Genomic DNA, 56,909 nt, shown 5'->3' with positions numbered 1-56,909 from the left:
AACGATGTGGCCGAGCCGCTGTACAACCGCCTGGTTGAGTTTGAAAAGGGAGCGACCAACGTCGTACCTGGACTGGCGACCAAGTGGGACATTTCCGAAGACGGCCTGACCTACACCTTTCACCTGCGTGAAGGCGTGAAGTTCCACAGCAACAAGGAATTCAAGCCGACGCGGGATTTCAACGCCGACGACGTGCTGTTCACCTTCAACCGCATGCTTGACCCCGACCACCCGTTTCGCAAGGCCTACCCCACCGAGTTTCCGTACTTCAACGGGATGAGCCTGAACAAGAACATCGCCAAGGTCGAGAAAACCGACCCGCATACCGTGGTGATGACGCTGAACTCGGTCGACGCTGCGTTCGTGCAGAACATCGCCATGAGCTTTGCCGCCATCCTGTCGGCCGAATACGCCGAGCAGTTGCTCAAGGAAGGCAAGCCCAGCGACATCAACCAGAAGCCGATCGGCACTGGCCCCTTTGTCTTCCAGCGCTATCAGAAAGACTCGCAGATCCGTTATGTGGGCAACAAACAGTACTGGGACCCGAGCAAGGTCAAGCTGGACCAGCTGATTTTTGCCATCAACACCGACGCCTCGGTGCGCGTGCAAAAACTCAAGGCCGGCGAATGCCAGGTCACCCTGCACCCGCGCCCGGCCGACGTCGACGCGCTCAAGGCCGACCCGAACCTGCAACTGCTGACCAAGCCGGGCTTCAACTTGGGCTACATCGCCTACAACGTGCGCCACAAGCCGTTCGACCAGCTCGAAGTGCGCCAGGCGCTGGACATGGCGGTGAACAAGCAGAGCATCCTCAACGCCGTATACCAGGGCGCGGGGCAGTTGGCAGTCAATGCCATGCCGCCGACCCAATGGTCCTACGACGAAAGCATCAAGGACGCCGCCTACAACCCGGAAAAAGCCAAGGAACTGCTCAAGGCCGCCGGCGTGAAGGAAGGTACCGAGATCACCCTGTGGGCGATGCCGGTGCAACGGCCGTACAACCCCAACGCCAAGCTGATGGCCGAGATGCTGCAAAGCGACTGGGCCAGGATCGGACTGAAGGTCAAGATCGTCAGCTACGAGTGGGGCGAATACATCAAGCGCACCAAGAATGGTGAGCACGATGTCAGCCTGATCGGCTGGACCGGCGACAACGGTGATCCGGACAACTGGCTGGGCACCCTCTACAGCTGCGACGCCATCGGCGGGAACAACTACTCCATGTGGTGTGACCCGGCGTACGACAAGCTGATCAAGCAAGCCAAGGTCGTGACCGACCGCGAACAAAGGACTGTTCTGTACAAACAGGCGCAACAACTGCTCAAGCAGCAGGTGCCGATCACACCCGTCGCCCACTCGACGGTCAACCAGCCGTTAAGCGCCAAAGTCGAAGGCTTCAAAGTAAGTCCCTTCGGCCGCAACGTGTTCTCGGGCGTCAGCATTAACCCATAAGAAAATAACCGGATTGCAGGGAGCGAAGTTGGCTCTCCCGCAAACGTGCAGCCTTTTATTGGGAAATTTCCTACGGCAAACGTTTGCAACAGCTTGATCGAGTTACACACCCAATAGCCGGATCACCAAAAAAGACCGGCATTAAAAAGAGAACCAAAGGAGCTTCAACCCATGAAACTGAGCAGCAAAGCGCTTCTGGCCTTGGCCATCAGCAGCATCACGGCCACCGCCTATGCTGAACCCGCCAGCCAGGACTTCGTCCCGACCACATTGGCCGGCGCCAGCGCCCAAAGCGAGGCCAAAGGCTTTATTGACGGTCAAAGCCTGGGCGGTACAACCCGTAACTGGTACTCCAGCGAGAAGAAATTCCGTGGCCAGCGTTTCTCCTATGAGAAACACAATCAGACGCGCACCGACGCAAACCGCACAAACTGGGTACAAGGCACCATCCTCAATTACTCCTCGGGCTTCACCCAAGGCACCGTGGGGGTGGCGACCGAAGTCGCGGCTTACAACGCCGTGGTCCTGGACCGCAGCAAGCGTGATATCAAGGGCGGTTCCAACCGTACCCTGGCTGACTCCGACGGCGATGCAGTAGGCCAGTGGAGCAAACTGGGCCTGGCGAACGTCAAGTTCCGCGTGTCCAACACCACCTTGACCGCCGGTCGCCAGAACTTCAGCAGCGGAATCGTCGATACCATCGGCAACCGTGCCCTGCCTTCGAGCTTCGAGGGTGTGAGCTTCAACAGCGAAGAGTTCAGCAACTTGTCGTTCCAGGGCGGCATCTTTGATCGCGTTTCGCCGCGTACCGAACAAAGCCTGTCGAAATTCCGTTCCGAGTACGGCAATGGCCAGGAAACCGACAAGGTCAAGACCCTGGGCTTCAACTACCAGCCGTTCAAGAGCCTGAAAACCAGCGTGTTCGCCGCTAACGTCGAAGACTTCTGGAACCAGTACTACTTCGGTGCCACCCACGAATTGGGTGATGCACAGACCCTGGCACTGACCACCGGCCTGAACTACTACAAAACCACCGACACCGGCAGCAAGAAGATGGGCAACATCGACAACGACACTTACTCGTTGTCCCTGGGGCTGACCCACCAGGCCCACAGCCTGACCTTCTCGTACCAGGAAGTTAACGGTGACGAGTACTTCGACTACCTGCACGAAACCAACGGCATCTACCTGGCCAACTCCCTGACCTCCGACTTCAACAGCCCGAACGAGAAGTCCTTCCAGATCGCCTACGGCATCAACATGGCCGAATACGGCGTGCCGGGCCTGAAGTTCAACGTCTACTCGGCGCGCGGCTGGGGCATCGACGGTACTCACTACAACGGTACCGCCTACGGTGAAGCCGGCGCTTCGCGTAGCGACCTGCGCTTGATGGACGGCGAGAAACACCAGGAATACGGGGTTGGCACGTCCTACGCGATTCAGAGCGGCCCACTCAAGGCCACCACCATCCGTGGCACCTACGTGACTCACCGCGCCAGCGCACAACAGGCTGACGGCAACATCAAAGAGTTCCGCCTGGTCACCACCATCCCGTTCAACATTCTTTAACTAGCACCAGGTAGACGGCAGGCTCAGGACGAGCCTGCCGTCTACGCTTGTCTGGTCCCATCGATTGCAGAGGGCTCTGAATGAAAATGCTCCCGCTACAAGCTGCCGTTGCCGCTGCGCTGTTAAGCGTGGCTATCGGCGTATCGGCCAAACCCCTGGTGGTCTGCACCGAAGCCAGCCCGGAGGGTTTTGACCCGGTCCTGTACACCACGGCCGTCACCGCCGATGCCGCCGCCGAAACCATGTTCAACCGCCTGGTGGACTTCAAGCCCGGCACCACCGAGATCGTGCCAGCGCTGGCCACTTCCTGGGAAATCAGTGACGACGGCCTGACCTATACCTTTCATCTGCGCGACGACGTCAAGTTCCACACCACCGACTACTTCAAACCCACGCGCAACATGAATGCCGACGACGTGCTCTGGAGCTTCCAGCGTCAACTGGACCCGAAACACCCGTGGCACAACAAATCCAGCGTGGGCTACCCGTACTTTGAAAGCATGGGCTTCAAGGAACTGCTCAAGAGCGTGGAGAAGACCGATGACCATACCGTCGTCTTCACCCTGACCCGCCCTGAGGCACCGTTCCTGGCCGATGTCGCGATGCCGTTCACCGCCATCCACTCCGCCGAGTACGCCGACAAGCTACTTGCCGCCGGCAAGACCGAAGAGCTCAACAGCAAGCCGATCGGCACCGGCCCGTTCATTTTCACACGCTACCAGAAGGACGCTCAGGTGCGCTTCAAGGCCAACCCGGAGTACTTCCGTGGCAAGCCTCCGGCCGATCCGTTGATCCTGGCCATTGCGGTCGACAACAACGTGCGCCTGCAGAAGCTCAAGGCCAACGAATGCCAGATCGCGCTGTATCCCAAGCCTGACGACCTTCCCAGCATCAAGAAAGACCCGAACCTGAAGGTCGCCGAACTGGCGGCGATGACCACCGCATACACCGCCCTGAACACCACCCACAAGTACATGAGCGACGCGCGGGTGCGTCACGCGATCAACATCGCGTTCGACAAGAAAGGCTACAACGAATCCCTGTATGGCAAAGGCAACGCCGTGGATGCCACCGGCCCGTATCCGCCGACCCTGCTGGGCTTCAACGACAAGCTGAAAAACCCTGAACGCGACCTGGACAAGGCCCGTGCCCTGCTCAAGGAAGCCGGTGTGCCGGAAGGCACCGAGTTCACCCTGTTCACCCGTAACGGCGGCGGCCCGACCAACCCGAACCCGATGCTGGGCGCCCAGCGCATGCAGGCAGATCTGGCGCAGATCGGCCTGAAGGTCAATATCAAGGTCATGGAATGGGGCGAAATGCTCAAGCGCGCCAAAGCCGGCGAGCACGACATGGTTTCCGCCGGCTGGGCCGGTGACAACGGCGATCCGGATAACTTCCTTACGCCGAACCTGAGTTGCGATGCAGCGAAAAACGGCGAAAACTACGCCCGCTGGTGTAACAAAGAGTTTCAGGACTTGATCGATAAGGCCCGCGCCGACGCTGAACCCCAGCAGCGGGCCGCACTCTATCAACAAGCCCTGGAGGTTTTCGACAAGGACCAACCGTGGATTCCCATGGCGTACCCGAAAATGTTCACCGCCATGCGTAAAAACGTCGAGGGTTATACCCAAAGCCCTCTGACGAACAATAACTTCGCCACCACCCAGGTGAAGTAAATAAGAGAAACGCTCGGCGCCGCCCACCAGGACGGTGCCGAACCTGCCTAACCGGCTGATTGAGGTACACCACAAGATGTTTAGTTTTATTGCCCGCCGACTGGGGTTATTGATCCCCACGTTTTTCGGCATCACGTTGCTCACGTTTGCGTTGATACGCATGATCCCTGGCGACCCTGTCGAAGTCATGATGGGCGAGCGGCGCGTCGACCCCGAGATGCACGCACAGGCAATGGAACGCCTCGGCCTTAACAAGCCGCTGTACGCGCAATACCTGGACTACGTCGGCAAGCTCGCCCACGGCGACCTTGGCGAATCCCTGCGTACCCGCACCAGCGTGTGGACCGAGTTCACCGCCCTCTTCCCGGCGACCCTGGAACTGTCCATGGCCGCCCTGTTGTTCGCCGGCATCCTGGGCCTGTTGGCCGGGGTGATCGCGGCACTCAAGCGAGGATCCCTGTTCGACCACGGGGTGATGGGCATCTCCCTGGCGGGCTATTCGATGCCGATCTTCTGGTGGGGCCTGATCCTGATCATGTTCTTCTCCGTGAGCCTGGGCTGGACCCCGGTGTCCGGACGTATCGACCTGCTCTACGACATCGAGCCGCGCACCGGCTTCATGCTGATCGACACCCTGCTGGCTGACGAGCCGGACGCATTCTGGGATGCGCTGCACCACCTGATCCTGCCGGCCATCGTGCTCGGCACCATTCCGTTGGCAGTGATCGCGCGGATGACCCGTTCATCCATGCTCGAAGTGCTGCGTGAAGACTACATCCGCACCGCCAAGGCCAAGGGCCTGTCGCCGGCGCGCGTGGTGTTCGTGCACGGCCTGCGTAACGCACTGATCCCGGTACTCACCGTGGTCGGCCTGCAAGTCGGCACCCTGCTGGCCGGTGCGGTGCTGACCGAAACCATCTTCTCGTGGCCCGGCATCGGCAAATGGCTGATCGAAGCCATTGGCGCACGGGACTACCCGGTGGTGCAAAACGGCATCCTGCTGATCGCCTGTCTGGTGATCCTGGTGAACTTCGTGGTGGACATCCTCTACGGCTTCGCCAACCCACGCATCCGTCACCAGCGCTGAGATCATGACCATGACCACACCTACTCAAGTGTCAGCAGTCGATCAAAGCCTGCTGTACCCGTCGCCGTACAAAGAATTCTGGCAAGCCTTCTCCAAGAACAAGGGCGCGGTTGCCGGCCTGCTGTTCATGTTGCTGATCGTGTTCTGCGCGATCTTCGCCCCCTGGGTAGCGCCGCATAACCCCAGCGAGCAATACCGCGATTTCCTGCTCACCCCACCGTCGTGGCTGGAAGGCGGGCAGATCCAGTTCCTGCTCGGCACCGACGAACTGGGCCGCGACCTGCTCTCGCGCCTGATCCAGGGCTCGCGCCTCTCGTTGCTGATCGGCTTGTCGTCGGTAGTGATGTCGCTGATCCCGGGCATCCTGCTGGGTCTGTTCGCCGGTTTCTTCCCGCGCCTGCTCGGCCCGACCATCATGCGCCTGATGGACATCATGCTGGCCCTGCCCTCGCTGCTGCTGGCGGTTGCCATTGTCGCGATCCTCGGCCCTGGCCTGATCAACACCGTGATCGCCATCGCCATCGTGTCGCTGCCGTCCTACGTACGTCTGACCCGCGCTGCGGTGATGGGCGAGCTGAACCGTGACTACGTGACTGCCGCCCGCCTCGCCGGCGCCGGCCTGCCCCGCCTGATGTTCATCACCGTGCTGCCTAACTGCATGGCACCGCTGATCGTGCAGGCGACCCTGAGTTTCTCTTCGGCGATCCTCGATGCCGCGGCCCTGGGCTTCCTTGGCCTTGGCGTACAACCGCCAACCCCGGAGTGGGGCACCATGCTGGCTTCGGCCCGTGACTACATCGAACGCGCCTGGTGGGTGGTGAGCCTGCCTGGCCTGACCATTTTGCTCAGCGTGCTGGCAATCAACTTGATGGGTGACGGCCTGCGCGATGCGCTGGACCCGAAACTCAAGAACGCCGCCTGAGGAGATTCCCATGTCACTGTTAGAAATCAAGAATCTCAATGTGCGCTTCGGCGACAAGACCGCCGTGCCGGTGGTCGATGGCCTCGACATTGCCGTCGACAAGGGCGAAGTCCTGGCCATTGTTGGCGAGTCGGGCTCGGGTAAATCCGTGACCATGATGGCGCTGATGGGGCTGATCGAGCACCCTGGCATCGTCACCGCCGACGCCCTGAACTTCGACGGCAAGGACATGCTCAAGCTGAGCAACCGCCAGCGCCGCCAGATCGTCGGCAAAGACCTGGCGATGGTGTTCCAGGACCCGATGACCGCGCTGAACCCCAGCTACACCGTGGGTTTCCAGATCGAAGAAGTGCTGCGCCTGCACCTGAAAATGTCCGGCAAGCAAGCCCGCAAGCGCGCCATCGAGTTGTTGGAAAAAGTCGAGATCCCGGGCGCCGCCAGCCGTATGGACGCCTACCCGCACCAGTTGTCCGGCGGTATGAGCCAGCGTGTGGCCATCGCCATGGCGATTGCCGGCGAGCCGAAACTGCTGATCGCGGATGAGCCGACCACCGCGTTGGACGTGACCATCCAGGCGCAGATCATGGAACTGCTGCTGGCCCTGCAGAAAGAGCAGAACATGGGCCTGGTACTGATCACCCATGACCTCGCGGTCGTGGCAGAAACCGCCCAGCGCGTGTGCGTGATGTACGCCGGCCAAGCCGTGGAAGTCGGCCAGGTGCCGCAGTTGTTCGATATCCCGGCGCACCCGTACAGCGAAGCGCTGCTCAAGGCGATCCCCGAGCACAGCCTCGGCGCCACGCGCCTGGCCACGCTGCCGGGTATCGTGCCCGGCCGCTATGACCGCCCGCAGGGTTGCCTGCTGTCGCCACGCTGCCCGTATGTGCAGGAAAGCTGCCGTGCCCAGCGGCCCGGCCTTGATCCGAAAAGCAACAGCCTTGCGCGCTGCTTCTACCCCTTGAACCAGGAGGTGGCGTAATGGCCGTCGTTCTTACCGCCCGCGACCTGACCCGTCATTACGAAGTGTCCCGTGGTCTGTTCAAGGGCCATGCGCTGGTACGCGCGCTTAATGGTGTGTCGTTTGAACTGGAAGCCGGCAAGACCCTCGCGGTTGTAGGCGAGTCGGGTTGCGGCAAATCCACCCTGGCCCGTGCGCTGACGCTGATTGAAGAGCCATCCTCGGGCTCGTTGAAAATCGCCGGCCAGGAAGTCGCCGGTGCCGACAAGGCCCAGCGCAAGCAATTGCGCAAAGACGTGCAGATGGTGTTCCAGAGCCCGTATGCCTCATTGAACCCACGCCAGAAGGTCGGTGATCAGCTGGGCGAGCCGCTGCTGATCAACACCAACCTGTCCGCCGCCGAACGCCGCGAGAAAGTGCAGGCGATGATGAAGCAAGTGGGCCTGCGCCCTGAGCATTACCAGCGCTACCCGCACATGTTCTCCGGTGGCCAGCGCCAACGCATCGCCCTGGCCCGCGCGATGATGCTGCAACCGAAAGTGCTGGTGGCGGATGAACCGACCTCGGCGCTGGACGTGTCGATCCAGGCCCAGGTGCTCAACCTGTTCATGGACCTGCAGCAGGAATTCAACACGGCCTACGTGTTCATCTCCCACAACCTGGCGGTGGTGCAGCACGTTGCCGACGATGTGATGGTGATGTACCTCGGTCGCCCGGTGGAGGTGGGCCCCAAGGAAGACATCTACGCGCGCCCCCTGCATCCGTACACCCAGGCGCTCCTCTCGGCCACCCCGACCATTCATCCGGATCCGAACAAACCGAAGATCAAAATCGTTGGCGAGTTGCCCAACCCACTGAACCCGCCGCCGGGCTGCGCGTTCCACAAGCGCTGCCCGTATGCGACGGCACGTTGCAGCAGCGAGGAGCCGCAACTGCGCGCCTTGGATAACCGCCAGGTGGCTTGCCACTACGCGGAGCAGTTCGTTGCCTGAGTAAAACAGCTGCTACGGAACATCAGATTAAAAATGTGTAAGCAGTGATACAGCGTTCTACAGCCCTTCCCGTCAGGTTGCGCATCAGCCTGGTGGGAGGGGCTTTCTTTTGGATGCAATTAACTGTCGCCGTCATCGTAGGTTTCGCTGTCTTCCCCTTCGTTGTAGGGGTTTTCTGCGTCCTCTTTTGGCGCAGGCTGGGCCTGGGGTTGCCAACTGCCGGAGTTGACCTCGTTCTGCTTTTTCTTGGTGACCGGCCCCGTGTCTTTCCACTGCGGCGCTCCTGCGCCCGCCAGTGCCGGAAGGGGCGCCAGCCCCAGGACGGCCAGCAACACCAGAGGGATGGCGCGTTGAGCATTTCGCACGGTGATCTCCTTTGCAGTCGGTGGTTAAACGCTAGACCCGATGCCGGATTCTCGCCAATCCCATGCCTGGAGGAGAAAAAAATGTGGGAGGGGGCTTGCCCCCTCCCACATTTTGTTTTGCGGCGCTCAGACCTTAGTGGTGCTCGCGGGTCGCGCGGAATTTCACATCCGGCCAGCGCTCTTCCATCAGCGCCAGGTTGACCCGGGTCGGGGCCAGGTAGGTCAGGTGACCACCGCCGTCGAGCGCGAGGTTTTCCACGGCCTTGTTGGAGAACTCTTCCAGCTTCTTCTTATCGGCGCATTCGATCCAGCGCGCGGAGTACACGGTGATCGGCTCGTAGGAGCATTCAACCTTGTATTCCTCTTTCAAGCGGCTGGCGACCACATCGAACTGCAGCACACCCACGGCGCCGAGGATGATGTCGTTGCTGCGCTCGGGGAAGAACACCTGGGTAGCGCCCTCTTCCGCCAGTTGCTGCAGGCCTTGGCGCAGTTGCTTGGATTTCAGCGGATCGCGCAGGCGCACGCGACGGAACAGTTCCGGGGCGAAGTGCGGGATACCGGTGAAGCCCAGCGTTTCGCCTTCGGTGAAGGTGTCGCCGATCTGGATGGTGCCGTGGTTGTGCAGGCCGATGATGTCGCCGGCGTAGGCCTCTTCGAGCTGTTCACGCTCGGAGGAGAAGAACGTCAGGGCGTCGCCGATGCGCACGTCCTTGCCGGTGCGCACATGGCGCATCTTCATGCCTTTTTCGTACTTGCCCGAGCAGATGCGCATGAAGGCAATACGGTCGCGGTGCTTGGGGTCCATGTTCGCCTGGATCTTGAACACGAAGCCGGTGAATTTCTCTTCCACCGGTTCCACGGTGCGCTCGTTGGCGACACGGGCCAGCGGCTTCGGTGCCCAGTTCACGACAGCGTCGAGCACGTGGTCGACGCCGAAGTTGCCCAGGGCGGTCCCGAAGAACACCGGGGTCAGCTGGCCGTCGAGGAATTCCTGCTGGTTGAACTCGTGGCAGGCGCCCTGAACCAGTTCCAACTGATCGACAAAGCGGTCGTACTCGTCACCCAGGTGGGCGCGGGCTTCGTCGGAGTCGAGCTTTTCGATGATTTTCACATCGGTGCGCTCGTGGCCATGGCCGGCGGTGTAGACAATGATGTAGTCGTCGGCCAGGTGGTACACGCCCTTGAAGTCGCGGTAGCAACCGATCGGCCAGGTGATCGGCGCAGCCTTGATCTTCAGGACGGCTTCGATTTCATCCAGCAATTCGATCGGGTCGCGGATATCACGGTCGAGTTTGTTGATGAAGCTGACAATCGGCGTATCACGCAGCCGGCATACGTCCATCAGCGCGATGGTACGTGGCTCGACGCCCTTACCGCCGTCGAGGACCATCAGCGCCGAGTCCACCGCGGTCAGGGTGCGGTAGGTGTCTTCGGAGAAGTCTTCGTGGCCCGGGGTGTCGAGCAGGTTGACCATGTGGTCGCGATACGGGAACTGCATGACCGACGTGGTAATGGAAATACCCCGTTGTTTTTCCATTTCCATCCAGTCGGAGGTGGCATGGCGGTCGGATTTGCGCGATTTCACCGTGCCGGCCACTGCGATCGCCTTGCCCATCAGCAGGAGCTTCTCGGTGATGGTGGTTTTACCGGCATCGGGGTGGGAAATAATGGCGAAAGTGCGGCGTTTCGCGACTTCGGCGGCCTGGTGGGTCATGGGAAATCGCCTGGCAGGTGAGTCAAAAAAGGGCGGCGAGTATAGCGCAAACCGCAGGTGCCGGACCACCGTTCACCCCATTGGGGGTGGCTAAATGCTGCCAAGTATGGAACCTTTTAAAAGGTAGAGACGTCCACTCCCCTGCTACCGCACTCGTAACAGGGGCTGAAAAATCAGCAAGTTAGCCTGACGAGGCTGCGCTCATGGCTCGATTTGATACCGCGTTGCCGGTATTGGCGAGCTGCTTTTCGCGACCCTATTCGCCGACAGCCAGGAATGGCATTGCCGCTCGGAAATGTGGTCGCCGACAAAAGAAAAAAGGAGTCCGCCTGTGGCTATTCGCTATGGCAAAGGGCTGATAGGAGGAGTGGTTGTCGTCGCTCTCCTGGCCCTGCTGGTCCACTGGATCGGCATCAACACGATCGAACTGTACCGCGACGATTTGTTGTTTTACCTGCAAGCTCATTTGATCCTGGTTCTAGTCTCCATGCTGGCCGCCCTCGTTGTGGGCATCCCCGCCGGTATCCTGCTCAGCCGACCGAACATGGTCGGGCGCGCAGAACGCTTCATGCAGATCTTCAACATCGGCAACACCGTCCCCCCCCTGGCCGTACTGGCCATCGCCCTCGGCGTCCTCGGCATCGGCAGCGGCCCGGCCATCTTCGCGCTGTTCCTCGCCTCCTTGTTGCCCATCGTGCGCAACACCTACGAAGGCCTCAAAAACGTTCAAGGCTCGCTGAAAGAAGCCGCCACCGGCATCGGCATGACCCCGCGCCAGGTGCTGTTTCGCGTCGAATTGCCGAACGCCGTGCCGATCATCATCGGCGGTGTGCGCGTGGCCCTGGCGATCAACGTCGGTACCGCGCCGCTGGCGTTCCTGATCGGTGCCAATAGCCTGGGCAGCCTGATTTTCCCCGGCATCGCCCTGAACAACCAGCCGCAACTGCTGCTCGGCGCCGCGTGCACCGCGTTGCTGGCGTTGCTGCTCGACGGCCTGGTAACCATGGCCAGCCGCCTCTGGCTGGAACGCGGGTTGCGTCCGTCTTAAGGCTTGGCAAAGGAATACACATGAAAAAAATCACCTTGATACTGAGCTGCGTCCTGCTGTTTGCAGGTCTTGCGCAAGCTGCCGAAAAACCCGTGATCCGCATTGGCGCGCGGGTGTTCACCGAACAGACCCTGCTGGCCGAAATCACCTCCCAGTACCTGCGCACCAAGGGCTATGACGCCCGCGTGACCGGCGGCCTGGGCAGCAACCTGGCGCGCAGTGCCCAGGAAAGCGGGCAACTGGACCTGATCTGGGAATACACCGGCGTGTCGCTCGTGGCCTATAACCATGTGGACGAGAAGCTCGACAGCGAACAGTCCTACGCCCGAGTGAAAGAGCTCGACGCGAAAAAAGGCCTGGTCTGGCTGTCGCCGTCGCGCTTCAGCAACACCTACGCCCTGGCACTGCCCGAGAAAGTGGCCGAGGAGCATCCAGAGATCAACAGCATCAGCGACCTCACCAACGCCATGGCAGGAGACACCAAGGAACACCGCCTGGTGGCCCTGGACACCGAGTTCGCCAACCGCTCCGACGGCCTCGCCGGCATGGTCAAGCTGTATGACATGAACCTGACGCGCAAAAACACCCGGCAGATGGACGCGGGCCTGGTCTACACCGCCCTGCGTAACGGCCAGGTGTTTGCCGGCCTGGTCTACACCACCGACGGTCGCCTCAACGCGTTCAAATTGAAGCTGCTGGCCGACGACAAGCACTATTTCCCGGACTACACCGCCGCCCCCGTGGTGCGCCAGGTTTACCTGGACGCGCACCCGCAGCTGGCCGCAGACCTTGCGCCACTGGCCGCGCTGTTCGACGACAAGACCATGCGCGAGTTGAACGCGCGGGTCGACGTCGACCATGAAAGCCCATCCGCTGTTGCCGCCGATTTCCTGCGCCAACATCCGATCAACTAAGAAGGAGAAGACATGGAATTCCTGAACGCCTTTTCCCATCTTGATTGGGCCCAGGTCCTGCACCTGACCTGGCAGCACATCACCCTGGTCGGTATCGCGGTGATCCTGGCGATTGTCGTCGGCGTGCCCCTCGGCGTGCTGATGACCCGCTTCCCGACCCTCGCCGGCCCGTTGCAAGCCAGCGCCACGGTGCTGCTGACCGTGCCGTCCATCGCCCTGTTCGGCCTGCTGCTGCCGTTCTACTCCAAATTCGGCCAGGGCCTGGGGCCGATGCCGGCGATCACCGCCGTGTTCCTCTACTCCCTGCTGCCGATCATGCGTAACACTTACCTGGCCCTCACCGGCGTCGAACCGGGCATCCGCGAAGCCGCCAAAGGCATCGGCATGACCTTCGGCCAGCGCCTGCGCATGGTCGAACTGCCCATCGCCGTGCCGGTGATCCTCGCCGGCGTGCGTACCGCCGTGGTGATGAACATTGGCGTCATGACCATCGCCGCCACCATCGGCGCCGGTGGCCTGGGTGTACTTATTCTGGCTTCCATCAGCCGCAGCGACATGTCGATGCTGATCGTCGGCGCCGTGCTGGTCAGTCTCCTGGCCATCTTCGCCGACCTGCTTCTGCAATGGCTGCAACGCTCGCTGACTCCAAAAGGACTGCTCAAATGATCGAACTTCAAAACCTGACCAAGACTTTTCAAAGCAACGGCAAAACTGTTTCGGCCGTGAACGACGTAAGCCTGACCGTCAACGAAGGCGAGATTTGCGTGTTCCTCGGCCCTTCGGGCTGCGGCAAGAGCACCACGCTGAAAATGATCAACCGCCTGATCAAGCCGACCTCGGGCAAGATCCTGATCAACGGCGAAGACACCACCGACCTCGATGAAGTGACCCTGCGTCGCAACATCGGCTACGTGATCCAGCAGATCGGCCTGTTCCCGAACATGACCATCGAGGAAAACATCGTGGTCGTGCCCAAGCTGCTGGGCTGGGACAAGCAGAAATGCCACGACCGCGCCCGCGAGTTGATGAGCATGATCAAGCTGGAACCCAAGCAGTACCTGCATCGCTACCCGCGTGAACTGTCGGGCGGCCAGCAACAGCGTATCGGCGTGATTCGTGCACTGGCGGCGGACGCGCCGCTGCTGCTGATGGATGAGCCGTTCGGCGCGGTCGACCCGATCAACCGCGAGATGATCCAGAACGAGTTCTTCGAGATGCAACGGGCGCTGAACAAGACCGTGATCATGGTCAGCCACGACATCGACGAAGCCATCAAGCTGGGTGACAAGATCGCCATCTTCCGCGCCGGCAAGCTGCTGCAGATCGATCATCCGGACACCCTGCTGGCCCATCCGGCCGACGAGTTCGTCAGCAACTTCGTGGGCCAGGACAGCACCCTCAAGCGCCTGTTGCTGGTGAAGGCTGAAGATGCGGCGGACAACGCCCCATCGGTGAGCCCGGAAACCCCGGTGGCCGATGCCCTGGAGCTGATGGACGAAACTGACCGCCGCTATGTGGTAGTCACGTGCGCCGAGAACAAGGCGCTCGGCTATGTACGCCGTCGCGACCTGCACCGTCAGACCGGTACCTGCGGCCAGTACCTGCGCGAGTTCAACGCCACGGCGGCGTATGACGAGCATTTGCGCATCCTGTTGTCGCGCATGTACGAGTTCAACCGCTCGTGGTTGCCGGTGATGGATGCGGAGCGGGTGTTCCTGGGTGAAGTGACCCAGGAGTCGATTGCCGAGTACCTGAGTTCCGGTAAGTCCCGTGGGGGCAAGACCAGCATTGTCTCCCCCGCCGAGACCGCCCTGGCCTGATCTTATGTGGGAGGGGGCTTGCTCCCTCCCACATTTGGTCCCGCGATCTGTCAGGGAAACACCTTCAATTATCCCCATCCGGGGAACATCATTCCGTCACACGTGTCGGTTACATAAGTAGCTGCGCGCGGTCCCGCGACGAACGCGTGCAAAAACGCGACATTTTTAGTTGATCTATGGCCCCTCACGTCCTAAAGTTCGCGCCGAACGTCCATGCTGGAAACGATCCATCCGGCTCAAGTACTGACGACGAGACAGCAAGGCCAAGGGAAGCGACTATTCCCATGGCCTTTTTGCTTTCGGCGACATGCCTTGGGAAGTAGGCGAACCAAAGTGGGGATACGGAGGACGTTCATTTGCACCCATTGATCAATTTAGTTTGCCCTTAGGAGTTCCCAGCATGTCGATCAACGTCGAAGATTATTTCGCGCGCGCCACTTTTGACAAAATGAAGGCGTTCGCCGACAAACAGGAAACCCCGTTCGTGGTGATCGACACCGCGATGATCAGCCAGGCCTACGATGACCTGCGCGCCGGTTTCGAATTCGCCAAGGTGTATTACGCGGTCAAGGCCAACCCGGCCGTGGAGATCATCGACCTGCTGAAAGACAAGGGCTCGAGCTTCGACATCGCCTCGATCTACGAGCTGGACAAGGTCATGGACCGCGGCGTCAGCGCCGACCGTATCAGCTACGGCAACACCATCAAGAAATCCAAGGACATCCGCTACTTCTACGAGAAGGGCGTGCGCCTGTTCTCCACCGACTCCGAAGCCGACCTGCGCAACATCGCCAAGGCCGCGCCGGGTTCGAAAGTGTATGTACGTATCCTCACCGAAGGCTCGACCACGGCTGACTGGCCTCTGTCGCGCAAATTCGGCTGCCAGACCGACATGGCCATGGACCTGCTGATCCTCGCTCGTGACCTGGGCCTGGTGCCCTACGGCATTTCGTTCCACGTTGGCTCGCAGCAACGCGACATCAGCGTGTGGGACGCGGCAATCGCCAAGGTCAAGGTGATCTTCGAACGCCTGAAGGAAGAAGACGGCATCCACCTCAAGCTGATCAACATGGGCGGCGGCTTCCCGGCCAACTACATCACCCGCACCAACAGCCTGGAAACCTACGCCGAAGAAATCATCCGCTTCCTCAAGGAAGACTTCGGCGATGACCTGCCGGAAATCATCCTCGAACCAGGCCGTTCGCTGATCGCCAACGCCGGCATCCTGGTCAGTGAAGTGGTATTGGTTGCCCGTAAATCCCGTACCGCCGTCGAGCGCTGGGTGTACACGGATGTGGGCAAGTTCTCCGGCCTGATCGAAACCATGGACGAAGCTATCAAGTTCCCGATCTGGACCGAGAAGAAAGGCGAGATGGAAGAAGTGGTCATCGCCGGCCCGACCTGCGACAGCGCCGACATCATGTACGAAAACTACAAGTACGGCCTGCCGCTGAACCTGGCGATCGGTGATCGCTTGTACTGGCTGTCGACCGGTGCCTACACCACCAGCTACAGCGCGGTTGAGTTCAATGGCTTTCCGCCGTTGAAGTCGTTCTACGTGTAAGACGCCCGCACACAAGAAACCCATGACATGTCATGGGTTTTTTTATGCCTCAGGCAAGGCTCACGGCCCGTTGGCGGAAGGCCTCGGCCAGCGCTCGAACCCGCGGATCACTCGCCGCCGCCAAGGCCGTGTGGGCTGTTCGCAGGAACTTCAGATTTCCGCCCGCCAGCGCCTTGCGCAACCACTCCAGCGCCGCCTCGACCTGGCCCCTGTCGGCCAACACCGCCGCGTAACTGAACTGCCCGCGAAAATCCCCGGCCTCGGCTGAGCGTCGATACCACTCCACAGCCGCCTCCAGGTCCCTCGGGCAAACCTGAGCGTCTTCCAGGTAGCGCCCCAGCAGGTTCATCGACTTGGCATGCCCCTGTTCTGCGGCTTGCCGATACAGGGCCAGCGCGTGCTGCGGGTTCTCGGCAACACCCCGGCCCGTCGCCAGCAGATTGGCATAGTTGTACTGGCCCCAATCCAATCCCGCGTCTGCCGCCAAACGGTATTCCCGCGCAGCCGCCGCTTCGTCGATGGCACACCCCCAGCCATGCTCCAGGCAACGCCCGGCCATATTGCGCGCCATTAAATGCCCGCCCTGCGCCGCAATCTGGAACCACCGCAGCGCCAGCGCTTCGTCGCGCGCAATACCGCGGCCTTCCAGCAGGATTTGCCCGAGCAAGGCCTGGGCATCCACCACGCCCTCCTTGGCCGCGATCAGAATCGCCTGGGCCGCGCGCACCGGCGAGTCGTCGAGCATGCCCTGCAATTGCTCAACGTTGAGCACTTCTTCGCGGCGCAATAAAAAGCCCATGTCAGACCTCGACCCAGCGACGCAACAGGTTGTGATAGGTGCCGGTGAGCTGGATCAACCCAGGGTGGTCGGGTACATCACGGCTCAATTGCTGGATGGCGCCGTCCATCTCGAACAGCAGGGTGCGCTGGCTGTCTTCGCGCACCAGGCTTTGGGTCCAGAAAAACGCGGCATACCGCGCACCTCGGGACACGGCGTTGACTTTGTGCAGGCTGGAGCCTGGGTACAGCACCATATCGCCGGCCGGCAACTTCACGCGCTGCAGGCCGAAAGTGTCCTGGATCTCCAGTTCGCCGCCGTCATAGTCATCCGGATCGCTGAAGAACAGCGTAGACGACAGGTCCGTGCGCACCCGTTCATGGCTGCCCCTGGCCTGGCGCACGGCATTGTCGATATGGAAGTCGAAGCTGCCACCGGCCGTGTAGCAATTGAGCAGCGGCGGGAAGACCTTGTGCGGTAACGCCGCTGACATAAACAGAGGATTTTTCCACAACCGTTCGAGCATTGCCGCGCCGATCTCCTTGGCCAGCGGGTGGCCTTCGGGCAATTGCAGGTTGTGCTTGGCTTTGGCGGACTGGTGCCCGGCGGTGATTTTGCCATCGGCCCAATCGGCGGTTTCCAGGGCGTGGCGGATGCGCTGCACTTCCTCGCGAGAGAACAGGCCGGGAATGTGCAGCAGCATGGGGCAATACCTGTAGGCAAAGAGGCGCCAATGGTATTGATTCTTATCCGCCCTGTAAAACGCCGGAGACGAACGAGAGCGTAAAAACCGTAAGGCAAAAGTGTAAAGAATGTAAATTCAGCGCGAATAGTAATGTATCGCAATTGATAGAAAGTCTTGTTCACCCTATATTCCGCGGCCTCACCTCCTTGCGGAAAGGACACGTCATGTCGCGCACCACCACAAAAACACCTGTTGGCTCACCCCGCATGCTGGCTTCGGCCATCGGCGTTGCGCTCAGCGCCAGCTCTGTCGCCCATCTGGCGCAGGCGGCCGAAGACACTGAACAAAAAGGCCAGCGCAACAGCATCGCCCTCGGCGCCACCAGCATCACCGGCGAAGAACAGGACAACACCGCGTACCAGGTCGAAAAAGCCTCTTCGCAAAAATACACCGCGCCGCTGGTGGACACGCCGCGCTCGGTGACCGTGGTGCCACAACAAGTCCTCAAGGACACCGCCGCCACCTCGTTGCAGGATGCCCTGCGCACCGTACCGGGGATTACCTTCGGCGCCGGCGAGGGCGGCAACCCCCAGGGCGACCGTCCATTCATCCGTGGTTTCGACGCCCAGGGCGACACCTACCTGGACGGCGTGCGCGACACCGGCGGCCAGAGCCGTGAAATTTTCGATATCGAGTCCATCGAAGTCAGCAAAGGCCCGAACTCCTCCTTCGGCGGTCGTGGCTCGGCCGGTGGCAGCCTCAACCTGGTGAGCAAGACTCCGCAAGCCCGGGACTTCACCAACGGCGGCTTCACTTACGGTTCCGACCAGACCCGCCGCTATGTACTCGATGTGAACCGTCAGTTCCTCGACGACAGCGCCGCGTTCCGCCTGAACCTGATGAGCCACGAACAGAACGTGGCCGGCCGTGACGCGGTCAATTACGACCGCTGGGGCGTGGCCCCATCGCTGACCTTCGGCCTGGGCACGCCGACCCGCGTCAACCTCAGCTACTACCATATGGAAAGCAATGACCTGCCGGATTCGGGCATTCCGTATGGCTACAGCTCTTCGACCGCCACCACTCATACGCACGACAAACCCACCGACGGCGGCGACAGCAATAACTTCTACGGTCTCAAGGACCGTGACTTCCGCAAGACCCGCGCGGACATCAGCACGTTCTCCATCGAGCACGACCTGAACGACGACATGACGCTGAAAAACACCCTGCGCCATGGCAGCACCGGTCAGGACTACGTGCTCACGCAGCCGGACGATAGCCAACGCAACGTCAACCGTTTCGGCACGGTGTGGCGTCGCGCGAACACTCGCGTCTCCACCACCACGACCACCACCAACCAGACAGATCTGTTCGGCAATTTCCAGGCGCTTGGCTTCAAGCACAGCTACTCCACCGGCCTGGAATTCACCGGCGAAGAAACCCGCGTCAGCGGTTACACCGTCACACCGAACAGCAACCCGACGTGCACCGTGGCCGGCGGCGGCCGGGGTGGACAGTGCACCTCGCTGAGCAACCCGAATCCGGACGACGCCTGGACCGGCAGCATCGCGCGCAATTACAACGGCACCAACACCAAGGCCACCAGCCGTGCCGCCTATGTGTTCGACACCATCGAACTCGATCCGAAATGGCTGCTGAACGTCGGCCTGCGCTACGACACCTTCGACACCGAAGCCAACACCAACGCCGTACCGACCTCGACGGTCAGGGCGCGCAGCAAGGTCAAGGACGACAGCCAGTTCTTCAACTGGCAGGCCGGCCTGGTCTGGAAGCCTTTGGAGAACGGCAGCATCTACACCTCCTACGCGACCTCGGCCTCACCGGCAGGTGGACTGGTGGGCGAAGGGGTCGACAGCAATGCGATTCCTACCGGCATCAACACCAGCGACCTCAAGCCCGAAGAAACCGTCAACTACGAACTGGGCACCAAGTGGGACCTGTTCCACAACCGCCTGTCCCTGTCTGCCGCAGTGTTCCGTACCGAGAAGAAAAACACCCGCATCCTGGTGGACTCCAACACCTACGAAACGGCAGGCGAGTCGCGGGTCGATGGCCTGGAACTGTCCGCCAGCGGCAAGATCACCGAACAGTGGCAAGTCTTCGCCGGCTACAGCTACCTGAAAGCCGAGCTGGTTGACCCAGGCAAAAACGGCAACCGCCAGGGCGTCGTCCAGGCCGGTTCCAACAAAGGCAACCAAATGCCCAACACGCCGGAGCACTCGTTCAGCCTGTGGACCACCTATAACGTGACCCCGAAGCTGACCATCGGCGGTGGCGCGTTCTACGTCGATCAGGTTTACGGCGATGCGGCCAACACCGTGTATGTGCCCTCCTACACCCGCTACGACGCCATGGCCAGCTATAAGCTGAGCAAAAACGTCGACCTGCAATTGAACGTGCAGAACCTGACTGACAAGACCTATTACGACAAAGCCTACGCCTCGCACTTCGCCAACCAGGCGGCGGGCCGCACGGCGCTGCTGTCCACAAGCTTCCACTTCTAAACGGTCAGCAGCCCACAAAGCCCCACGCATCGGATGCGTGGGGCTTTTGCGTGTCAAACAGAATGTTTCTCGACAACCCACGGCATAATGCGCGCCGTGCCCTACATATTCAGATAGACGAGGCGGTCCGACGTGTTGAAGAAAACCCTGTTCCAGTTGCACTGGTTCTTCGGCATCACTGCCGGGCTGGTGCTGGCCTTGATGGGGATCACCGGGGCTGCGGTCTCGTTTCAGGATGAGATCCTGCGGGCGCTCAACCCAAGCGTGTTGAGCGTGGAGAAACGCGAAGCCGGCGTGCTGCCGCCCGCCGAGCTGGTGCGCAAGCTGGAAGCCACCGAAGGCAAGACCGTGTCCATGCTGTGGGTGGAAAGCGAAAGCGGCAACGCCGCCCGCGTGTTCTTCACCCCGCCGCCGGGTGAGCGCCGTGGCCAGATGCGCTATTTCGACCCCTACACCGGCGACTACATGGGCGATGCGGTCGGCCAGGATGTACTCGGCTTTATCCTGCAACTGCACCGCTTCCTGGCCATGGGCGAAACCGGCCGGCAGATCACCGGCGCCTGCACGCTGATCCTGGTGTTCTTCTGCCTGTCCGGCCTGTACCTGCGCTGGCCGCGCCAGGTTGCCAACTGGCGTGCCTGGCTGACGCTGGACTGGCGCAAAAAGGGCCGCAGCTTCAACTGGGATTTGCATTCGGTGTTCGGCACCTGGTGCCTGCTGGCCTACCTGCTGGCGGCACTGACCGGCCTGTCCTGGTCCTACGACTGGTACAGCCAGGGCCTGACCAAACTGCTGTCCGACGCGCCGCAGAATGAACGGATGCGCAAGCGCGGCCCACCGCCCGCAGGCCCGGCACCAGTGGCCAACTACGACGCGATCTGGAGCAGCATCTACAGCAACGCCGGCCCAGGCTTGAGTGCCTATAACATCCGCATGCCGGCCGTCGCCGGGCAACCCGCCATTGTCTATTACCTGCTCAAAGACTCCCCCCACGACCGCGCACTGAACCAGATCAACCTGGACCCGGCCACCGGCGAGGTCAAATCCCATGACACGTACGCCGGCAAAACCTTCAAGTCGCAGTTACTCACCAGCATCTACGCGCTGCACACCGGCAGTTATTTCGGCCTGGCGGGGCGCATTATCCTCACCGTCAGCTCGCTGCTCATGCCGTTGTTCTTCATCACCGGCTGGCTGCTGTACCTGGACCGTCGGCGCAAAAAACGCCAGGTACGCGACGCACGCAAAGGCCTCAGTGCCAACCACAGTGATGCCCCGGCCTGGCTGATCGGTTTTGCCAGCCAGAGCGGGTTTGCCGAGCAACTGGCCTGGCAGACCGCCGGACAATTGCAGGCGGCTGGCCTGCCGGTGAAGGTGCAGCCTCTGGGCAGTGTCAGCCAGGACGACTTGCGCCAGTCGGAAAATGCGCTGTTCGTAGTCAGCACCTTCGGCGACGGCGAAGCCCCCGACAGCGCCCGCGGTTTCGAGCGCAGCGTGCTCGGCCAGGATCTGTCACTCAAAGGCCTGAACTACTCGGTGCTGGCCCTGGGTGATCGCCAGTACCAACACTTCTGTGGCTTTGCCCGGCGCCTGCATTTCTGGCTGACCCACCAGGGCGGTAACCCACTGTTCGCCCCGGTGGAAGTGGACAGCGGCGACAGCGCCGCCCTGCTGCACTGGCAACAACAGCTTGGACAGCTGACGGGCCAGGCACCCGTCGCCGCCTGGCCGACCGCCCAGTATGAAAACTGGACGCTGAGCCAGCGCACCCTGCTCAACCCCGGCAGCGCCAGCTCGGACGTCTACCTGCTGGGCCTCACATCGCCATCGAAACAAAACTGGCTGGCCGGCGACCTGGTGGAAATCCTGCCGCGCAATTGCCCGTGGGCCATCGAGCACTTCCTCGAAGGCCTGGGGCTGATCGGCACTGATGGCGTGCTGATCGACGGCCTGCCACACACCCTCAACCAGGCCCTTGCGACCCGCCAACTGCCGGACAACCGGGCGCACCTGGTCGGCCTGCACGCTCAAGCGCTGGTGAACGCGCTCGCACCCCTGGGCATGCGCGAATACTCCATCGCCTCGATCGCCAGCGACGGCGTGCTGGAATTGATCGTGCGCCAGGAACGCCACCCCGACGGCAGCCTGGGTGTGGGCTCGGGCTGGCTCACCGAACATGCGGCCATTGGCTCGGCAATCAGCCTGCGCCTGCGCCGCAACAGTGGCTTCCACCTGCCGGAGGCGCCGGTGCCATTGATCCTGCTGGGTAACGGCACCGGCCTGGCCGGTTTGCGCAGCTTGCTCAAGGCGCGCGTTGCCGATGGCCAGCAGCGCAACTGGCTGCTGTTCGGCGAACGCACCCTCGCCCACGACTACCTGTGCCGGGACGAGCTGCAAGGCTGGCTGGCCAGTGGTGACCTGGCCCTGCTGGACCTGGCGTTTTCCCGGGATCAGGAGGAGAAAATCTACGTGCAGGACCGCCTGCGCGAATCCGCCGATGTCCTGCGTAAATGGCTCGCGGACGGCGCGGCGATTTATGTGTGTGGCAGCTTGCAGGGGATGGCGACGGGCGTGGACCAGGCGCTGGTCGACATCCTCGGGAATGAGACAGTGGAGCGCTTGATCGAACAGGGGCGCTACCGCCGGGATGTCTACTGATGTGATCCAATGTGAGAGGGGGCTTGCCCCCTCCCACATTTAGATTGCATTTCAAGTCAGACCGGTTGCAGCTTCTGTTCGAATACCGAGACCCCATCCAGGTCGCGCAAAATCACGGTCAACTCCGCTGTCTGCCCGTCAATCTGCACTTCGCCAAAAAACTGAAACCCGGCAAACGGCGAGGTGTTCTGCGCCGGCGGGGCCTTCTCGAACACCACCTCAGGGCCAAAGGTTTTATCCAAGGGATTCGGACCGAAGCTGCCCGCATTCAGAGGCCCGGCGACAAACTCCCAGAACGGCTCGAAATCCTGGAACGCCGCCCGATCCGGGTGGTAGTGATGGGCCGCGCAGTAATGCACATCCGCCGTCAACCACACATGGTTGCGTATCTTTTGCGCGCGCAGAAAGCCGAGTAATTCGGCGATTTCCAGCTCGCGGCCCTGCGCCGGGCCTGGGTCATTGTTGGCAATGGCTTCCCAGCGCGGTACGCCGGGGCTGACTTCGCCGTCGGGCACGCCGAGGCCGATGGGCATGTCGGCGGCGATCACCTTCCACTGGGCCTGGGAGGCCTTGAGTTCGCGCTTGAGCCAGTCCAACTGCTCGCGGCCGAGGAAGGGTTTTTCACCGCCCAGGTTGTCATCGTTGGGGCCGCGATAGCTGCGCATGTCGAGCACGAATACATCCAGCAGCGGGCCATAACTGAGCTTGCGATAAATCCGCCCGCCGCCGTCCGCGCTTTGCCGGCGCATGGGTGAATACTCCAGCCAGGCCTGGCGTGCGTGGCCCACCAAGGTGTTGATGTCCTTGGTCTGGTAGCGCTCGTCGAGTTGCTTGCCGGGCGACCAGTTATTCACCACTTCATGGTCATCCCACTGCCAGATCTGCGGCACCTCGGCATTGAAGCGACGCACGTTTTCATCCAGCAGGTTGTAGCGGTAGTTGCCGCGATATTCGTCGAGGGTTTCGGCGACCTTGCTCTTGGCTTCGGTGGTGATATTGCGCCAGATGCGCCCGCCCTCGGTAGGCAATTGCGCGGGCACCGGGCCATCGGCGTAGATGGTGTCGCCGCTGTGGATAAAGAAGTCCGGCAGGCGCAGGCGCATGGCTTCGTAGATGCGCATACCGCCGATGTCCGGGTTGATGCCAAAGCCTTGGCCGACGGTGTCGCCGCTCCACACAAAACGGATGTCGCGGCGTTGGTACGGCACGCTGCGCAGGTGGCCGAACCACGGCTCGCTGGCGACGCCGGTCTGGGCGTCTTCAAAGTGCACGCGGTAGAAAATCGCCTGGTCGGCGGGCAGTCCGGTGAGTTCGACGCGGGCGGTAAAGTCGGTGCGGTTGTCGGCCAGGGGCGAAACAAATCGACGCGGGTTGCTGAATACGCTGCGGGTGTCCCACTCCACCACCATCTTCGCCGGGCGGTCGCTGCGGCTCCAGATCATCGCGCGATCACCGAGCAGGTCGCCGGACTGCACGCCGTCGGTGAGTTGCGGCCGGTCCTTGACCGACGCGATCACCGCCGGGGCCAGGCCCGGCAGCAACAGGCCGGCGCCGACGACTTGCATCACGCGGCGACGGCCGAGATCGAAGTGGCTCATGCAGGTGCCCTCTTGAGTATCAAAAGGGCCACTAAAGCATGCGCTTATGACACCGGTGCGACAGCCAGCTCCACCGCTTCCGGACGCTTGATCAGCGCATACACCAAACCGGTCAGCAGGCTGCCGGCAACGATTGCCAGCAGGTACAGCAGCGCATGGTTCATCGCATTCGGGATCACCAGCACAAACAGGCCGCCGTGGGGCGCCGCCAGTTTGCAGCCGAAGTACATCGACAGCGCCCCGGTCAACGCGCCACCGGCGATGCTGGCCGGGATCACGCGCAACGGGTCCTTGGCGGCAAACGGGATCGCGCCTTCGGAGATAAAGCACATGCCCAGAATCATCGCGGCCTTGCCGGCCTCGCGTTCGGTCTGGGCGAACTTGCGTCGCGCCAGAAACGTGGCGATGCCCATGCCGATTGGCGGCACCATGCCGGCGGCCATGGTCGCGGCCATCGGTGCACCGCTCTGTGCCGCCAGCAAGCCGACGGAAAACGCATACGCCGCCTTGTTGATCGGCCCGCCCAGGTCGACACACATCATGCCGCCCAACAGGATGCCCAGCAGCACCGCATTGGTGGTGCCCATGGTCGCGAGAAAATCGGTCAGGCCCGTGAGCATACGCGCCACCGGCGGCCCCACCAGGTAGATCATCGCCAGGCCCGTGAACAGGCTCGCCAGCAACGGGATGATCAGGATCGGCTTGAGTGCTTCCAGGCTCTGCGGCAACTTCACCGCACGGGTGATCAGCTTGACGCAATAACCGGCGAGAAACCCGGCGAAAATCCCGCCGATAAAACCGGCTCCCAAAGTGCCCGCCAACAGGCCACCGATCATGCCGGGGGCAATGCCCGGGCGGTCGGCAATCGAGTAAGCGATGTAACCCGCCAGCAGCGGCACCATCAGCATAAAGGCGCGGTCGCCGACGGTTTTCAGCGCGGCCGCCAACGTGCCTTCCTGCTCAAACGCATGGATGCCGAACACGAATGACAAGGCGATCAGCAAACCGCCCGCCACCACCATCGGCAACATGAACGACACACCGGTCAGCAGGTGTTTGTAGACGCCGGTTTTTTCTTTCTTGGCCACAGTACCGCTGGCGGCACTTTCCACCGCGCCTTCGGCCAGGGCTTTGTTGAGGGTCGCCTCGGATTGCTTGAGCGCAATACCGGTGCCGCAACGGTAGATCTTCTTGCCGGCGAAACGCTCGGTGGCCACTTCAATGTCGGCCGCCAGCAGCACTACGTCGGCATTCGCGATGGCCTCGGGGCTCAACGGCGTACGGGCACCGACCGAGCCCTGGGTCTCGACCTGCAAGTCATAGCCCAGGCGCTTGGCCGTCTGCTGCAAGGCTTCGGCGGCCATGAAGGTATGCGCCACGCCGGTCGGGCAGGCGGTAATCGCGACGATACGCGGCGCATGCTTCGACGCAGCCGCTGCCTGGCTGACGACATACTCCTGGGCTTCTTCAGCGCCCCGGCGCAACACCGCCTCGACATCCGCCAGCGCCTGGGCCGGTGTGCTCTGGAACACCCGCTTGCCGACAAACCGCTGCATATCCACCGCCGCGCTGCTGACCAGCAACACCCATTCGGCGGCGTCGATGGTGGCCTGGGACAACTGGCGCTCCGGGCGCTGTACATCCACCACCTCGACGCTGGTGCTCCAACCCTGGCGTTGCGCGGCGGCGTCCAACAAGCGGGCGCACAGCACACTGGTGACCATGCCGTTGGGGCAGGCAGTAACAATGGCTAACTTCATGACAATCCCTCTTATTGTTCTGTCAGCGGGCGTACAGCGACGCCGCTTTCAAGACGCGCCAGCTGCGCGGCGTCGCGGATGCCGAAACCGATCTGTGTCACCGCCATGGCGGCAATTGCCGTGGCGCGACGCAGGGTTTGTTCAGGCGCTTCAGACTCAAGCAAACCATGGAGCATCCCGGCCAGCAGCGAATCGCCGGCACCTACCGTACTGGCCACCGTCACCTTGGGCGGCGTGGCATGCAGGGTGGTGGCCCGGCTGTACCAGCTCACGCCCGCGGCACCGTCGGAGACGACCACATGCTCAACACCCTGCTGATGCAGTTGGCTGATGACGTTGGTGGCATCGCCCAGGGCATCGGCGAGCTCTTCGGTATTGGGTTTGATCAACCACGGGGCCGCCTTGAGACCGGCACGCAGCGCCTCGCCGCTGGTGTCCAGGGCGACTTTCAAGCCCAGACGCTTCAGGTGTTCCAACAGCCCCTGCAACCACTGCGGGCTGACGCCACACGGCAAGCTGCCGGCGACGACCACCGCATCATGGCCCGGCGCAATGCGCGTCAATTGGTCGAGCAACGCCTGCTGCGCCTGCTCACTGACCAACGGCCCCGGCGCATTGATATCGGTGACCCGGCCGTCCTGCTCGGCAATCTTGATATTGCTGCGGGTTTCGCCGGGCACGCGGATAAACGCGTCGGCAAAACCACGTTGTGCAATCAGCGCCTCGAAGGCTTGGGGATTGTCCTCGCCGAGAAAACCGCCCACGGTCACTTGATGGCCCAGGTCGGCCAGGACTTGCGCCACATTCACGCCCTTGCCGGCGGCATGGGTGAGCAGGGTTTCGCTGCGGTTGACTTCACCCGGCTCCAGGTGCGCCAGGCGTACCGTCAGGTCCAACGCCGGGTTCAGCGTCAGGGTCAGAATCCTTGCCATCTACACGGCCTCCACAAGGGCACGCACCTCGGCGGGCGAACCCACCGCCAGTGCTTTTTGCGCCAGGCCCTGGGCCTCGCTCAGACTGAATTCACGCACCCGCGCCTTCACTTCGGGAATGCTGCGGGCCGACACGCTCAACTCATCCACACCCAGGCCGACCAGCACCGGCACCGCCAGCGGGTCCGCCGCCAGTTCGCCGCACACCCCGACCCATTTGCCATGGGCATGGGCCGCACGCACGGTGATGTCGATCAGTTGCAGCACCGCCGGGTGCAGGCCATCGGCCTGGGCCGACAGGGTCGGGTGGCCACGGTCGATAGCCAGGGTGTACTGGGTCAGGTCGTTGGTGCCGACACTGAAGAAGTCCACTTCCTTGGCCAGCACCGGCGCCAACAGCGCGGCGGACGGCACTTCGATCATGATCCCCAGTTGCAGGTCGGCCACCGGGATTTCCAGGCGCAGGCGTTCGGTCATATCCCGGGCCGCACGCCACTCATCCACGCTGCCGACCATGGGGAACATGATGCGCAACGGGCGGTTATCCGCCGAGCGCAGCAGTGCGCGCAATTGCGCTTCCATGATCTGCGGGCGTTGCAGGGTCAGGCGAATACCGCGTACGCCGAGGAAGGGGTTTTCTTCCTCGGCAATCGGCCAATACGGCAGCGGTTTGTCGCCGCCCACATCGAGGGTGCGCACCACCAGCGGGCGACCACCGAGGCCGTCGAGCACACGGCGGTACTCGGCTTCCTGAGTGGCTTCGTCCGGGGCTTGGGGGTGGGCCATGAAAATCAGCTCGGTGCGCAGCAAACCAATGCCTTCGGCACCCTGCTCCACGGCGCTGGCCACACCGGCGCTTTCGCCGATATTGGCGAACACTTCCACGGCGTGACCATCGCGGGTCAGCGCCGGCTCGTGGCGCTGGGCCGAGGCGGCCTGCAAGCGTTGCTCACGGGTATCGCGCTCGACGGTGGCACGTTGCAGGGTGGCTGCATCGGGGTCTACATGCAGGCGACCGCGCTGGCCATCCAGCAACAACGGCGTGCCGGCGGCCAGCAGCAATACCGCCGGGCCGGCACCGACCAACGCGGGAATACCGAGGGCCCGCGCGACAATGGCGCTGTGGGCGGTTGCGCCGCCACGGGCGGTGAGGATGCCGGCGACACGGGCCGGGTCCAGGCGTGCGACGTCGGAAGGGCCGACTTCGTCCATTACCAGGATGTAGGGTTCGCTCGGCTCCTGGGCGGTTTCAACGCCGCACAGTTGCGCCAGCACCCGGCGACCGATGTCGCGCAGGTCGGCGGCGCGCTCGGCAAGCAAGGCATCCTGCAACGATTCCTGCTGCCTGGCGGCGGCTTCGATCACGCTCATCCACGCCGCTTGTGCGCTTTCACCTTGCTTGAGACGAGTGTCGACTTCGTCGGTGAGTTCCGGGTCGTCGAGCATTTCCTGGTGGGTGATGAAAATCTCGCGGATGGCTTTGGCCTGGCTGCGTTCGATCAGGCCCTGGATATCCCGGCGCACATCGGCCAGAGCATCTTGCAGGCGCTGGCGCTCAATGGCCGAGGACTCACCGCGCAAGGGGTAATCGAACACCTGTTGAATCTGGATATGTGCAGGGCCAATGGCAATGCCCGGCGCTGCGGCGATGGCCTGGAGCTGGCTGCCGGCCTGTGGCGCGCTGATCACTGGCGCAATATCAAGGGCTTCGGGCTGTGCGCTCATGGTCGGCAGTGGCTCGACCTCTTCGCCCAGGCCCTCTTCGACGGCGGCCAGCAGCGCGGGCAACGCATCGCCGGCAATCGTCGGTTCAGCAACAAATTCCAGCACCTGGCCACGCCGGGCGCCAAGGCTCAGCAGCTTGCTCAGGCTCTTCACCGACACGGCGCCTACCGGGCCGTCAACGATGCGCACGCGGATGTCGCCTTCAAAACTTTTGGCCAATTGCGCGAGGATCTTCGCCGGCCGCGCGTGCAGGCCGTGGGCATTGGCCAGGGTGATGCGGGCGCTGGGCCAGTCAGGTGGCAGCTCGCCGCCGAGTACTTCGAGCACCGCGCGACTGCTGGTGGCGCGGCCCAATTCCTGGCCACGGCCTTCGATCAACAAGGCGCACAAGCGTTCAAGCAAGGCCTGATGGGCTTCACCCAGGCTGGCCAGGCAGAACAGACCGTTTAGGGGCTGGCCGAGATAGCGCATGGGCTTGTCGGGCGTAACAAACGCCAGGCCCGGGCGCTTGACCGTCTGCTCGCTGTGCAGCCACCACAGGCCATCACCCAGGGGCAGCGCATCGACCTGCTGCAGCACTGCGGCAAACCCATTGCTGACGCAATCGGCCTGGCGCAGCAGGCGTGCGCCTCTCCAGACAAGCTCTTCGAAGTCATCGGCAGACACGCCCAGGCTGATCATCTGCGCGTCCAGCGCCAGCTCCTGGGGTGCGCCCTGCAGCAGTTTCAGCAAGGCTTCAGCCGTGCCGGCGCGGCGCAACGCCTGGCCCAGGTCGGTTTCACCGAGGGCGCGGGTGAGCAGTTGCAGCAGGCGCAGGTGTTCGTCGGATTTGGCGGCAATACCAATGGCCAGGTACACAATCTGCCCATCGCCCCAGTCCACCCCTTCGGGGAACTGCAACAGGCGCACGCCGGTGGAAAACACCTGGTCGCGGGTTTCGGGGGTGCCATGGGGGATGGCAATACCTTGGCCAAGAAAGGTCGAGCCTTGGGCTTCACGGGCTTGCAAGCCGCTGAGATATCCCTCGGCGACCAGGCCATCGGCCACCAGTTTGTCAGCGAGCAGGTGCAGGGCAGCAGATTTATCCACAGCCACCTGGCCCATGGAAATCTGCTCTACAGTGAGCTCAAGCATGCCGTTCTCCTAGTTAGTGCGATGGACGCACTAGGTATTGTTTTGAATAAAACAGTGTAATGGTGTTCCGGGACAGCTGACCGAGTAGTCAATTGGCAGTAGGCACTCAGTGGCTAACGTCGTAAAAATACGCTGGCTGAAACGTTTAATCTAGAATTTATGGCAGGTTACGCGTTAATTGCGCATCCTTGAAGGACCACTCGGCACTTGAGCTGAGACATTAGTCGTGTGCAGGAATCGGTTACGATTGGACAAAATGTCGGGGCGAGCTCCAAAAAACAAGGAAATCCCGGTTTGAAACTCAGTGATATCGCACGTCTGGCCGGTGTGTCCGTGACCACCGCCAGCTATGTCATCAATGGCAAAGCCGCACAGCAACGCATCAGCAGCGCGACCGTCGAGCGCGTGCGTGCCGTGGTTGAAGCCCATGGCTTTACGCCCAACCCCCAGGCCGCCGGGCTGCGCAGCCGGCATACCCGTACCCTGGGGTTCATCCTCCCGGATCTGGAAAACCCCAGTTACGCACGTATCGCCAAGCTGCTGGAGCAAGGTGCACGGGCCCGCGGCTATCAGTTGCTGATCGCCAGCTCAGACGATGAAGCCGACAGCGAGCGCCAACTGCTGCAACTGTTCCGCGCCCGCCGTTGCGACGCGCTGTTCGTCGCCAGTTGCCTGCCGGCCAGCGATGACAGTTACCGCGAGCTGCAAGCCAAGGGTTTACCGGTGATTGCCATCGACCGGGTGATGGGGGCGGACCAGTTCTGCTCGGTGGTCAGCGACGACCGCCAGGCCTGCCAGCAATTGACCAGCAGCTTGCTGCAACCGCTGCCCAAGCAGATCGTGCTGATTGGCGCGCGGCCCGAGCTGAGCATCAGCCAGGAGCGTGCGGCCGGTTTCCGTGAAGCGCTCGGCGGTTTCACCGGCGAGGTCATCGTCGAACACGGCGAAGCCTTCAGCCGCGACTGTGGCCGACAGCTGATGGAGCAACTTCTGCATCAACTGGGGCACTTGCCTGACGCCTTGGTGACCACGTCCTACGTGCTGCTGCAAGGCGTGTTCGACGCACTGCATGACTTCCCGCTCAAGTCACGCCCGCTGCGCCTGGGCACGTTTGGTGACACCCAGTTGCTGGACTTCCTGCCGCTGCCGGTCAACGCCATGGCCCAGCAACATCAGCTGATTGCCGACACCGCCCTGCGCCTGGCCCTGGCCGCCATTGAAGAAGAACAATACCAACCGGGCGTGCACGCCATCGGCCGGACCTTCAAGCAGCGTATCCACGAGGCCTGAGCGTGGAGCTGATCGACACCCACACCCACCTGGACTTCCCGGACTTCGACAGCGATCGCCGGGAAGTCCTCGCCCACAGCCGTGAGTTGGGCGTGCGGCGCATGGTGGTGCTGGGGGTGTATCAGCAGAACTGGCAGCGGCTGTGGGATCTGGTGCAGGCGGATGCCGGTTTGTTCGCGGCCTTTGGCCTGCATCCGGTGTACCTCGATGAGCACAAGCCCGCCGACCTGACGGAGTTGGGCGACTGGTTGACCCGCCTGCACGGCCATCGACAGCTCTGCGCGGTAGGTGAGATCGGCCTGGATTACTTTGTTGAACAGCTGGATCGCGAGGGCCAGCAAGGCCTGTTCGAAGCCCAGCTCAAACTGGCGGTGGACTTCCAGCTGCCGGCGCTGCTCCACGTACGCCGCAGCCACGCGGCCGTGATCGCCACGCTCAAGCGCATCCGCCTGCCACGGGGCGGCATCATCCACGCGTTTGCCGGCAGCCGGGAAGAAGCCCATGAATACATCAAGCTCGGGTTCAAGCTCGGCCTGGGCGGCGCAGCCACATGGCCCCAGGCCCTGCGCATGCATAAGGTGCTGGCACAGCTGCCGCTGAACGCGGTCGTACTGGAAACCGACGCCCCCGACATGGCGCCGGCCATGTACCCGGGCCAGCGCAACAGCCCGCAGCACCTGCCGGCGATCTGCACCGCCCTGGCCGAGCGTATGGGCACCAGCCCCCTAGCGCTGGCCGAGGCGAGCACACGCAATGCGTGCGAGCTGTTCAATTGGTAATACCGGGGTCACCGCTTGCAGGTTCAAGGTCATTCGCTGCCGATGACGGACATAGCGCAGCACCAGGAAGTGCACCAGCAGCACCATCAATGACACGTTGAGCTGCCCGACCACACTGATCAGGCCAATCCACTCCGTCACCAGCGCCACTATCAGCACCACGCACGTCAGCACGGCCATGCTCGGGCATACCAGCGCCCAATGGTCCAGCGCCTTGAAATGTCGCAACTGCCGGGGGCAGTTCAGCTCCAGGACGCGCTGGCAATACGGGCAATCAAAGGGTTCTTCAATGGCGATGGCGTTCAACTGCCAAGGCTTGAGTTCAAACGTGATGTCGCAATGGGCGCAGTGCCCCTTGACGCCGACTGCAGTGGTCATTGTCATGCCTCCCTTGGACCTTGATTGAGTGACACAAATCTTCACTCATTCACCCGCGCAAAAAAGGCACTCCAGGAAATCAGGACAGGCACTACACCAACCAAAGACCAATCCTACGCCACCGCCTTACACACGAAAGGCCCCGATCAGTTGCTTCAACTCGATCACCTGTATCGACAGCTGCCGGCTCGCCGCTTCAGTCTGATGCGCGCCTTGGGCTGCATGCTCGCCGGCACGATTGATTTCGACGATATTCTGGTCGATGTCATGGGCGACGGCGGTCTGCTGCTCCACCGCTGCGGCGATCTGCTGATTCTGATCGACGATCATGCCCACGGCACCGAGGATATTTTCCAGGGCTTGCTGGACCTTGTCCGACTGTTCCACGGTGCCGCTGGCCATTTCATGGCTGGTGCCCATGGCCTTCACGGCCGCTGCCACACCGCTGTGCAGGCGGCTGATCATTTGCTCGATTTCTTCGGTGGAATGCTGGGTACGCCGGGCCAGGGTTCGCACCTCGTCGGCCACCACGGCAAAGCCGCGTCCCTGCTCACCGGCCCGTGCGGCCTCGATGGCCGCATTGAGTGCCAGCAGGTTGGTTTGCTCGGCGATACTTTTGATCACCTCCAGGACGCTGCTGATGGACTGGCTGTCGGTGGCCAACTGGTTGATCACCCTAACCGACTGGTCGATCTCCGAGGCCAGCCGCGCAATGCTGCCCTGCTGGGATTGCACCAGGCCGCGGCCATTGACGGTTTCATCGTTGACGCTGTGGGCACTGCTGACCGCCGCCGCGGCACTGCGCGCCACTTCCTGGGCGGTGGAAGACATTTGGTTCATGGCCGTCGCCACCTGCTCAATCTGCATGCGCTGGCCAGAGACCGCCTGATTGCTCCGGGCCGAGACCGTTTCCACTTGGCCGGCCTGCAACTCGACCTGGCTGACGGTATGCCCGACGCGCTCGATCAAATCATGGATTTTCGCCACGGTGCCGTTGAACACTTGGCCCAGGTCGCCCAACTCATCGCGGCTTTGGGCAACAAAGGTAACGGTCATGTCGCCGGCGGCCACCTTGTCCATCATCGCCCCCAGGCGCCGTAACGTGGTGCGCGTAGACGCGTAGAACCCTGCATACAGGTAGAAGATCAGCAAAAACACCGCCGTCAGCGCCGAGACCAGCACCACCATGTGCGTACGGTTCTGCGCCAGGCGCTGCTCCAGCTGCTGCCCGAGGAACGTCAGGGTGGCGTCATCGAGCTGATAGGTGTGCTCCATCAATTGGCTGACGCTGTCATAGAAACCCTGCCACGGCGCGTCAAGGGTTTCGGCCATCACCACCTGCTCTTCAAACAATTCACTGCCGTGCTTGAGGCTGGCATTGCTGGCCTTCGCCAGGCTGTCGAGCGCCGCGTGCGCGGCGTTGCTGGAGCCCAGGACGTCCTGCAATTTCAAGGCGTATTCGGCCTGGAGCTTTTCCAACTGTTGCAGCAGTTCGTCGAAGCGGGTACTGGAAGATGAGTTGAGAAAACCCTGGCCCAGGGAGTAGGCCCCCATCGCCCGGCCTTCTCCCAGGGTCTGGGTGACCTGCGGGGTGACACTGGTGATCAGCTCGCTGAGCTGGCGCAAGTCACTCTGGGGGTCGCGGCTCAAGCCGGACTGGCTGGCAATGATCTGGCTGAGCATCTGGGCCTTGTTGAGCAACTTGCCGATCAACGCACTTTTGCTCTGCAGCGAGCTTTCCTGTTGCTGGGCCTGGAAGGCGGTGATCAGTTCGTCACGCTTACCTTCAAAGGCGGCGATTTGCTCAGGTTCGGCAGCCATCGGGGTGAGGCCTTGCAGACGGGCGAGCACGCTCTGCTCCAGGGCGCTGATCTTGCCCTCAAGGTCAGCGGCCTTGCCGGACTGGCCAAGTATTGCGTTGATCTGCACCTGGTTATTGAGGGTTTCCAGGTCACGGCGCAGGACCAGGCTGCTGCCGAGCAAATCCAGGCTTTGCAGCTCGACACGGGTGCCCTGGAATTCGCGCCAGGAATCGCGCACCAGGTAATAGTTGGTGGCCAGCATCGGCAGCAGGAACAGCACGCTGATCAGGCTGAACTTCATGCCGAAGCTAAGACGGTTCATCAGCGCGACGGCGGGATAGAGCAAGCTCTTCACAGGTGACCTCCCCTTTGTTTTATTTTTATTCAGGCGCAGGGCGGCGGCAGAAAGCCACTATTTGGCGCTCTGTCTGTATAGCTCAATTTGAAAGGGAGTTTTGTAACGTAAAGTTAACGGACGAGGATTGCAGCGGGCTGCTGCGCAGCCCGGCGCGGGCGGTGCGACGATTCGACAAGCCCGCTTATCACAGGAGTCAGGGCAACACGGTCCAAATGGCGAAACCGGCATACCACAGCACCGCCGCACGCAGCAGCAGTTCCCACAGGCGATCCAGGCTGTTGATGCCATCGGCACCCACGGCCGGAGGCGGGATTTCAGCCGCGACCAGGCCAACTTTTTCCACCAGTTGCGCCGCGCTGATGTCCCAGCTCAGCAACTCGTGAAGCATGACACGGCTGACCGCGACGAAATTACCCACCAGGGCAAAACTGGCCGCCAGCAGGCGCACCGGCAGCCAGTCGAACGCGTGACGCAATTGCCCGGCGCGCTCGGCCACCAGAGGGTTGTGGCTGTGCTCACTGGCGAGCGCCAGCAGTCGATAGGCCAGCGCGGCGACCGGCCCCAACAGGAAGTACCAGAAAATCACGGCAAAGAAGCTCTGGTAGGCCTGCCACAACAGATGGCCCTGGACGCGCTCCAGCAGTTGCTCGCCGCTGTCGGCGCCCAGCTTCAGGTCGCGCTCGGCCACATGTTCGGCCGCCTGCAGGTCACCACGGCGCCAGGCATCGCGAAATGGCCCCAGCCCAGCCAATAGATCGCCACGGCCCAGGCTGTAGATCACCACCAGCAAGTGCACCGGCAGCGCCAACAAACCATAGGCCACCGGCTCCAGCACCAGCAACAACAACGCCAGCAACGCCACCGGCAGCAACACCAGCAGGAGCAGAATCAGCCACGGCTGCTTGCCCATGCGCGGGCTCGACTCCAACTTGGCCAATTCGCGCAACCAGCCGCCATCACGCTGCAACCGCTGGCGCAGGGCCGAGAACTTCTCGATCCACACGGCCAGCACCAACACCAGAAAACTCATCGTGCGTGTCCTCCATCCTGCAGGGCGCTGCGAAAGCGCACCCAATCAAAAGCGGGGCCGGGATCGGTCTTGCGCCCCGGAGCGATATCGCTATGGCCGCAGATACGCTGCGGCGTAATACCTGGATAGGCTGCCAGCAACTGCCGTGTCAGGTCGACCAGCGACACATACTGGGGGTTGGTGAACGGCAAATCATCCGTACCTTCAAGCTCTATGCCCAGGGAAAAGTCATTGCACGTCTCACGCCCTTCGAAACACGAGACCCCGGCATGCCAGGCCCGGTCTATGCAGGACACAAACTGCGTCACGGTGCCATCGCGCTCAATCAGAAAATGCGCAGACACCCGTAGGTCGGCAATCCCTTCAAAGTAGGGATGTTCCGTGACGTCCAGGCGATTCTGGAAAAACTCCTGCACTTTGCCGGTAGCGAACTGCGCGGGTGGCAGGCTGATGTTATGCACCACCAACAGTGAGATTTCGCCTGCCGGGCGCTCGTTGAAGTTGGGTGAAGGGCAATGGCGAATGCCCTGGCACCAGCCGCTGGCGGGGTCCAACTGCATACAGGATCCTTGAACGTGACTAAGTGTGACCAGTATGCCGCGTTCGACCCCGTGGTTGCGATCACTTGCCGCGATTGAGTTGACGCAGCTTGCCCACCACCGCCGCCAACGCCCGCTCGAACAGCGGCTCATCGTCGAGGTTATGCAGCGCGCCACGCTTGAATGCCATCGCCAGTTGGCCGGCACTCTTCTCCAGGACCTTGAGCCCGGTACGGCCGACGAAAATATAGGTGTTGGCCGGCGCCATGATCGCCGTCAGCTTGCACCGCAGGGTGCCTGCCTGGCCCTGCTGGAACACGATCCAGTCACCGACGCGCAATTGGTGCACCTTGGCCAGGTCCGGATCATCCTCCGGCAGGCCCTCGACGGGATCGAGCGGCAGTACGCTGAACACAAAGGGTTCACGCACTTCGAGCCATCCATCGCCACCCTCGGGCGGCCGGACATGCAGGGTCTGCAAGCGCACAAAAAAATCACGGGTGCTGAAGGGGTCGAATGCAGCGCTGGTCAACCCGTCGCGCAGTGCCTTGAGCAACCCGGGCAACTGCTCCAGCAAGTGCACCCCGGCTTCAGTGTCTGCCGGCAGGCTGACACTCCAGATCAGCTCATCCATGGTGCGCAGCCCTGCTTGCCATTGCACCGACTGCTCGCCGTGCTTGAGGCTGGCCAGCAACAGCACCTGGCTCCAGGCCTGTTGCAGGAACTGCACCACCGCCTGCGGCAAAACCTTGCCCAGCATCCGTCGATTCAGTACCTCGGCCACCCGTGCCCGCGCCGCTTCTGTACGCACGCGCCCTTCTTCAGCATGGCGGGTGTGCTGTTCAAGCAATTCGCTGCGACGACGCTCATCGGCAGTGAACGCGGTGAATTCAGTCAGCAATTGGGAAAAAATCGCCGGGTCTTCAACAAACTCATTGAGTAAACGCTGAACCACCTGCTCTATGCGCAGGTACAGGCTGTCGCGCTGGAAGTCATCGACCGGGCTCCAGCCCATGGCGGTGGTAGCGATTTCATTCAACAGGCGCCGCGCCGGATGACCGGGGCGACTGAAAAAACTCTTGTCCAGCACCGCCACTTTCAGCATCGGGATCTGCAGGCGGCCGATCAAGGCCTTGAAGGCGTCCGGCACTGCGCGGTCATTGAGGATGAATTCGAACAGCAGGGCGATCAGGTTGATCACATCTTCATCCGCATCCTCCACCACCCGCGACTTGCCACTCTTGACGCTGACGCGGGTAAGCAACTGCTCGAGCTGGTTACGCAGGTCGAAATCATCCTCGGCTTCCGGCTCCGGGACGTACTGCTGCAAATGGGATAACAGCCGCAACAGGTCGCGGGTGGCGATGGGCTGGGGTTCGGCACTGGCTTCAAGGGTAGGCGACACGCTACCGCGCACTACGGTCAACAACGCCTGCAAGGCGCTGAAGGCTTGCTGGCCATTTTCGTCGACGTGTTGGTCGGTGCTCGGCAATACCTCTTCACGCTGATGATCACGGGCGGCACGGCCACAGGGGCGGCGGGACGGCGCGGCCTTGAGTTCCGGCAACACGCCGGTCGCGACCAGCAGCTGATTGGCTTCACCGTACAGTTGGTCAGCATCACTGAGTACGTACTTTTCAAACAGCTTGAGCATGATCAGCTTGACGCGGATCTCCACGCCCAGGCTACGCCCGGCACGCAGGAAAAACTCGCACAGCAGCGCCGGACCCAGGGGGTTCTCACTGTCGTCCAGGCGATTGCCGAGCAAGGCACTCAAGCGTGCCGTGAGTTGCGACAGCGCCAGGCCGTCGCGGTGGCGCACCCGGCCCAGCATGGCCTCAAGCGCGACGGCTTTTTCCAGGTCATCCTTGGACGTGCCTGAGGCCGCGTCATAGGACACCACCGGCACCAACTGAAGTTCACCACGGCCCGCCAGCCCCAGGTTGCCAAAGGCTTCGAACAGCCGCTCCATGAACACGCGCTCGAAATTCTTGCGCTTGAGGCGCAGGTCGCGCATGGCTTCAAAGAAGATATGGTGGTCCACGTTGTTGCGGGCCTTGTCGGCCATTTCGAACAAGGTGTCGTCGGCGTTATCGAACAGTTCCTGTAAACCCTGCTGTAACTGCTGCGCCGCCTTATCGCGAACCTGCAGCAGCACCACCGGCAGGCGCGCGAGCGGCGATGGCGTGGCTTGTGCCTTGTTGATTGGCACCACCTTTCCGTCATTGTGCATCCTGGCCTCCTGAAACGGCGGTAAAGCGTTGGGGAAAGATCGGGTACAGGCCCAATAAGGCTGTGGATAACCGGTTATCACCAGGACGTCAAAGCTATGACGCCAATTGCAAGGCGCGAGATTATCTTGCAAATGAGTGCCGTTGCGCCAGCAAACTCTGACATTGCGCTGTAAATGAGTGGTGAGCCTGGGTTCAAACGCACGCTGCCCCTATAATCGGGACACTTTGTTTGTGGAGCCTGTTATGCCGAACCTCCGTCTTGCCGACCTCACCGCCGAAATCGAAGCCAACGTGCGCCGCGCGCTCCTGGAAGACATCGGCAGCGGCGACATCACCGCACAGTTGATTCCGGCCGAACGGCTGGCCACGGCCACCATCATTACCCGCGATGCCGCCGTCATCGCCGGCACTGCGTGGGTGGATGCCGTATTCCGCCAACTGGACCCACGGGTCGCCGTGCACTGGCAGGTGGCCGACGGCGAACGTGTCAGCCCCAACCAGGCACTGTTCCACCTGGAGGGGCCGGCGCGCTCTCTGCTCAGTGGCGAGCGCTCTGCCCTGAACTTCCTGCAGTTGCTGTCCGGAGTCGCCACCCGCGCCCGGTTCCTGGCGGATTTTGTCGCCAGCACCCAGGTCAAGCTGCTGGACACTCGAAAAACCCTGCCCGGCCTGCGCCTGGCGCAGAAATACGCGGTGACCTGCGGTGGCTGCCACAACCACCGTATCGGTTTGTATGACGCGTTCCTGATCAAGGAAAACCACATCGCTGCCAGCGGCGGGATTGCCCAAGCCATCAGCGCCGCCCACAAGATTGCACCCGGCAAGCCGGTGGAAATCGAAGTGGAGAGCCTGGACGAACTGCGCGAAGCGCTGGCGGCGGGCGCCGACATCGTCATGCTCGATGAGTTGAGCCTGGAAGATATGCGTGAAGCCGTGCGCCTGAATGGCGGCAAGGCCAAGCTGGAAGCCAGCGGCGGGATCAATGAAAGCACCCTGCTGCCTATCGCGGAGACGGGGGTGGACTACATCTCCATTGGTGCGATGACCAAGGATGTGAAGGCGGTGGATTTGTCGATGCGCCTCAGTATCTGAGGAGAGGGCAAGCGGTGAGCTTCAAGCTGCAAGAGGGCTGCGTTCCAACTTGCAGCTTGCAGCTTGAAACTTGCAGCAGCGTCTAAACGACCAGGTCATTCATCTCGCAATACTCTTCCCATTCGACACCCAGCACCTCGGCCGCCTCTTTGTGCAAGGCCAGCCGTGCCGCTTCGAACTCTTCCGGCGTCGAGGTGTACTTGAGGGTCAGTTCCCAAGGCTGGAAGCCCTGGCTCTCGGCCTCGTCCTCAAACGCCCACTGGATCTGGTCGCGCTGATCATCGGCGCTCAGGTCCTTGATCTCTTCTTTAAGCTGCGGCGACTCCTCAAGGTATTTTTCGAGGGCTGCTTGATGCCGAACTTCCTGGGTCATTTCAGTCGTGGTCATGTCGTTCTCTTAGATCGAGGAATGGGGATGCATCTGGGTCATCAAGGTTGCGCAGATACAAAAGAGCCGGCACACGTGCCAACTCGTCTGGCCTTCAGAACCATTCTGGGATCATCTGAAAACATTGCCTTTGAAGCAGTATTGCCTTTTTGCCCGAGACAGGAATCGAACCTGCGACCTTCGCGTTACGAGTGCGCTGCTCTACCAACTGAGCTACACGGGCGGTGGGCTAAAGCTAGCACCGCATCGGGCGTCCGGCAACTTACGCCCTTCAACGGGCAATGACCCCCTGGGCCCAGAAGCGTGGTTGCAGGTGACGACCTTCATCGCCCAGGTACTGTTTTTGGGCTTGCTGGAGGTGAGGCACATCGCGCACCGCGATAAATACCAACAGACCAACGGCCAACACACCCAAGGCTTTCCATAGGTTCCGCGCCAACGGCAGCACAGCGCTTGCTGGCACGCGCAACTCATGCAGCGCCATCAGCCAGCCCACCACCAGCGCCAACCAGACCTGGGAGTTGGGCATCACGATCACGCCATCGACCATGGACTGCACCAGCGTCCCCACCAACGCCGCAAACAGGCACAAGCGCAGCAGGTCAACCCGCGCGGCGGACAGCGCTCGCTCGCGCAGCACAGCCAAGGTGGTCCAGCCGCCTCGCCATGCCAACACCGCCACGCACAGCGCCGAGGGCACACCCCATTCGCTGGCCCATTGCAGAATCGCCTGATGGGGATGAGCGGCAATCCTGTTGGCAATATCGGCAAAATGCATCGGCCCAAAACCAAGCCACGGGCGCTCGACAAGCATAAGCCACGCCTGCCACCAGATCGGGCCCCGTCCCGACAGCGAGGTGGTGAGGCGATCTGCGGCATCACTGGTGAGTTCAATCCCCAGGTAACCCGCCAGCCCCGTGAATATCAGCCAATACAGCAACAGCCCAACCGACACCGCGACCAATTGCCAGCCCAGCCAGCGACGCCCCCATGGCCCAAGCAGCGCCAACACCACGCCCGCCACGCCCATGCCAAGCCAGGTACCCCGCGTACCGCCGCTGATTGCTATCAGCCACCAGACACACAGCAACGCAAACACCATCCCCCGCAAGGCGCGGGAGACATTGGGCATCAGCAAAGGCAGCGCCAGCAATGGCAAGGTAAATGTCTGAAACTGTCCGTAGAAACGCTTGTTGGAAAAGCCGGAGAGCAGTCGGTCAGGATCCAGCATGCGCTCGCCGCTGGTGAACGCCAGCGTACCGGCATACAGATACTGGAGCGACTTGATCAGGCACAGCAACACCACAACCAGGATCAGCACGCGATCCAGAGGCTCGCCGCCGTGACGACGAAGCAGGGCAAAGGCGACGGCAATCGCCGCGCAGCTGACAAACAGCGCCACTTCGGTGAGTGCCCACAGCGGCTGATGGGCCAGCGCCGAGGACAGCAGGCCCAGCACCACAACCAGCACAACGCCCCAGGCAGTGGGCCTGTCTACCCAAGGTTCAGTGGAGGTAACCGATAACCCATACAGCACCGCGCAAAACCCGATGGCAATTTGCATGACACGCTGTAGATCATGCCCGCCGAACGGTGCACAGATGCCGACACTCAACAGGCACACCGCTGCTACCAGGAAAACACCGCCTCGCTGCTGTACGGATAACACCATCGGCCACCTCTACTTCCCTGTGGATGGTTTAGCAGTTATGCGCCGTCGGCGCCGCAGCCCTTGCTGGCATATTTCGCTTCAGCGGTCGTCGCGCACTTCCAGCCGGCGGCGCTGCGGACCAGGGTGATGGTCTTGCCCAGCACCGGTGCCGGTGCGTCGAGTATTTCGCAGCTGATGGAGCCCGCCCCCGTGGCCACATCGCCTGCCACATCGATCTTGCAGTTGGCCGTAGGGCTGGTGCCGCCGATCAAGGCCACGGTAGGTACGGTGCCCTGGTTGATGGTGTCTTCGTAACCGGCCTTCAACGCGGCAATTTCAGCCAGGCCGGCAGTGAACTTGGCCTTGGCCTGGTGGGTGGTGTACATGGGCAGGCCGATGGTGGCCAAAATGCCGATGATTGCCACGACGATCAACAACTCGATCAAGGTAAAGCCTTTCTGACGTATCACATTCACTCTCCCGAATAGAACTCATGACAAGGCGCGTCCCGCACCCCGTTTTTGCAACGGCGCCAGTGTACTCACCCGCAAGCGGCCAATCGCGCTCAAGACGCACATTCTGACATTTTTATCCTGCGCCATCGGCATGCCCGAATCCGTCACCTGACTAAGCTATAAATCTTCGACAGCCTGTATGCGGAACCGCGACATGGACAACGCTTCAACGACTTACGCCTGGGAAGGCATCAACCGCAAAGGGCGCAGGGTGTCCGGGCAAACCAAGGGGCACAACGCAGCCTTGGTCAAGGCACAACTGCGCCAGCAAGGGATCAGCCCCGGTCGTGTGCGCAAGCAATCCCCGCTGCTGCCAAGCCTCACCCCATCAGTCAAAGCGGCTGACATCACGCTGTTCACGCGCCAACTGGCGACGCTGCTGAAGGCTGGGGTTCCACTCCTGCAAGCCTTCGACATCATCAGCGAAGGCGTCGACAATCGCGCTGTGCGTGAGCAGGTGCTGGGACTTAAACAGGCGATCGCCGCCGGCAGCAGCCTGGCTGAGGCATTTCGCAAACAACCGCGTTATTTCGATGAGCTGTACTGCAACCTGGTGGCCGCCGGCGAACAGGCCGGGGCGCTTGAGACACTGCTGGAAAGGGTGGCGATCCACCGGGAAAAGAGTGAACAGCTCAAGGCCAGGATCAAAAAGGCCATGACCTACCCCATTGCTGTCCTGGTGGTTGCCAGCCTGGTCACCGGCATACTGCTGGTCCACGTGGTACCGCAGTTCCAGGCCCTGTTCGCCGGAGTCGACGGCAAACTGCCGGCATTTACCTTGCACGTGATCGCCCTGTCGGCGTTCATGCAGCACGCATGGTGGATGCTGGTATTGGGCATAGTCGCGGGAGCCGCTGGGCTGCGCCAGGCCTATCGGGCTTCATCGAGCTTTCGCTACTGGCTGGACACAGGTTTGTTGAAAGCGCCCCTGGCAGGCAAACTGCTGACAAAATCCGCCGTGGCCCGCTACGCCCGCACGCTCTCCACGACCTTCGCCGCCGGTGTTCCACTGGTCCAGGCATTGGATTCAGTCGCCGGCGCCGTGGGAAACGGCCCGTTCAAACAGGCAATCGAACATATGCGTCACGATGTATCCAACGGTATGCAACTGAATCAATCCATGCTCAACAGCGGCCTGTTTCCCGGCATGGCGATCCAACTGACGGCGATCGGCGAAGAGTCGGGCACCCTGGAACACATGCTGGAAAAGGTCGCCAGCCACTATGAGTCTGACGTGGACAACCAGGTCGACAACCTCACCAGCCTGATGGAGCCATTGATCATGGTGGTGCTGGGGGGCATCGTCGGCGCGCTGGTCATCGCCATGTACCTGCCGGTCTTCCAGCTGGGGAGTGCATTTTGAGCCTGCTGCTGAACGAGCACCCATTGGCCTTTGTCACCATCGCGCTGTTACTGGGGCTGATCGTCGGCAGTTTCCTCAACGTGCTGGTCTGGCGCCTGCCAAAAATGCTCGAACGGGAATGGCGTGCCCAGGCCCATGAAGTGCTCGGCTTGCCTGCCAAACCTGGCGGGCCGACCTACAACCTGATGCACCCCAACTCATGCTGCCCACACTGTGACCATCCCATCCGGCCGTGGGAAAATATCCCACTGCTCAGCTACCTGATGCTCAGGGGGCGCTGCGCCCATTGCCAGGGAGCCATCAGCCCCCGCTACCCTTTCACGGAACTCGCCTGTGGGTTGATCTCGGCCTGGGTTGCCTGGCATTTCGGCTTTGGCTGGCAGGCCGCAGCGGTGCTGGTGTTGAGTTGGGGGTTGCTGGCAATGAGCCTGATCGACGCAGACCACCAGTTGCTGCCTGATGTGCTGGTGCTGCCATTGCTGTGGCTGGGGCTGATCGTCAACAGCTTTGGATTACTGACGACATTACCCGACGCACTATGGGGCACCGTGATCGGCTACATGAGCCTGTGGAGCGTGTTCTGGCTGTTCAAGCTGGTCACCGGCAAAGACGGCATGGGCCACGGTGATTTCAAGTTACTGGCCTTGCTCGGCGCCTGGGGCGGCTGGCAGATATTGCCGATGACACTGTTGATGTCGTCGCTGGTGGGGGTGTTTGTCGGGTTGATCCTGATGCGCCTGCGCAAGACCCTGGCGTCCACGCCGATGCCGTTTGGTCCGTATCTGGCAATTGCCGGCTGGATTGCATTGCTCTGGGGTGGTCAAATAACCGACTTCTATTTGCAGTCTGTCGGTTTCAGATGACCACTCCTGTTGCAACACCTTGGATTCTCGGCCTCACCGGTGGCATCGGCAGCGGTAAAAGTGCGGCAGCCCAGCACTTTATCGACCTGGGCATTGACCTGGTGGACGCCGATCACGCCGCGCGCTGGGTGGTCGAACCCGGCCGGCCGGCGCTGGCCCGCATCGCCGAGCATTTTGGTGCCGGCGTATTGCAGCCTGACGGCCAGTTGGACCGCGCCGCGTTGCGCAAGCTGATCTTTGAGGTGCCCGAAGAGCGCCGCTGGCTGGAAGCCTTGCTGCACCCGTTGATTGGCGAGGAGATTCGCAGTCACCTGGCTCGCGCCCGCTCGCCTTACGCGATCCTGGTGTCCCCGCTGCTGATCGAATCCGGCCAGTACAGCATGACCCAGCGCATCCTGGTGATCGACGTGCCGCAATCGCTGCAGATTCAGCGTACCCTGCAGCGCGACGGCATCAGCGAACAACAGGTTCAGGCAATTCTCAAGGCACAGTCCAGCCGTGAAGACCGCCTGAACCATGCCGATGACGTGCTGGTCAATGACCAGGATCTCGCCTGGCTGCACAGCGAGGTCGAGCGACTGCACCACTTTTACCTTACTTTGCGTGGAGGCCGATCATGAGCCAACCCTTGACCGTCGACTGCCCAACCTGCGGTGCACCCGTGGAATGGAATGCAGCCAACCCCAACCGGCCGTTCTGCTCGGACCGTTGCAAGCTCATCGACCTGGGCGCGTGGGCCGCCGAGGAACACAAGATCCCCGTGGCGCCGGATGCCGAAGACGAGCTGTTTTCCGAAGACTTGCCGCCGCGCCACTAAGGCCGCATAAAGGCGTATTCCTGCTGGTCGTCGAGGTTTTCTGCGAGGTATTGCAGCTCGTCGGCCAGGTCTTCGAAGCTGCGTACGCCCTTGCTCTGCTGCACCACCGCGCTGAGCATGGCGCGCAGGGTCAAGCCCGGGTCGAAACCGATTTCCTGTGCCGCATCCTGGCTCCTGCGCAACTCCTGCCGTGCCCACTCGTACACACTCATGATTCGTGCTCCCGCCTTGCCTAGGAAAATTTCGCAGAGCATGGGCCTGCTCGGCTGCGCGGGATTTGATCTGGGTCAACGCTGCGATTCGTCATCCTTCCAGGGCGCCGAGAGGTAGCGTGTGCGGTTGAATGTCTCCAGCCATTCCGGACAAAACACCACCAGGGCGCTGATCACCATGCCGTTGATAAAGGCTTCGGGGAAGATGATCAGCCACAGGTAGCCGACGAAATCCTCCAGCCATTCAGGCATGGCAAAACGACCGTCGAACCACAGCAACCCCAGCCCCAGCAGCAGGCAAAACAAGGCCGACAACGCGGCAGCAAAAAAACCGGAGCAGAAGATATACACGAAGGGATTGCGCGGCTGCGCTCGCTCGACCACAAGTGCACAGCCTTCGGTGACCAGCACCGGCAGCACGATCAGCAGCAGGCCGTTGACGCCAAGGGCTGCCAGGTCCTGGCGCCCAAGCAGCATTAACCCGAACTGGGCGGCAAAACCACCAACGATGGCCAGGGGCCAATCCAACAGCAGGGTTACGGCGGTCATACCGATAAAGTGATAGGACACGCCGGTATCGAAATCCCGTCGTACCAGCCACAACATGAACAGTGCGAACACCGTACCGAACAGCAAATGCTGGCGCCGCCGGTCGGCAAACAACTCGACCCAGGGCGAACGCAGGATCGCCCACAGCAGTACCGGTGCATACGACAGCCAGCCGATGCCGAGGGTTGTGGGCGCCAGCACTGCGGCACTGATCACGGCTTCACCTGCTCCAGGGCCTGGCGCAATTCGACAGCGGTGCCGTATTCATTTTGGGAAACCAACTTACCGTTATCCAACTGCAGCCACAGCACTTTATCCGCCGCCGCGGGATAACGCGGGGCGATACGCGCATCACGGTCCAGCATGACGCGGTAGTTGTAGGATTGCATGGCCGGTACCGCGAACAATTTGGCGATCAGTCGAGGCATGCGCTGGATGTCAGCGACGAACACCGCATGCCGCGCTTCGAGGTAGCCTGCAGGTTGGCCTTGCAGCGCCGCGTCGACCAGCTTGGCCGCGTCCATGCTGCGCGCCACCAACAGAATCCGTGCCTGGTTATCGAGGGTATAGGCTTGGTCGAATTGATCGAGCAAGGTCCAGGGAGCGAGGCGTTCGCCCACTTCAACAGCCTGTGCCCATACCGGCAAAAGACTCAGCAACATCACCACCAGACACTTCACCGCACGCTCCTCATAAGGGGGTAATTACGCTTGAAAGGCCAGTCTACACCCTGGCTTTTGCAGCAGGACTTCCTGCGGTCATCATTTGGACGCTAAGCTGCAGGCATGGATGACTCAGATTATTTGCGCCTGCTCACCGTAGCAGCCGAACAAGCCAATGCGTTCCTGTCCAATGCCCGCAAATGGGAGCGTGAGCGTTGGGTCTGCCAGCGCCTGTTGCAAGGCTTGAATGTGCCCTACCGCGCCGAAGAGTTTCACCCCGCCGGGCAAGAACCACCCGACGTGCTGTTTCGCGATGCCAGTTTCGAGGTGTTTTTCGTACTCGATGAAGGGCGCCGCCTGAACGACGAATGGCGTGACGAGCTGTTGCGTCGACGCAGTGCATTCTCCCTGAGCCAGCTGGTGCGGCGCGAAGCCAAGCCGCGGCGCATCCCCGCCCATGAATTCCTGCTGCGCCTGGCGCCCACGTTGCGCAAGAAGGCCCACAACTACAAAGAGCGCGGGATGGACCTGGGCGAATTGGATATCGTCGCGTTCACCAGCCTCAAGCGCGAAGTGCTCGACCTCAACAGCCACTTCCCCCCACCCACCGAATACTTGCGCCAGGGCTGGCGCTCGCTGTCGCTGGTGGGGCCGACGTTTGCCCGGGTGCTGTTCGCCCACCCGGACGCGCCGGATTTCTTGCGCAACAACCTGGGGCGCAGCATAGTGTTCGATGTGGGCATCAGCCTCTGATCCCCCACTGTAACGTGGCGCCCTTTTGCAACGTCTACCTGAGGAGGCCTTATATGACCAGCCGCCTGAACCCCGACGACCAACAGCATGTCGAAGAGTACCTGCAACTCTCCCAGAACCGAGTCGAGCGCAGGCCTTTCCGGCCGTGGCTGCTCCTTGGTGTGGTGCTGGTGGTGGTGATCGGGCTCGGCCTGCTCAGCCGCCTTTTGAGTTACCTGACGCTATGAGCTGCCTGGCGCTCGCGAGGGTAACTGCTCCGATTTCCTTTAGCCTTGCGAGATACCCCCATGACCCATCGTATTATTATCGTCGGCGGCGGCGCCGGCGGCCTGGAGTTGGCTACCCGCCTGGGTAAGACTCTGGGCAAGCGCGGCACCGCCAGCATCACGCTGGTGGACGCCAACCTCACCCATATCTGGAAGCCTCTGCTGCACGAAGTCGCAGCCGGCTCACTCAACTCTTCGGAAGACGAACTCAATTACGTCGCCCAGGCCAAATGGAACCACTTCGAGTTCCAACTGGGGCGCATGAGCGGGCTCGACCGTGAGCAGAAGAAAATCCAGCTGGCCGCCACCCTCGACGAAGAAGGCCGCGAGCTGGTGCCCGCGCGCGTGCTGGGCTATGACAGCCTGGTGATTGCGGTGGGCAGCACCACCAATGATTTCGGCACCGAGGGCGCGGCGCAGCACTGCCTGTTCCTCGATACCCGCAAGCAGGCCGAGCGTTTCCACCAACAGCTGCTCAACCACTATCTGCGCGCCCATGCCGGGCAGACCGATGTGGTGGAAAAGATCAGCGTCGCCATCGTCGGTGCGGGTGCAACGGGCGTCGAGCTGGCCGCAGAACTGCATAATGCGGCCCACGAGCTGGCTGCGTACGGCCTGGACCGCATCAAGCCGGAAAACATGCACATTACCCTGATCGAAGCCGGCCCCCGTGTACTGCCTGCCTTGCCGGAGCGGATTGGCGGGCCTGTGCATAAAACCCTGGAGAAGCTCGGGGTGACGGTGCTGACTAACTCAGCGGTCAGCGAAGTGACCGCCGACGCATTGATCACCAGCAGTGGCCAGATGATCCCTGCCAGCCTCAAGGTATGGGCCGCCGGGATTCGTGCCCCGGCTTTCCTCAAGGACATCGATGGCCTGGAAACCAACCGCATCAATCAACTGCAAGTGCTGCCGACGCTGCAAACCACCCGCGATGAAAACATCTTCGCCTTTGGCGACTGCGCCGCCTGCCCGCAACCGGGCACCGACCGCAATGTGCCGCCACGGGCCCAGGCCGCGCACCAACAGGCCTCGTTGCTGGCCAAGTCATTGAGACTGCGTATCGAGGGCAAAGACCTGCCGGCGTACAAGTACACCGACTATGGGTCGCTGATCTCGCTGTCGCGGTTCTCGGCGGTGGGTAACCTGATGGGCAACCTGACCGGCAGCGTGATGCTGGAGGGTTGGCTGGCGCGGATGTTCTATGTGTCGCTGTACCGCATGCACCAGATGGCGCTGTATGGCTTCTTCCGCACGGCGATGCTGATGCTGGGCAGCAAGATTGGACGCGGGACTGAACCGCGCCTGAAGCTTCACTAACAACAGGGTCCCTTGCGGGACTGGCCAATGTGGGAGGCTTGCTCCCTCCCACATTGGTTGTGTGTTGGACTTGAGATAATTCCAGGAAAAAAAAATCCCCGTATCTTTCGATACGAGGATTTTTAATATGGTCGGGGTAAGGGGATTCGAACTCCTGACATCCTGCTCCCAAAGCAGGCGCGCTACCGGACTGCGCTATACCCCGGTAAAAAAAAGGCGACCTTTCAGTCGCCTTCTTCGATCAGCGCTTTTGGCCTCTGATCTTAAGATTCGATTCCAGCGTTAACTGGTCTCAAAAATGGTGGGTCGTGTGGGATTCGAACCTACGACCAATTGGTTAAAAGCCAACTGCTCTACCAACTGAGCTAACGACCCAAATATGGTCGGGGTAGGGGGATTCGAACTCCCGACATCCTGCTCCCAAAGCAGGCGCGCTACCGGACTGCGCTATACCCCGGTTTGAAATTGGCTCCGTGACCAGGACTCGAACCTGGGACCCAATGATTAACAGTCATTTGCTCTACCGACTGAGCTATCACGGAACTACATATTTCAAAGTACAACTTTTGCTGCTGTGTAACCTTCTCTTCGACCCTGTCCGTATCGCTACGTTAGCGTCTCTGAGGCGCGCTATTCTACAATCTTAAAAACCCCTGTCAACCCTTTAAATTGCTTTTAAGACAATGATTTGCGCTTCTTTCTGATTTCTTCTTGGGGAGAAGAAACCCGTGGGCTGACGTTGCTGCGGGGCGCACTTTACAAGCCTTTGCCTTACAGTTCAACGCCCTATCGAAAAAAAAGGCCCTGGGATGCAGGGCCTTCTCTTATTGCAGTGCAATCCGGGCTCAGTGGAAGACGATTTCGTCGTTCTCCACAGTCGCCTCGACGCTGGTGCCCGGCATAAAGCTGCCCGACAGGATCAACTGCGCCAGCGGGTTCTCGATCCAGCGCTGGATCGCACGTTTCAAAGGCCGTGCACCATACACCGGGTCGTAACCGACCGCGATCAGCTTGTCCAACGCCTCGCGGCTCAGTTCCAGCGACAACTCGCGTTCCGCCAGGCGACCGCGCAGACGCCCCAGCTGGATCTCGGTGATGCCCGCGATCTGATCCCGCGCCAATGGCTCGAAGATCACCACTTCGTCGACCCGGTTGATGAATTCCGGACGGAAGTGCGTGGTCAACGCATCCATTACAGCAGCGCGCTGGGCCTCACGATCACCTACCAGTTCCTGGATCTGCGCCGAGCCCAGGTTGGAGGTCATGACGATCACCGTGTTGCGGAAGTCCACAGTGCGCCCGTGGCTGTCCGTGAGTCGTCCATCTTCCAGCACTTGCAGCAAGATATTGAACACGTCCGGGTGAGCCTTCTCCACCTCATCCAGCAGGATCACCGAGTAAGGCTTACGCCGCACGGCCTCGGTCAGGTAACCGCCCTCCTCGTAGCCCACATAGCCTGGTGGAGCCCCGATCAGGCGAGCCACCGAATGTTTCTCCATGAATTCGGACATGTCGATCCGTACCATGGCCTCTTCAGTATCAAAGAGGAACTCGGCCAGGGCCTTGCACAGCTCGGTCTTACCCACACCGGTCGGGCCGAGGAACATGAACGAGCCGCTCGGACGGTTCGGGTCGGACAAGCCGGCACGGGAACGCCGTACCGCGTTGGACACCGCCACGACCGCCTCTTCCTGGCCGATCACGCGCTGGTGCAACAGGTGCTCCATCTTCAGCAGCTTGTCACGCTCGCCTTCAAGCATTTTCGACACCGGGATGCCGGTCCACTTGGACACGACTTCGGCGATTTCTTCCTCGGTCACCTTGCTGCGCAACAGCTGATTTTCAGCCTTACCGTGCTGGTCGACCATTTGCAGGCTGCGTTCCAGGTCCGGGATCACCCCGTACTGCAACTCGGCCATGCGGTTCAGGTCGCCTTTACGACGTGCGGCTTCCAGCTCCTGGCGCGACTGCTCGATCTTTTGCTGGATCTGCGCAGAGCCCTGTACTTCGGCTTTTTCCGAGGTCCAGATTTCTTCGAGGTCAGAATACTCGCGCTCCAGACGGACGATTTCTTCCTGAAGTTTCTCCAGGCGTTTCTTGGCCGCGTCGTCCTCTTCTTTCTTAAGTGCCTGGGATTCGACTTTCAGTTGAATCAGGCGACGATCCAGGCGGTCGAGCACTTCCGGCTTGGAGTCGATCTCCATGCGAATGCGGCTGGCCGCTTCGTCGATCAAGTCGATGGCCTTGTCCGGCAATTGACGGTCGGTAATGTAGCGATGGCTCAACTTGGCCGCCGCAATGATCGCACCGTCGGTGATCGCCACTTTATGGTGGACCTCGTAGCGCTCTTTCAGGCCCCGCAGGATCGCGATGGTGTCCTCTTCGCTCGGTTCTTCCACCAGGACTTTCTGGAAACGCCGCTCAAGGGCCGCATCTTTCTCAATGTACTGGCGATATTCGTTAAGCGTAGTAGCACCGACACAATGCAACTCACCCCGCGCCAAGGCGGGCTTGAGCATGTTGCCAGCATCCATGGAGCCCTCGCCTTTACCGGCGCCGACCATGGTGTGCAGTTCGTCGATAAACAGAATGATCTGCCCTTCCTGCTTCGAAAGTTCATTAAGCAGGGATTTCAGGCGCTCTTCGAATTCACCGCGGAACTTGGCACCGGCGATCAATGACCCCATATCCAGGGACAGCAGGCGCTTGCCTTTAAGGCCGTCCGGCACTTCACCATTGATGATGCGTTGGGCCAGGCCTTCGGCAATCGCGGTTTTACCCACGCCAGGTTCACCGATCAACACCGGGTTGTTCTTGGTGCGACGCTGCAGAACCTGGATGGTGCGACGAATTTCATCGTCACGGCCGATCACCGGGTCAAGCTTGCCCTCTTCGGCACGCTTGGTCAGGTCGACGGTGTACTTGTCCAGGGCCTGGCGCGACTCCTCGTGGTTAGGGTCATTAACCGCATCACCGCCACGCAGGTTGTTGATGGCGTTTTCCAGGGCTTTCTTGCTGACACCCTGGCCAAGCAACAACTTGCCAAGCTTGCTGTTCTCGTCCATGGCGGCGAGCAGCACCAGTTCGCTGGAGATGAACTGGTCACCCTTCTGCTGGGCCAGGCGGTCGGCCTGGTTAAGCAGGCGCGCCAGATCCTGCGACATATTCACGTCGCCGGTAGGGTTTTGGATTTTCGGCAGTTGGTCGAGCTCTTTGCTCAACTCCTTGCGCAGGCTGTTGACATCAAAGCCCACCTGCATCAGCAAGGGCTTGATAGAACCACCTTGCTGTTCCAGGAGTGCCTGCATCAAGTGCGCAGGCTCGATGGCCGGGTGGTCAAGACCCACCGCCAAGGATTGGGAGTCCGATAAGGCCAACTGCAATTTGCTGGTTAAACGATCAATACGCATTAGTCACCTTCCTTTTGAGCAGGCCGGAGCTATAAAACATCCTGAATGAAGAAACCTGCCAGATACCCTTATAGATGGGGTGGATTCTGGAAGATTCAAGCGAGCGGCGGTTGATATGGATCAGCGTTGACCCAGATCAGCAGAGTCTAGCGCTCAAGCCAGATAAGGGAGGCAAAACGTCCGGTGCGGGGGCTGCGCCGGTACGAAAAGAAGCGCGGGTCGGTCACGGTGCAGAAGCCACCACCATAAACCGCGGTGACGCCCCGCGCAGCAAGGCGCAGGCGGGCCAACTGATAGATGTCGGCCATGAATTTGCCGGGATTGCGGCTTGGTACAAAGGCTTCGGCAGTTGTCGGCAGGTGCTGCATGAAGGCTTCACGCACTTCAGGGCCAACCTCAAAGGCTTGCGGGCCAATCGCCGGGCCCAGCCATACCAGGATGTCCGAAGGCTCTGCGTCAAGGCTTTCGAAGGCTGCCTCCAGCACGCCCGCCGCCAGCCCACGCCAACCGGCATGGGCCGCAGCCACACGAGTGCCGGCACGGTTGCAGAACAACGCAGGCAGGCAATCGGCGGTCATCGCGGTGCAGGCGATGCCGGGGGTGCTGCTCCAACTGCCGTCGGCTTCGGCGGTGCGGCCAGGGTCGGCCTCGACCACATCCACGCCATGGACCTGGCGCAGCCAGGCCGGCTGAATATCAAAGGCTTCGGTAAGGCGACGGCGATTCTCAAGGACGGCCTCAAGACTGTCCTCAACGTGATCGCCCAGGTTAAGGCTGTCGAACGGCGCCTGGCTGACGCCGCCCGTTCGGGTAGTCACACAGGCTTTCACTCCGACAGGCGCGGGCCAGTCAGGAATCAGCCAGTCATTCATCCGACAAACGCCTCGCGATCCTGCTTGAGCAGCGACAGCAACCAGACAAAATCGTCTGGTAGTGGCGATTCCCAGCTCATGCGCTTACCGCTCGTCGGATGGTCCAGCTCCAGGAAACGTGCATGCAAGGCCTGGCGCGGGAATGTCTTGAGCGATTCGACCATGGTCTGGCTCGCCGCAGGCGGAATGCGGAAGCGGCCGCCATAGGCCGGATCGCCCACCAACGGGAAGTTGATGTGGGCCATATGCACGCGAATCTGGTGGGTACGACCGGTTTCCAGCTTGACCCGCACATGGGTGTGGGAACGGAAACGCTCCAGCACGCGGTAGTGGCTCACCGCCTGCTTGCCGCCTTCCATCACCGCCATACGCTGGCGCTGCTGGCCGTGGCGACCGATCGGGGCGTTGATCTTGCCACCCGCCACGACCACGCCGATCACGATGCACTCGTAGATACGGCTGACGCTACGGCTCTGCAATTGCGTAACCAGTTGCGTCTGCGCCTGAATGGTCTTGGCCACCACCATCAAGCCAGTGGTGTCCTTGTCCAGACGGTGCACGATGCCGCAACGCGGCACGTTGACGATGTCGGGGATGTGGTGCAACAGGGCATTGAGCAAGGTGCCATCAGCGTGCCCGGCCGCCGGGTGAACCACCAGGCCTGCGGGTTTGTTGATGACCAGGATGTCGTCGTCTTCATAGACGATGTCCAGCTCGATGTCCTGGGCGACCCATTCTCCCTGGGCTTCCTGCTCGGCAGTCAGCTCAAGAATCGCACCGCCATGGACTATGTCTCGCGGGCGGATAACCGCTCCATCCACAGTCAGGCGGCCGTCTTTGATCCAGGCGGAAAGGCGCGAGCGCGAGTGCTCAGCGAATAATTGTGCGGCGACTTGATCGAGGCGTTGGCCGCCCAATTCGGACGGCACCTCTGCGCGAAGTTCAATTTTATCGGACATGCTCAGACTAGGCGTGGCACAGCCTTTGGTTTCGGCTGCGCGCTTGTGGTTAAATACGGCGTCTTTTGCCCCGAGGCTTTCAACGGGGCGCTCATCATAACAGGACGGCCCCGCCCAAGACAGCGGCCGTCATAGGGACGCAAGCCGCCATGCAAGTGAAACACCTGCTGCTGATCGCCATCCTCGCCATGACTGCTGCTTGCTCGTCAACAAAGGAAGTCGTCGACGAAAACCTGAGCGAAGTCGAGCTGTACCAACTGGCACAGAAAGACTTGGACAATAATAGCTACACCAGCGCCACAGCGAAGCTGAAGGCCCTGGAGTCGCGCTATCCGTTCGGGCGCTATGCCGACCAGGCCCAGCTTGAGCTGATCTACGCCAACTACAAGAACGCCGAGCCGGAGGCTGCCAAGTCCGCCGCCGAGCGCTTCATCCGCCTGCACCCGCAACACCCGAACGTGGACTACGCCTACTACATGAAGGGCCTGACCTCGTTCGACCAGGATGTTGGCCTGCTGGCGCGCTTCCTGCCGCTGGACATGACCAAGCGAGACCCAGGCGCCGCTCGCGACTCCTACAACGAGTTCGCCCAGTTGACCAGCCGCTACCCAAACAGCCGCTACGCGCCGGACGCCAAGCAGCGCATGATCTACCTGCGTAACCTGCTGGCTTCCTACGAAATCCACGTGGCCCACTACTACCTGACCCGCCAGGCGTATGTAGCTGCCGCCAACCGTGGTCGTTATGTGGTGGAAAACTTCCAGGAAACCCCTTCCGTGGGTGACGGCCTGGCGGTGATGACCGAGGCTTACCAACGTCTGCACCTGGACGACCTGGCCAGCACCAGCCTGGAAACCCTGAAGCTCAACTACCCTGATCACCCGAGCCTGAAAGACGGCCAGTTCGTGCCTCAGGTTGCCGAAGCAGACAACCGCTCGTGGCTGAGCAAGTACACCCTGGGCCTGATCGAGTCGCGGCCGCCGTTGCCGCCGGGCGAAACTCGCGCCAACCAGGACGTGATCAAGCAGTTCCAGGATGCCAAGGAAGCCATTCCTTCGGACCTCAAGCCGCACGACGAGAACGGCGACGTGATCGAAGAAGAAGAGCCGCAGGCCCTGGGCAACAACCAGGATCGTTCGTGGTTCAGCTACATGACCTTCGGTGTGTTCGACTGAGCCTGTCGACGCAACGCAAAAAGGAGCCTTTCGGGGCTCCTTTTTTATGGGCAAGGATTATTGCGCTGTGCGCCTGCCACGTCCTTGGCTAAACTGGCGCATTCCTTATCGAGAAACCGCCCATCATGCTTCGTCTTCTGTTCTGGATTGCCGTTATTGCTGCCGCGGTATGGTTCTGGCGCAAATTCAAAAGCCCGACCGCCAGGCAGCAACGCACCAGCGAGCCCGGCGCTGCGTTGATGGTGCGCTGCGCACACTGCGGCGTGCACTTGCCACAGGATCGCGCCCTGAGTTCGCACCAGGAGTGGTATTGCACCCAGGCGCATCTGGAGCAAGGACCGAAGTCTATCCAGCGTTGATCCGACCTTCGGGGGCATAGGGTTCCGGATCGATGATCGGCGCACGCTCCAACAGCAAATCGACAAATAACTGGCACGATGCCGGCGCCAGGACCAACCCGTTGCGGTAATGCCCGCAGTTGAGCCACAGCCCATTGAAGCCGGGTACCCGACCGATATAGGGGATGCCCTCCGGCGAGCCGGGCCGCAAGCCGGCCCAATGCCCCACCACTTCGGCGTCGGCCAGAGCGGGAATCAGTTCCACAGCCGAAGCCTTGAGGCTTTCCAGCGCGGTGTCGGTTGGCGTCTTGTCGAACCCCTCATGTTCCAGCGTGCTGCCGATGAGGATGTGCCCATCGCGCCGAGGGATCGCATAACGCCCTTTGGCCAGGACCATGCTCGACAGGAAGTCCGACGCGCATTTGTACAAAATCATCTGCCCCTTGACCGGCTCTACCGGCAGCGCCAAGCCCAGTGTGCCGAGCAACTCGCCGCTCCACGCCCCCGCGGCAAGCACCACCTGATCCCCCAGAATCGGCCCCTCTGCCGTATCCACGCCCACTACGTTGCCGCCATCCAGAACAAAACCGGTCACTGCGCACTGTTCGTGAACGGTCACGGCAGGCAGGGCCAATAGCGCGGCCTTCAGGGATTTGACCAGGCGCGGGTTGCGCACGTTGGCCACGTTGGCCATATAGATCGCCTGGGAATACCCGCCACCCAAGACAGGAACCGCATCATGGGCGGCAGACACATCGACCTTGCTCAAAGGCCGCCCTTCACGAGCAGCCCAGTCCAGCGCCTCGGCTTCATCGTCCAGGTCCAGCCAGTACAACCCCGTGGTATGGACCTCCGGATCGACACCGGTAGCAGCAAACAGCCGCTCAGCCAGTTGCGGATAAAAATCCTGGGACCAATGGGCCAACGCTGTGACCGCCGGGCTATAGCGCCACGGATACAGTGGCGAAACAATGCCTCCGCCCGCCCATGACGACTCCTGCCCCACACCGGCACGCTCCAGCAGGATCACAGCCTGCCCCTGGGTTGCCAGATTGAACGCCGTCAACAAGCCGATGACTCCGCCACCGACAATCACCACTTGCTGTTGCTTAGCCATCATTTGATCCAGTCGATAAATAGGAATAAACGCGCCCGGCGCCCAATCATCCAGCACCCTCATCATTGCCCCCAGCATGTCTGGCGCGACATTTCAGGTGCCGCCCCCGGATTGCCACGCGCACCGCTGCTGTCCAGGCTGAAGTCACCGCAAGGGTCGCCGGCCATCAACGAATCGGCGCCCGGTGTAGCAACCAGGTAGAAATCCTGAGGGTTCAACGCTGCGGTGATTCTATAGCGATCATTGCCCGTACTGACGCCGCTTGCGTCAATAAAAGTGCCGTTCCTCGTATGAA

50 protein-coding genes, 5 tRNA genes and 1 pseudogene (2 of these 56 only partly in view) are annotated in these 56,909 nt (G+C 61.4%); 26 read left to right on the top strand and 30 right to left on the bottom strand.

What is annotated here, in order from left to right; translation table 11 throughout:
• From J1N02_RS17875 to J1N02_RS17845, 7 genes are all read left to right on the top strand, one after another.
• Nucleotides 1-1,452, top strand: partial view of an ABC transporter substrate-binding protein gene (locus J1N02_RS17875; RefSeq protein WP_421147577.1) — the 3' portion only. 93 nt of this gene lie to the left of the window's left edge; 1,452 of the gene's 1,545 nt are visible here — the last part of the coding sequence; the start codon falls outside the window, past its left edge; the stop codon is at nt 1,450-1,452.
• A 171-nt stretch (nt 1,453-1,623) separates the two neighbouring features.
• Nucleotides 1,624-3,021 (top strand): OprD family porin, encoded by a 1,398-nt coding sequence (locus J1N02_RS17870; protein ID WP_027604856.1) that lies wholly within the window; start codon nt 1,624-1,626, stop codon nt 3,019-3,021.
• Between the two features lie 80 nt (nt 3,022-3,101).
• Entirely contained in the window at nt 3,102-4,697 is a 1,596-nt protein-coding gene (locus J1N02_RS17865; protein ID WP_027604857.1) for an ABC transporter substrate-binding protein, read from the top strand.
• A gap of 76 nt (nt 4,698-4,773) precedes the next feature.
• Nucleotides 4,774-5,784: an ABC transporter permease subunit gene (locus J1N02_RS17860; RefSeq protein WP_003215992.1), complete on the top strand. Its 1,011-nt coding sequence runs from the start codon at nt 4,774-4,776 to the stop codon at nt 5,782-5,784.
• A gap of 10 nt (nt 5,785-5,794) precedes the next feature.
• Nucleotides 5,795-6,706, top strand: coding sequence for an ABC transporter permease subunit (locus J1N02_RS17855; RefSeq protein ID WP_027604858.1), 912 nt, complete (start codon nt 5,795-5,797; stop codon nt 6,704-6,706).
• Nucleotides 6,707-6,716: 10 nt separating this feature from the next.
• Entirely contained in the window at nt 6,717-7,685 is a 969-nt protein-coding gene (locus J1N02_RS17850) for an ABC transporter ATP-binding protein (RefSeq protein ID WP_027604859.1), read from the top strand.
• A complete protein-coding gene (locus tag J1N02_RS17845) occupies nt 7,685-8,656 on the top strand; it encodes a peptide ABC transporter ATP-binding protein (RefSeq protein ID WP_017138288.1) in 972 nt (323 codons plus the stop codon). The genes J1N02_RS17850 and J1N02_RS17845 overlap by 1 nt, the downstream gene beginning before the upstream one ends.
• Before the next feature lie 119 nt (nt 8,657-8,775).
• On the opposite strand, the gene J1N02_RS17840 is transcribed toward J1N02_RS17845, so the two are convergent.
• Together J1N02_RS17840 and J1N02_RS17835 are read right to left on the bottom strand one after the other, a co-directional pair.
• Complete coding sequence (locus tag J1N02_RS17840; protein WP_027604860.1) at nt 8,776-9,021, bottom strand: hypothetical protein; 246 nt, start codon at nt 9,019-9,021, stop codon at nt 8,776-8,778.
• Nucleotides 9,022-9,154: 133 nt separating this feature from the next.
• Nucleotides 9,155-10,738, bottom strand: a complete 1,584-nt coding sequence (locus J1N02_RS17835) for a peptide chain release factor 3 (protein ID WP_027604861.1) — start codon at nt 10,736-10,738, stop codon at nt 9,155-9,157.
• A 331-nt stretch (nt 10,739-11,069) separates the two neighbouring features.
• Between J1N02_RS17835 and J1N02_RS17830 the strand changes: the two genes are divergently transcribed.
• From J1N02_RS17830 to J1N02_RS17810, 5 genes are all read left to right on the top strand, one after another.
• Nucleotides 11,070-11,786 (top strand): ABC transporter permease, encoded by a 717-nt coding sequence (locus J1N02_RS17830; protein ID WP_027604862.1) that lies wholly within the window; start codon nt 11,070-11,072, stop codon nt 11,784-11,786.
• A 20-nt stretch (nt 11,787-11,806) separates the two neighbouring features.
• Nucleotides 11,807-12,700, top strand: coding sequence for a glycine betaine ABC transporter substrate-binding protein (locus J1N02_RS17825; RefSeq protein ID WP_027604863.1), 894 nt, complete (start codon nt 11,807-11,809; stop codon nt 12,698-12,700).
• A 12-nt stretch (nt 12,701-12,712) separates the two neighbouring features.
• The gene (locus tag J1N02_RS17820) at nt 12,713-13,366 is read left to right on the top strand and encodes an ABC transporter permease (RefSeq protein ID WP_027604864.1); all 654 of its coding nucleotides are present in this window, start codon (nt 12,713-12,715) and stop codon (nt 13,364-13,366) included.
• Entirely contained in the window at nt 13,363-14,520 is a 1,158-nt protein-coding gene (locus J1N02_RS17815) for a betaine/proline/choline family ABC transporter ATP-binding protein (RefSeq protein WP_017138294.1), read from the top strand. Before J1N02_RS17820 ends, J1N02_RS17815 begins: the two co-directional genes overlap by 4 nt.
• A gap of 400 nt (nt 14,521-14,920) precedes the next feature.
• Nucleotides 14,921-16,084, top strand: a complete 1,164-nt coding sequence (locus tag J1N02_RS17810; RefSeq protein WP_014716890.1) for a type III PLP-dependent enzyme — start codon at nt 14,921-14,923, stop codon at nt 16,082-16,084.
• Between the two features lie 49 nt (nt 16,085-16,133).
• Here J1N02_RS17810 and J1N02_RS17805 read toward each other — a convergent pair whose 3' ends face one another.
• Complete coding sequence (locus J1N02_RS17805; protein WP_146476065.1) at nt 16,134-16,883, bottom strand: tetratricopeptide repeat protein; 750 nt, start codon at nt 16,881-16,883, stop codon at nt 16,134-16,136.
• 1 nt (nt 16,884) lies between these two features.
• On the bottom strand, nt 16,885-17,565 hold the full coding sequence (locus tag J1N02_RS17800) for a Fe2+-dependent dioxygenase (protein ID WP_027604867.1): 681 nt from the start codon (nt 17,563-17,565) through the stop codon (nt 16,885-16,887).
• Between the two features lie 206 nt (nt 17,566-17,771).
• On the opposite strand from J1N02_RS17800, the gene J1N02_RS17795 reads away from it, so the two are divergent.
• Both J1N02_RS17795 and J1N02_RS17790 read left to right on the top strand, forming a co-directional pair.
• A complete protein-coding gene (locus tag J1N02_RS17795) occupies nt 17,772-20,075 on the top strand; it encodes a TonB-dependent receptor (RefSeq protein WP_421147536.1) in 2,304 nt (767 codons plus the stop codon).
• A gap of 132 nt (nt 20,076-20,207) precedes the next feature.
• Nucleotides 20,208-22,733: a PepSY domain-containing protein gene (locus J1N02_RS17790; protein ID WP_421147535.1), complete on the top strand. Its 2,526-nt coding sequence runs from the start codon at nt 20,208-20,210 to the stop codon at nt 22,731-22,733.
• A 56-nt stretch (nt 22,734-22,789) separates the two neighbouring features.
• Here the strand turns inward: J1N02_RS17790 and J1N02_RS17785 are convergent, their stop codons facing one another.
• The 4 genes from J1N02_RS17785 to ptsP are packed head-to-tail and all read right to left on the bottom strand — an operon-like array spanning nt 22,790 to nt 29,882.
• Nucleotides 22,790-24,331 carry an alkaline phosphatase D family protein gene (locus tag J1N02_RS17785; protein WP_421147534.1) on the bottom strand — a complete coding sequence of 514 codons (1,542 nt, stop codon included), beginning with the start codon at nt 24,329-24,331 and terminating at the stop codon, nt 22,790-22,792.
• Between the two features lie 44 nt (nt 24,332-24,375).
• Nucleotides 24,376-26,091 (bottom strand): PTS fructose-like transporter subunit IIB, encoded by a 1,716-nt coding sequence (locus J1N02_RS17780; RefSeq protein ID WP_027604871.1) that lies wholly within the window; start codon nt 26,089-26,091, stop codon nt 24,376-24,378.
• Nucleotides 26,092-26,102: 11 nt separating this feature from the next.
• Nucleotides 26,103-27,023 (bottom strand): 1-phosphofructokinase, encoded by a 921-nt coding sequence (gene pfkB / locus J1N02_RS17775; RefSeq protein ID WP_027604872.1) that lies wholly within the window; start codon nt 27,021-27,023, stop codon nt 26,103-26,105.
• Entirely contained in the window at nt 27,024-29,882 is a 2,859-nt protein-coding gene (gene ptsP / locus J1N02_RS17770) for a phosphoenolpyruvate--protein phosphotransferase (protein WP_421147533.1), read from the bottom strand.
• Nucleotides 29,883-30,176: 294 nt separating this feature from the next.
• On the opposite strand from ptsP, the gene cra reads away from it, so the two are divergent.
• Nucleotides 30,177-31,172: a catabolite repressor/activator gene (gene cra, locus J1N02_RS17765; RefSeq protein ID WP_027604874.1), complete on the top strand. Its 996-nt coding sequence runs from the start codon at nt 30,177-30,179 to the stop codon at nt 31,170-31,172.
• Between the two features lie 2 nt (nt 31,173-31,174).
• Complete coding sequence (locus tag J1N02_RS17760; RefSeq protein WP_065924092.1) at nt 31,175-31,951, top strand: TatD family hydrolase; 777 nt, start codon at nt 31,175-31,177, stop codon at nt 31,949-31,951.
• Here the strand turns inward: J1N02_RS17760 and J1N02_RS17755 are convergent.
• The 6 genes and pseudogenes from J1N02_RS17755 to J1N02_RS17730 all read right to left on the bottom strand — a co-directional run bounded on the left by J1N02_RS17755 (nt 31,898) and on the right by J1N02_RS17730 (nt 38,291).
• Nucleotides 31,898-32,329 carry a hypothetical protein gene (locus tag J1N02_RS17755; RefSeq protein WP_092358798.1) on the bottom strand — a complete coding sequence of 144 codons (432 nt, stop codon included), beginning with the start codon at nt 32,327-32,329 and terminating at the stop codon, nt 31,898-31,900. The genes J1N02_RS17760 and J1N02_RS17755 overlap by 54 nt on opposite strands.
• Nucleotides 32,330-32,455: 126 nt before the next feature.
• On the bottom strand, nt 32,456-33,160 hold the full coding sequence (locus tag J1N02_RS17750) for a methyl-accepting chemotaxis protein (RefSeq protein WP_370671242.1): 705 nt from the start codon (nt 33,158-33,160) through the stop codon (nt 32,456-32,458).
• A 153-nt stretch (nt 33,161-33,313) separates the two neighbouring features.
• A pseudogene (locus J1N02_RS17745) lies at nt 33,314-33,517 on the bottom strand (HAMP domain-containing protein); the annotation flags it as partial.
• Nucleotides 33,518-34,682: 1,165 nt separating this feature from the next.
• Nucleotides 34,683-35,519 (bottom strand): regulatory signaling modulator protein AmpE, encoded by an 837-nt coding sequence (gene ampE, locus J1N02_RS17740; protein WP_098480387.1) that lies wholly within the window; start codon nt 35,517-35,519, stop codon nt 34,683-34,685.
• A complete protein-coding gene (ampD, locus tag J1N02_RS17735; protein WP_027604879.1) occupies nt 35,516-36,079 on the bottom strand; it encodes a 1,6-anhydro-N-acetylmuramyl-L-alanine amidase AmpD in 564 nt (187 codons plus the stop codon). The genes ampE and ampD overlap by 4 nt, the downstream gene beginning before the upstream one ends.
• A gap of 61 nt (nt 36,080-36,140) precedes the next feature.
• Nucleotides 36,141-38,291, bottom strand: coding sequence for a DUF1631 domain-containing protein (locus tag J1N02_RS17730; protein WP_027604880.1), 2,151 nt, complete (start codon nt 38,289-38,291; stop codon nt 36,141-36,143).
• A 244-nt stretch (nt 38,292-38,535) separates the two neighbouring features.
• Between J1N02_RS17730 and nadC the strand changes: the two genes are divergently transcribed.
• Nucleotides 38,536-39,384 (top strand): carboxylating nicotinate-nucleotide diphosphorylase, encoded by an 849-nt coding sequence (gene nadC, locus J1N02_RS17725; protein WP_027604881.1) that lies wholly within the window; start codon nt 38,536-38,538, stop codon nt 39,382-39,384.
• Between the two features lie 82 nt (nt 39,385-39,466).
• Here nadC and J1N02_RS17720 read toward each other — a convergent pair whose 3' ends face one another.
• The 4 genes from J1N02_RS17720 to J1N02_RS17705 all read right to left on the bottom strand — a co-directional run bounded on the left by J1N02_RS17720 (nt 39,467) and on the right by J1N02_RS17705 (nt 41,890).
• Nucleotides 39,467-39,772 (bottom strand): DUF6388 family protein, encoded by a 306-nt coding sequence (locus J1N02_RS17720; protein WP_027604882.1) that lies wholly within the window; start codon nt 39,770-39,772, stop codon nt 39,467-39,469.
• Between the two features lie 150 nt (nt 39,773-39,922).
• Nucleotides 39,923-39,995, bottom strand: a tRNA-Thr gene (locus tag J1N02_RS17715).
• A gap of 48 nt (nt 39,996-40,043) precedes the next feature.
• The gene (locus J1N02_RS17710; RefSeq protein WP_421147532.1) at nt 40,044-41,444 is read right to left on the bottom strand and encodes an O-antigen ligase family protein; all 1,401 of its coding nucleotides are present in this window, start codon (nt 41,442-41,444) and stop codon (nt 40,044-40,046) included.
• A gap of 35 nt (nt 41,445-41,479) precedes the next feature.
• Nucleotides 41,480-41,890 (bottom strand): pilin, encoded by a 411-nt coding sequence (locus J1N02_RS17705; RefSeq protein WP_027604884.1) that lies wholly within the window; start codon nt 41,888-41,890, stop codon nt 41,480-41,482.
• Nucleotides 41,891-42,092: 202 nt separating this feature from the next.
• Between J1N02_RS17705 and J1N02_RS17700 the strand changes: the two genes are divergently transcribed.
• Genes J1N02_RS17700 through yacG form a run of 4 tightly spaced genes read left to right on the top strand, consistent with a single transcriptional unit; the run spans nt 42,093 to nt 44,981 of the window.
• Nucleotides 42,093-43,301: a type II secretion system F family protein gene (locus tag J1N02_RS17700; RefSeq protein ID WP_421147531.1), complete on the top strand. Its 1,209-nt coding sequence runs from the start codon at nt 42,093-42,095 to the stop codon at nt 43,299-43,301.
• Nucleotides 43,298-44,164 carry a prepilin peptidase gene (locus J1N02_RS17695; RefSeq protein WP_421147530.1) on the top strand — a complete coding sequence of 289 codons (867 nt, stop codon included), beginning with the start codon at nt 43,298-43,300 and terminating at the stop codon, nt 44,162-44,164. Before J1N02_RS17700 ends, J1N02_RS17695 begins: the two co-directional genes overlap by 4 nt.
• On the top strand, nt 44,161-44,784 hold the full coding sequence (coaE, locus tag J1N02_RS17690; protein WP_027604887.1) for a dephospho-CoA kinase: 624 nt from the start codon (nt 44,161-44,163) through the stop codon (nt 44,782-44,784). Before J1N02_RS17695 ends, coaE begins: the two co-directional genes overlap by 4 nt.
• The gene (gene yacG, locus J1N02_RS17685) at nt 44,781-44,981 is read left to right on the top strand and encodes a DNA gyrase inhibitor YacG (RefSeq protein ID WP_027604888.1); all 201 of its coding nucleotides are present in this window, start codon (nt 44,781-44,783) and stop codon (nt 44,979-44,981) included. Before coaE ends, yacG begins: the two co-directional genes overlap by 4 nt.
• On the opposite strand, the gene J1N02_RS17680 is transcribed toward yacG, so the two are convergent.
• From J1N02_RS17680 to J1N02_RS17670, 3 genes are all read right to left on the bottom strand, one after another.
• Entirely contained in the window at nt 44,978-45,193 is a 216-nt protein-coding gene (locus J1N02_RS17680) for a hypothetical protein (RefSeq protein ID WP_003171680.1), read from the bottom strand. The two genes, yacG and J1N02_RS17680, sit on opposite strands and share 4 nt — an antisense overlap.
• 75 nt (nt 45,194-45,268) lie before the next feature.
• Complete coding sequence (locus tag J1N02_RS17675) at nt 45,269-45,958, bottom strand: energy-coupling factor ABC transporter permease (protein WP_146478162.1); 690 nt, start codon at nt 45,956-45,958, stop codon at nt 45,269-45,271.
• The gene (locus J1N02_RS17670; protein WP_092358814.1) at nt 45,955-46,422 is read right to left on the bottom strand and encodes an FAD/FMN-containing dehydrogenase; all 468 of its coding nucleotides are present in this window, start codon (nt 46,420-46,422) and stop codon (nt 45,955-45,957) included. Before J1N02_RS17670 ends, J1N02_RS17675 begins: the two co-directional genes overlap by 4 nt.
• A gap of 105 nt (nt 46,423-46,527) precedes the next feature.
• Here J1N02_RS17670 and J1N02_RS17665 point away from each other — a divergent pair, with 105 nt between their 5' ends.
• The 3 genes from J1N02_RS17665 to J1N02_RS17655 are packed head-to-tail and all read left to right on the top strand — an operon-like array spanning nt 46,528 to nt 48,743.
• Nucleotides 46,528-47,157 carry a DUF1780 domain-containing protein gene (locus J1N02_RS17665; protein WP_027604891.1) on the top strand — a complete coding sequence of 210 codons (630 nt, stop codon included), beginning with the start codon at nt 46,528-46,530 and terminating at the stop codon, nt 47,155-47,157.
• Nucleotides 47,158-47,210: 53 nt separating this feature from the next.
• Nucleotides 47,211-47,384 (top strand): DUF3094 family protein, encoded by a 174-nt coding sequence (locus J1N02_RS17660; RefSeq protein ID WP_043293437.1) that lies wholly within the window; start codon nt 47,211-47,213, stop codon nt 47,382-47,384.
• A 60-nt stretch (nt 47,385-47,444) separates the two neighbouring features.
• Nucleotides 47,445-48,743 carry an NAD(P)/FAD-dependent oxidoreductase gene (locus J1N02_RS17655; RefSeq protein ID WP_098480392.1) on the top strand — a complete coding sequence of 433 codons (1,299 nt, stop codon included), beginning with the start codon at nt 47,445-47,447 and terminating at the stop codon, nt 48,741-48,743.
• Nucleotides 48,744-48,871: 128 nt separating this feature from the next.
• On the opposite strand, the gene J1N02_RS17650 is transcribed toward J1N02_RS17655, so the two are convergent.
• The 7 genes from J1N02_RS17650 to rluD all read right to left on the bottom strand — a co-directional run bounded on the left by J1N02_RS17650 (nt 48,872) and on the right by rluD (nt 53,984).
• Nucleotides 48,872-48,948: transfer RNA gene (locus tag J1N02_RS17650), tRNA-Pro, on the bottom strand.
• A 94-nt stretch (nt 48,949-49,042) separates the two neighbouring features.
• Nucleotides 49,043-49,118 (bottom strand) — tRNA-Lys (locus J1N02_RS17645).
• 5 nt (nt 49,119-49,123) lie between these two features.
• Nucleotides 49,124-49,200, bottom strand: a tRNA-Pro gene (locus tag J1N02_RS17640).
• A gap of 9 nt (nt 49,201-49,209) precedes the next feature.
• Nucleotides 49,210-49,285: transfer RNA gene (locus tag J1N02_RS17635), tRNA-Asn, on the bottom strand.
• A 303-nt stretch (nt 49,286-49,588) separates the two neighbouring features.
• A complete protein-coding gene (gene clpB, locus J1N02_RS17630; RefSeq protein WP_027606841.1) occupies nt 49,589-52,153 on the bottom strand; it encodes an ATP-dependent chaperone ClpB in 2,565 nt (854 codons plus the stop codon).
• Between the two features lie 146 nt (nt 52,154-52,299).
• Nucleotides 52,300-53,025, bottom strand: coding sequence for a peptidoglycan editing factor PgeF (gene pgeF, locus J1N02_RS17625; protein WP_092358818.1), 726 nt, complete (start codon nt 53,023-53,025; stop codon nt 52,300-52,302).
• Nucleotides 53,022-53,984, bottom strand: a complete 963-nt coding sequence (gene rluD / locus J1N02_RS17620; protein WP_027606843.1) for a 23S rRNA pseudouridine(1911/1915/1917) synthase RluD — start codon at nt 53,982-53,984, stop codon at nt 53,022-53,024. Before rluD ends, pgeF begins: the two co-directional genes overlap by 4 nt.
• A gap of 149 nt (nt 53,985-54,133) precedes the next feature.
• Here rluD and J1N02_RS17615 point away from each other — a divergent pair, with 149 nt between their 5' ends.
• Together J1N02_RS17615 and J1N02_RS17610 are read left to right on the top strand one after the other, a co-directional pair.
• The gene (locus tag J1N02_RS17615; protein ID WP_027606844.1) at nt 54,134-55,159 is read left to right on the top strand and encodes an outer membrane protein assembly factor BamD; all 1,026 of its coding nucleotides are present in this window, start codon (nt 54,134-54,136) and stop codon (nt 55,157-55,159) included.
• 125 nt (nt 55,160-55,284) lie between these two features.
• Nucleotides 55,285-55,518, top strand: a complete 234-nt coding sequence (locus J1N02_RS17610) for a PP0621 family protein (RefSeq protein WP_146478159.1) — start codon at nt 55,285-55,287, stop codon at nt 55,516-55,518.
• On the opposite strand, the gene thiO is transcribed toward J1N02_RS17610, so the two are convergent.
• Nucleotides 55,505-56,614, bottom strand: a complete 1,110-nt coding sequence (thiO, locus tag J1N02_RS17605) for a glycine oxidase ThiO (protein ID WP_421147529.1) — start codon at nt 56,612-56,614, stop codon at nt 55,505-55,507. The two genes, J1N02_RS17610 and thiO, sit on opposite strands and share 14 nt — an antisense overlap.
• Nucleotides 56,615-56,676: 62 nt before the next feature.
• A protein-coding gene (locus J1N02_RS17600; protein WP_027606847.1) for a type IV pilin protein crosses the window boundary here: on the bottom strand, nt 56,677-56,909 show its 3' portion. The gene runs 169 nt beyond the window's last position; only the last 233 of its 402 coding nucleotides appear in the window; its start codon lies beyond the right edge, outside the window — the gene reads right to left on this strand; its stop codon occupies nt 56,677-56,679.

It is taken from the genome of Pseudomonas sp. NFX5 (genome assembly GCF_049132125.1).
Classification (GTDB): domain Bacteria; phylum Pseudomonadota; class Gammaproteobacteria; order Pseudomonadales; family Pseudomonadaceae; genus Aquipseudomonas; species Aquipseudomonas marginalis.
Note: the sequence above shows the minus strand (reverse complement) of the source record. Positions and strands in the feature narration are given on the sequence as shown.

Excerpts from the sequence above, each read along its gene's own strand:
- J1N02_RS17655 (WP_098480392.1), top strand. The coding sequence starts at position 47,445 with ATGACCCATCGTATTATTATCGTCGGCGGCGGCGCCGGCGGCCTGGAG.
- J1N02_RS17710 (WP_421147532.1), bottom strand. The coding sequence starts at position 41,444 with ATGGTGTTATCCGTACAGCAGCGAGGCGGTGTTTTCCTGGTAGCAGCG.
- J1N02_RS17780 (WP_027604871.1), bottom strand. The coding sequence starts at position 26,091 with ATGAAGTTAGCCATTGTTACTGCCTGCCCCAACGGCATGGTCACCAGT.
- rluD (WP_027606843.1), bottom strand. The coding sequence starts at position 53,984 with ATGTCCGATAAAATTGAACTTCGCGCAGAGGTGCCGTCCGAATTGGGC.
- J1N02_RS17730 (WP_027604880.1), bottom strand. The coding sequence starts at position 38,291 with ATGCACAATGACGGAAAGGTGGTGCCAATCAACAAGGCACAAGCCACG.
- J1N02_RS17800 (WP_027604867.1), bottom strand. The coding sequence starts at position 17,565 with ATGCTGCTGCACATTCCCGGCCTGTTCTCTCGCGAGGAAGTGCAGCGC.
- J1N02_RS17820 (WP_027604864.1), top strand. The coding sequence starts at position 12,713 with ATGGAATTCCTGAACGCCTTTTCCCATCTTGATTGGGCCCAGGTCCTG.
- J1N02_RS17860 (WP_003215992.1), top strand. The coding sequence starts at position 4,774 with ATGTTTAGTTTTATTGCCCGCCGACTGGGGTTATTGATCCCCACGTTT.
- yacG (WP_027604888.1), top strand. The coding sequence starts at position 44,781 with ATGAGCCAACCCTTGACCGTCGACTGCCCAACCTGCGGTGCACCCGTG.
- J1N02_RS17835 (WP_027604861.1), bottom strand. The coding sequence starts at position 10,738 with ATGACCCACCAGGCCGCCGAAGTCGCGAAACGCCGCACTTTCGCCATT.
- J1N02_RS17850 (WP_027604859.1), top strand. The coding sequence starts at position 6,717 with ATGTCACTGTTAGAAATCAAGAATCTCAATGTGCGCTTCGGCGACAAG.
- J1N02_RS17825 (WP_027604863.1), top strand. The coding sequence starts at position 11,807 with ATGAAAAAAATCACCTTGATACTGAGCTGCGTCCTGCTGTTTGCAGGT.
- J1N02_RS17720 (WP_027604882.1), bottom strand. The coding sequence starts at position 39,772 with ATGACCACGACTGAAATGACCCAGGAAGTTCGGCATCAAGCAGCCCTC.
- J1N02_RS17665 (WP_027604891.1), top strand. The coding sequence starts at position 46,528 with ATGGATGACTCAGATTATTTGCGCCTGCTCACCGTAGCAGCCGAACAA.
- J1N02_RS17865 (WP_027604857.1), top strand. The coding sequence starts at position 3,102 with ATGAAAATGCTCCCGCTACAAGCTGCCGTTGCCGCTGCGCTGTTAAGC.
- J1N02_RS17755 (WP_092358798.1), bottom strand. The coding sequence starts at position 32,329 with ATGACCACTGCAGTCGGCGTCAAGGGGCACTGCGCCCATTGCGACATC.
- J1N02_RS17700 (WP_421147531.1), top strand. The coding sequence starts at position 42,093 with ATGGACAACGCTTCAACGACTTACGCCTGGGAAGGCATCAACCGCAAA.
- J1N02_RS17785 (WP_421147534.1), bottom strand. The coding sequence starts at position 24,331 with ATGAGCCACTTCGATCTCGGCCGTCGCCGCGTGATGCAAGTCGTCGGC.
- J1N02_RS17870 (WP_027604856.1), top strand. The coding sequence starts at position 1,624 with ATGAAACTGAGCAGCAAAGCGCTTCTGGCCTTGGCCATCAGCAGCATC.
- J1N02_RS17750 (WP_370671242.1), bottom strand. The coding sequence starts at position 33,160 with ATGTCTTCCACCGCCCAGGAAGTGGCGCGCAGTGCCGCGGCGGCGGTC.
- J1N02_RS17815 (WP_017138294.1), top strand. The coding sequence starts at position 13,363 with ATGATCGAACTTCAAAACCTGACCAAGACTTTTCAAAGCAACGGCAAA.
- clpB (WP_027606841.1), bottom strand. The coding sequence starts at position 52,153 with ATGCGTATTGATCGTTTAACCAGCAAATTGCAGTTGGCCTTATCGGAC.
- J1N02_RS17845 (WP_017138288.1), top strand. The coding sequence starts at position 7,685 with ATGGCCGTCGTTCTTACCGCCCGCGACCTGACCCGTCATTACGAAGTG.
- thiO (WP_421147529.1), bottom strand. The coding sequence starts at position 56,614 with ATGGCTAAGCAACAGCAAGTGGTGATTGTCGGTGGCGGAGTCATCGGC.
- nadC (WP_027604881.1), top strand. The coding sequence starts at position 38,536 with ATGCCGAACCTCCGTCTTGCCGACCTCACCGCCGAAATCGAAGCCAAC.
- pgeF (WP_092358818.1), bottom strand. The coding sequence starts at position 53,025 with ATGAATGACTGGCTGATTCCTGACTGGCCCGCGCCTGTCGGAGTGAAA.
- J1N02_RS17805 (WP_146476065.1), bottom strand. The coding sequence starts at position 16,883 with ATGGGCTTTTTATTGCGCCGCGAAGAAGTGCTCAACGTTGAGCAATTG.
- J1N02_RS17610 (WP_146478159.1), top strand. The coding sequence starts at position 55,285 with ATGCTTCGTCTTCTGTTCTGGATTGCCGTTATTGCTGCCGCGGTATGG.
- ampD (WP_027604879.1), bottom strand. The coding sequence starts at position 36,079 with ATGCAGTTGGACCCCGCCAGCGGCTGGTGCCAGGGCATTCGCCATTGC.
- ampE (WP_098480387.1), bottom strand. The coding sequence starts at position 35,519 with ATGAGTTTTCTGGTGTTGGTGCTGGCCGTGTGGATCGAGAAGTTCTCG.
- J1N02_RS17660 (WP_043293437.1), top strand. The coding sequence starts at position 47,211 with ATGACCAGCCGCCTGAACCCCGACGACCAACAGCATGTCGAAGAGTAC.
- J1N02_RS17680 (WP_003171680.1), bottom strand. The coding sequence starts at position 45,193 with ATGAGTGTGTACGAGTGGGCACGGCAGGAGTTGCGCAGGAGCCAGGAT.
- ptsP (WP_421147533.1), bottom strand. The coding sequence starts at position 29,882 with ATGCTTGAGCTCACTGTAGAGCAGATTTCCATGGGCCAGGTGGCTGTG.
- J1N02_RS17615 (WP_027606844.1), top strand. The coding sequence starts at position 54,134 with ATGCAAGTGAAACACCTGCTGCTGATCGCCATCCTCGCCATGACTGCT.
- J1N02_RS17855 (WP_027604858.1), top strand. The coding sequence starts at position 5,795 with ATGACCACACCTACTCAAGTGTCAGCAGTCGATCAAAGCCTGCTGTAC.
- coaE (WP_027604887.1), top strand. The coding sequence starts at position 44,161 with ATGACCACTCCTGTTGCAACACCTTGGATTCTCGGCCTCACCGGTGGC.
- J1N02_RS17810 (WP_014716890.1), top strand. The coding sequence starts at position 14,921 with ATGTCGATCAACGTCGAAGATTATTTCGCGCGCGCCACTTTTGACAAA.
- pfkB (WP_027604872.1), bottom strand. The coding sequence starts at position 27,023 with ATGGCAAGGATTCTGACCCTGACGCTGAACCCGGCGTTGGACCTGACG.
- J1N02_RS17795 (WP_421147536.1), top strand. The coding sequence starts at position 17,772 with ATGTCGCGCACCACCACAAAAACACCTGTTGGCTCACCCCGCATGCTG.